The following is a 54607-nucleotide window of genomic DNA, read 5'->3' on the forward strand; positions in this document are numbered from 1 at the left end:
GCTTCGCAGCCCAACGCGGGGCAAGCCCGCTCGCCACAATGAGCTCGCTCTCCACAACAAGCCTGCTTCCAACAAGCCCGCTTCTGGTTTTATCCCAATCGAATATTCAAGCTCTGAGCATCGCCCATACGTGCAGCGCTGATCAGTTGCTGCTTGGCGCTTGCATTCAACGGATTCAACCAGCTCACCACCGTATGGCTACGGCCCAGACGCAACGCTTCACAGGTCAACTGCTGGGCACTTTGTGCGCCGCGTGGCTGCAGCAGCAGGATGCGCTCGCGGTTGAGGCCGGCATCCCGCAGCCAGGCCTGAGTCAGGCTGGCGGGTGGGGCGATCAGCGTCAGCCAGCGGGCGTCCTGTTCCTCGCTCAGGTCACGCAGGATCGGCGCCAGCAGGCTCAGGCAACTCCCCGCTGCACCGCGCAACGACAATTCACTGAACGCCTCAGGTTCGGCGCCCCAGGGCGCCTCGACCGTTTCCTTGAGGATAGGCGCAAGGGGTTGGGCCATGAAGGCCTCGAACAGCGACAGTTGTGTGTGTTGTGGGGTGTGGACGAGTTGCATGATGCCTCCTCTAGCGGCGAATGACGCCGACGCTCAAGCCTTCGATCACCAGGTCCTGATCTTTCAGGTTCACTTCAATCGGTGCGAACTCAGGGTTCTCGGCCAGGAGCCAGACCTTGCTGCCTTCGCGCTTGAAGCGTTTGACGGTGACTTCATCGCCGATACGGGCGACGACGATCTGGCCATTACGGGCTTCGCGGGTGGTGTGGACGGCCAGCAGGTCGCCATCGAAGATGCCCACGTCCTTCATGCTCATGCCATGGACGCGCAACAGGTAGTCGGCACGAGGATGGAAGAAGGTCGGGTTGATGTTGCAGGATTCCTCGACGTGCTGCTGCGCCAGGATCGGCGCACCGGCGGCGACGCGGCCGATGATCGGCAGGGTCGATTCGTCGGCCTTGGCTTCGAAGCCAGGGATGCGAATACCGCGCGAGGCACCGGGGGTCATCTCGATCGCGCCTTTGCGAGCGAGGGCCTTGAGGTGTTCTTCAGCGGCGTTGGGGGACTTGAACCCCAGTTCCAGCGCAATTTCCGCTCGTGTCGGCGGGTAGCCGTTGTCATCGAGGCAGCGCTTGATAAAAGCCAGAATCTCAGCTTGGCGTGGCGTCAGTTTTAGCATGTTGATCGCTCTGTCTTTTTATACAGTGACTGGGATTATATACAGTGAACTGCGCTTGGCAATCATCCTTTTCTGCCCCTCCGCTGGACGGTCATCGGGCATGCTTCCCACAAGCCAGGGATAGCGCTGCCTACAGACCGGTATGGATGTGATTAAATAGCGATGAAATGTATGACTGCCCGGCCGGAAAGCGAACCCGCAGGCTTGACAAGACACACCCTGAAACGTATGTTTCAAACAAGTGTTTGTCAGGCGGAGTAGCCATGGCCCAGTCGGAAACCGTTGAACGCATTCTCGATGCTGCCGAGCAATTGTTCGCGGAAAAAGGATTTGCTGAAACCTCATTGCGGCTGATCACCAGCAAGGCTGGCGTCAACCTCGCTGCTGTGAACTACCATTTCGGCTCGAAAAAAGCCCTGATCCAAGCGGTGTTCTCGCGCTTCCTGGGGCCGTTCTGCGCCAGTCTCGACCGTGAGCTGGAGCGTCGCCAAGCCAAGGCTGACCATAAGCCGACCCTGGAAGAGTTGTTGGAAATCCTCGTCGAGCAGGCCCTGGTCGTTCAGCCCCGCAGCGGCAACGATTTGTCGATTTTCATGCGCCTCCTGGGCCTGGCGTTCAGCCAGAGCCAAGGTCACCTGCGCCGTTACCTGGAAGACATGTACGGCAAGGTTTTTCGTCGCTATATGTTGCTGGTCAACGAGGCGGCTCCGCGTATTCCGCCGATCGAGCTGTTCTGGCGCGTGCACTTCATGCTCGGTGCTGCCGCGTTCAGCATGTCCGGGATCAAGGCGTTGCGGGCCATTGCCGAGACCGATTTCGGCGTGAATACCTCAATCGAACAGGTCATGCGCCTGATGGTGCCGTTCCTGGCCGCCGGCATGCGTGCCGAAACCGGTGTGACCGACGCCGCCATGGCCGCTGCTCAATTGCGCCCACGCAGCAAGTCCGCGCCAATACCCGCCAAGGTTTGACCGCACCGGGTGGGCGCGACCGCTTGCATCCGCTAAGCTAGCGGCCCATGCCGAATTCAGCTATTGACTCGCAACCCGTTGTGCTCACTGTGCCTGGTGAGGGCAACGGGCTGTGTGCGTTATTTAAGGAAGGTTTATGACTGCTGCCCTGCAAGGTTCTTTGATGGTCGACGTGGCCGGCACCTGGCTGACGGCCGAGGACCGCCACTTGTTGCGCCAGCCTGAAGTCGGCGGCCTGATCATCTTCGCGCGCAACATTGAGCATCCGCGCCAAGTGCGGGAGTTGAGCGCAGCGATTCGCGCCGTGCGCCCGGACCTGCTGTTGGCCGTCGACCAGGAAGGCGGTCGCGTACAGCGCCTGCGCCAGGGGTTTGTGCGCTTGCCGGCCATGCGTGCATTGGCGGACAACCCCAACGCCGAGTACTTGGCCGAGCAGTGCGGCTGGATCATGGCGACAGAAGTGTTGGCCGTTGGCCTGGACCTGAGCTTCGCCCCGGTGCTGGACCTGGACTACCAACGCAGCGCCGTGGTCGGCACCCGTTCCTTCGAAGGCGACCCCGAGCGTGCCGCCGTGCTGGCTGGTGCATTCATCCGCGGCATGAACAGCGCCGGCATGGCCGCTACCGGTAAGCACTTCCCCGGTCACGGTTGGGCTGAGGCCGATTCCCACGTCGCCATTCCCAATGATGAACGTAGCCTGGAGCAGATTCGCGCCAATGATCTGGTGCCTTTCGCACGCCTGAGCAAGCAACTTGCGGCCGTGATGCCCGCGCACGTGATCTACCCGCAAGTCGACGCCCAGCCAGCTGGGTTCTCGCGCCGCTGGTTGCAGGACATCTTGCGTGGTGAGTTGCAGTTCGATGGGGTGATTTTCAGTGATGATCTGTCGATGGCCGGCGCCCATGTGGTGGGCGACGCCGCCAGCCGCATCGAAGCGGCGCTGACGGCGGGTTGCGACATGGGGCTGGTATGCAACGATCGTGCGGCTGCAGAACTGGCGTTGACCGCCGCCCAGCGCATGAAGGTCAAGCCATCGGCTCGAATCGCTCGTATGCGCGGCCAGGCGATTGCGTCGACGGACTACAAGCAGGATCCGCGTTGGTTGGCGGCACTGACTGCGCTGCGTGAAGCGCAGTTGATCGGCTGAAAACCGCGGTGCGCCCATCGCAGGCAAGCCAGCTCCCACATTCGACCGCAGTTATCTTGAAGAAACGCGGTCACCTGTGGGAGCTGGCTTGCCTGCGATAGCGATCTGACAGTCAGCGCTTTTCTTGTTTGTGGGGCAACGGCGCAAACAACGCTTCAATATCCTCGTTGCCCAGCTGCCAGTCTCCTGTAGTACGCCCATCCAGCACGCCCGCTGCCAGATCGGATTTTTCCTTCTGCAGGTGCTGGATTTTCTCTTCCACCGTGCCCCGGGCAATCATCTTGTAGACGAACACCGGCTTCTCCTGACCGATGCGATAGGCACGGTCGGTGGCCTGGTTTTCCGTGGCCGGGTTCCACCAAGGATCGTAATGGATCACCGTATCGGCCTCGGTCAGGTTCAGGCCCACGCCTCCGGCCTTCAAACTGATCAGAAAAATCTGCAGCTTGCCGCTCTGGAAGTCCTTCACCGGCGTGCGCCGATCTCGGGTCTGGCCGGTGAGCAGTGCGTAGGCCACGCCACGTTTTTTCAGCTCGACTTCGATCAGGCTCAACATCGAGGTGAACTGGGAAAACAGCAGGATCCGCCGACCTTCCTCAAACAGTTCCTCAAGCATTTCCATCAAACTATCGAGTTTGCCTGAGCTGCTGCCACGGGCGGGCAAGGTTGCGTCGTTGACCAGCCGCAAGTCACAGCACACTTGGCGTAACTTGAGCAGCGCCTCAAGGATGATGATCTGGCTGCGTGCCACGCCTTTGCGGGTGATCTCGTCGCGGACTTTCTTGTCCATGGCCAGGCGCATGGTTTCGTATACGTCGCGCTGGGCTTCATTGAGGTCGACCCAGTGGATAATCTCGGTCTTGGGGGGCAATTCTGTCGCCACCTGCTCCTTGGTGCGGCGCAGCAGGAAAGGTTTGATCCGACCGTTGAGGTGCTGCAGTCGCACATCGCTTGCGCGCTTTTCGATGGGCACGCGGTAATCGCGGTTGAAGCTTTTCACGTCACCGAGCCAGCCGGGCAGCAGGAAGTGAAACAACGACCACAGCTCGCCCAGGTGGTTTTCCAGCGGCGTACCACTCAGGCACAGGCGCTGGCGAGCATTCAGCTCGCGCGCCGCCTGGGCCGCCTTACTGGACGGGTTCTTGATGTACTGGGCTTCATCGAGGATCAGCACATGCAAGGGCAGGGCGGCGAGTTGTTCGATGTCCTTGGGCAGCAGCGCATAGGTGGTCAGCAGCAGGTCATAGTCCTGCAGGTTGGCGAAATGTTTCTTACGCCCTGCGCCATACAGCGCCAGCACCTTGAGTTGCGGTGTAAAGTGCGCCGCCTCATCCAGCCAGTTGGGAATCAGGCTGGTGGGCATCACCACCATGCACGGCCGATCCAGGCGACCGGCGGCCTTCTCGCTGAGAATATGCGCCAGGGTCTGTAGGGTTTTACCCAGACCCATGTCATCCGCAAGTATGCCGCCGACATCCAACTGACGCAGCGACTGCATCCAGCTCAAGCCTTCCAACTGGTAAGGGCGCAAGGTCGCGTTCAGCCCTTCAGGCGCTACACACGTGAAGTCCTTGATATCCCGCAGGCGCTGGGCAAAGTTGCGGATCTTTTCGCCACCTTCCCACTGCAGCGGCAGGTCTTCCAGCGGATTAAGCCGGATCGCATCGGCCTTGGCCAAGCGCAACGTGGTGGTGCCGGCTTCCTGTAGGTAAAACTCACCGAGGGTCGCCAGCACCGGTTTCAATCGACCATAGGGCAGCGCGACTTGTATCGGGCCGTGACCATTGGGCAGGCCCGGGATGTTCACCAGGATCAGCTCATCATCGCGGCGCCGCGCCAGCTTCTCCGGGTTGAGGATCTCGGTGTGGGAACGCATCAGGTTCAGCAGGATCGGCAACAGGCTCAGCCGCTCGCCGTTGACGATGATCCCCAGCTCCAGGTCGAACCAATCACGCTCCGGACCTTCATCAACGGTGGCGTACCAGTCATCGACGGCGCTGAGGTCGAAGCCGAAATCATCATCGATCAGCAGCTCCCAACCCTCGGCTCGCAGTGTCGGTGTGGCATTGAGGGTGAAGGTCAGCCAGGCACTGTCATTGACCATCTCGAACAGCTCGCCGGCGCTTTCCGGCAAGGCTTTACTCTGGCGTGTGGCGATCTTGAAGCCCAGCAGGCGCAGTTGTTCGCGATAGGGTTGCTCAAGCTCCGGATGCCGCTTGATACGCAGGCTCTGGGTGTCCTGGCGCACGATGATGTCGGCGTTTTTTTGCCCGCTGACGTAGTTGCCCAAGTAGTTGAACGACAGCGCCGCCCGGTGCTGGATATAGCGCTGCATCTTGCCGTTGCGCGGTTCAAAGGCGCTGAATTCGACGCTGGCCATCCACAGGCGCGGCACCGGCACCACGTCTTCCATCACCACTTGCGGCAGCACCGCACGGTTTTCCAGCACGGCCTGGAGTTTTTCCAGCAGTTCGGCATCCTGTGCGGCGGCGGGGTAGGCCAGGGTTTCCTGGACTTTCAGCAGCACTGCCGCGATATGTTTGCAATTGGTGTGCACCGGGCAGGTACAGCGGCTGTCCACCAGGATCAAGGTGCCCTTGGCCGATTCACGCAGCGAGATGGTCTGCCGATACACGTTGCCGCCGGAGCCTTCGCAACTGGCGACGATGGTGCTGTCGCCGCACTCGACGATGCGCACCCGGTTTTCCAGCGCATACCGTCGCCCGCGCTCAAGGCTCTGCTCTTTAAAGCGATTGGCCCAGGAAGGGGCCAGGGGTTTGGTCAGCGACGACGTGAGGGACATGGTGCTGGATCAGTCCTGAATGTCGGGCGGTGGCGCGCTGGGTGGCTTGGCGGTCAGCGAGGTGATCTTGATCAGCAGCGCCAGGTGGCCGCCGTCTAGGTAATTGAGCTGGTTGTTCTTGGTGCGCACGTCGGTCTGGCTCAGGTGCTCGCTGGCGATCACGCTGCCGTTGGCGTCGAACTGGTTGATCCAGAAGTTCGCATCGATATCGGTAAAACGGCCCAGTTGCAGGCTCAACACGCCCTCGATCGGAAACTGGCCGAATTGTTCCTGGCCGTCGGTTATCGCGACCTTGACAGGCTGCTCGCCCAGGTTCTGTTCCCACGCCTTATGCAGCAGCACCGTGTAGGTAGAGTCGGCACGCAGCTTGTCGACAATGTTGGACAGGCGCGGCGGGCTCAGTCTGTCGCCCAGGCGCGCCGCTCCGGCATCCCAGTTTTCCGGGGCGGCGCGGCTGCTGATCACCGGTTCGGCGTTCTGGCGTACCAGGATCATTTCCACCTGGTACGGGCTGTCGGCGAACGCCGCAGGTGCCACGACCACCAACAACAGGCTCAACATGCGGAACAGGCGCATTGGGGCGTCCTTCAAGCAGATTTCGGGATGAGGCGTTCGAACAACGCCTCCAAGGTATTAAAGCGTTCTTCGGCACGTTCCATCGGCACCATGAACTTGAACAGCGTAGCCCCTTCGAACTTGTAGCGGTTGGGCTGGCCTTGGATCAGCTTGATCAGCACCAACGGGTCCACCGGCGTCTGCGCTTCGAATTCGATGCGTCCGCCCTGCGGCCCGGCGTCGACCTTTTTGATCCCGAGCTGCTCGGCCTGCAATTTCAGCAAGGTCAGGCGCACCAGGTTCTTGGTCGGTTCCGGCAACAGGCCGAAGCGGTCGATCATCTCGACCTGTAGGTCCTTGAGGCCTTCTTCATCGGTGGCCGAGGCGATGCGTTTGTACAGGATCAGTCGTGCATGCACATCCGGCAGGTAATCCTCGGGAATCAACGCCGGCAAGCGCAGGTTGATCTCAGGGCCGCCGCCCAACGGTTGATCCAGATTTGGCTGTTCGCCTTTGCGGATGGCTTTCACGGCACGTTCAAGCATCTCCATGTACAGCGTGAAACCGACCGCCTGGATCTGCCCGCTCTGGCCGTCGCCCAGTAGTTCGCCGGCGCCACGGATTTCGAGGTCGTTGGTGGCCAGCACAAAGCCGGCGCCCAGATCCTGGGTGTTGGCGATCGCTTCCAGGCGCTTTTCCGCGTCGGAGGTAATCTGTTGGCGCGGCGGCGTCAGCAAATAGGCGTACGCCTGGTGGTGACTGCGCCCCACGCGACCGCGTAGTTGGTGCAACTGGGCCAGGCCGAACTTGTCGGCGCGCTCGATAATAATGGTGTTGGCGCTCGGCACGTCGATACCGGTCTCGATGATGGTCGAGGCGATCAGCACGTTGAAGCGCTTGTGATAGAAGTCGCTCATCACCTGTTCGAGTTCGCGCTCGCGCATTTGCCCGTGGCCGATGGCGATACGTGCCTCCGGCACCAGCTCGGCGAGGTCGGCGGCGCATTTCTCGATGGTCTTCACGTCGTTGTGCAGGTAGTACACCTGCCCACCGCGCAGCAGTTCACGCAACAGCGCTTCCTTGACCGTGCTTTTGTTCTGCTCCATCACGAAGGTGCGCACCGACAAGCGCCGCGCCGGCGGCGTGGCGATGATCGACAGGTCGCGCATGCCCGACACGGCCATGTTCAGCGTGCGCGGAATCGGCGTGGCGGTAAGGGTGAGGATGTCGACCTCGCTGCGCAGGGCCTTGAGCTGTTCCTTCTGGCGCACACCAAAGCGGTGTTCTTCGTCGATGATCACCAGGCCCAGGTTCTTGATCTTCACATCGTCCGACAGCAGCTTGTGGGTGCCGATCACGATGTCGATCTTGCCTTCGGCCAAATCGGCGATGGCGGCATTCACTTCCTTGGCCGACTTGAAGCGGCTCATCACTTCCACGGTCACCGGCCAATCGGCAAAGCGGTCGCGGAAACTGTTGTAATGCTGCTGGGCGAGCAGGGTGGTCGGCACCAGGATGGCTACCTGGCGACCGCCGTGCACGGCAATGAAGGCGGCGCGCATGGCCACTTCGGTCTTGCCGAAGCCCACATCGCCGCAGACCAGGCGGTCCATCGGCTTGGGCGCGAGCATGTCGGCGCGCACCGCTTCGATGGTGGTTTGCTGGTCCGGGGTTTCTTCGAAGGCGAAGCCGGCGCTGAAGGTGGCGTAGTCGGCTTTCGGGTCGGCGAACGCATAACCTTCGCGGGCGGCGCGGCGGGCATAGATGTCGAGCAGTTCGGCGGCGACATCGCGCACCTGCTCGGCGGCTTTACGCTTGGCTTTCTGCCAGGTTTCCGAACCCAGGCGATGCAACGGCGCCAGGGCGTCATCGCTGCCGGTATAGCGCGCAATCAAATGCAGGTTGGCCACCGGCACGTAGAGCTTGGCGCCCTCGGCGTATTCCATGGTGAGGAATTCGGCGGCCTGGTTGTCGATCTCCAGGGTCTGCAGGCCCAGGTAGCGGCCGACGCCGTGGTCGATGTGCACCACCGGCGCGCCTTCGCGCAGTTCGGTGAGGTTTTTGATCACGGCATCGTTGTTGGCGTCGGCGCGTTTTTCGCGGCGACGACGCTGCATCACGCGCTGACCGAACAACGGGCTTTCGGCGATCAGCGCCAGGGCCGGATCATCCAGCAACAGGCCTTCGTCCAGCGGCGCGATGGTGATCGCCAGGCGCTCTTTGCTTTTGACAAAATCCGGCCAGCTGTCGACGGTTTTCGGGCGCAGCTTCAGGCGTTCGAGCAGTTCCAGCAGCACTTCGCGACGGCCAGCAGATTCGGCGGTAAACAGCACGCGGCCAGGGAAATCGCCGAGGAAGTTGGACAGCGCTTCCAGCGGTTGCGTGGCTTTGGCCTGGATCGCCAAATCCGGCAGTGTTCCTGCCGGGAAGCGTTCGCGGCCAACGCCGGTTTCCACATCCTGCTGGCTGGCGACTACACGCGGCCAGCTTTTCAGGCGCGCGAAGCAGTCTTCCACCGGCAGGAACAGTTCGGCGGGCGGCAATAAAGGACGGGACGGATCGACGCGACGCTCTTCATAGCGGTTGCGCACGTCGTTCCAGAAATTTTCCGCCGCCTGTTCGATGCCCGGCAGCGAAAACACCTGGGTGTCCTGGGGCAGGTAATCGAAGAGGGTGGAGGTTTCGTCGAAGAACAGCGGCAGGTAGTACTCGATACCGGCCGGTGTAATCCCGCTGCTCAAGTCCTGGAAGATCGGGCAACGGCGGAAGTCGACGTCGAAGCGTTCACGGAAGCGCGCCTTGAAGCGGGTCACCGCGTCTTTTTGCAGCGGGAATTCCCGCGCAGGCAGCAGCTTGACCGAGTCGACTTTATCGATGGAACGTTGGTTTTCCGGATCGAAGGTACGCAGGGTCTCGATTTCGTCATCGAACAGGTCGATTCGGTAGGGCGGTTTGCTGCCCATCGGGAACAGGTCGATCAGCGCGCCACGCACCGCGAACTCACCGTGCTCGTACACCGTGTCGACGCAGCGATAGCCGCTGGCTTCCAGGCGCGTGCGCATCTGCTCGACGTCCAGCTTCTGGCCGATATCCAGCACCAGGCTGCTGCCCAGCAGGAACTTGGTCGGCGCCAGGCGATGCAAGGCCGTGGTGATCGGCACCACCAGCACGCCGTGGGCCAGTTCCGGCAAGCGGTACAGGCTGGCGATGCGCTGGGAGATGATGTCCTGGTGCGGCGAGAACAGGTCGTAGGGCAGGGTTTCCCAGTCTGGGAAATGCAGCACCGGCAAATCGGGGGCGAAGAAGCTCAGCTCCTGCTCCAACCGTTCGGCGCTTTGGCTGTCGGCGGTGAGCAGCAGGGTAAAACGCTTGGCTGCGCTGGCAGCCTCGGCGATGGCCAGGCTCAGGGCGGCACCGGGCAGGTTGCCCCAGTGCTGTTTACCTGCCGCAGCAGGGAGAAGCGGTAGACGCAGGACGGGCACGGAAGGTTGAGCTCCAAGCGTTGCGACAAAGTCGGTAATTGTAACGGGCCAAGGTGCCGCCTGTCAGTTTCTGACTGAGCCTATAACGGTTTGTAGGAAATGTAGTGGCTAAGACAAACAATGGCGGGTTTTGACTCATTATGTAGTGCCAAAATGTACGCGTTTTTCGGAGGGTTACGGACAAGTCGTCCTGAGCGTGCCATTGGTGGCCTTCTGGAACCCGCGTATTTACTGGGCTGTAGCGGGGTGTCAATTTTCTGCAAGGACTTTTTGTTGCCGGACGCGCATTGCTCCGAGGGCGGTCGGGCGGCATAATGTAGCCCCTTTTTTCTGCCCCTACATGTGGAAGGTTCCCGTGACTCAGAAGCCCGACCAGTGTCTTGGTGAATGGATCGACCGTGAAGCACTCGCTGAAGCGATGATTCCGCTTATCGGTCAGCTGTACCGCAATAACAATGTGGTGAGCTCGATCTATGGCCGCAGCCTGATCAACCAGTCCGTCATCGCGATTCTCAAAGCCCACCGCTTTGCGCGTCACCGTTCCGCCGACGACAGCGAACTCTCCGTCCACGAAACATTCCCACTGCTCAAAGCCATGAGCGAGCTCAAGCTCGGCGCGGCTTCGGTAGACCTGGGCAAGCTGGCCTACAAATTCCGCAAGGAAGGCGCCGGCCGTACCGCCGAGCAGTTCGTGCGTGAAGAAATGGCCGATGTGGTTGGCCAGCAAAACGCCGCTGCCCGCAAAGGTACCGACGTGGTGCTGTACGGCTTCGGTCGTATCGGCCGCCTGCTGGCACGCATCCTGATCGAAAAAACCGGTGGTGGCGACGGCCTGCGCCTGCGTGCCATCGTGGTGCGCAAAGGCGCCGAGAACGACCTCACCAAGCGCGCAAGCCTGCTGCGCCGCGATTCGGTACACGGTCCGTTCAACGGCACCATCGTCATCGACGAAGAAAACAACACCATCACCGCCAACGGTAACCTGATCCAGGTGATCTACGCGAAGAACCCGTCCGAGGTGGATTACACCCAGTACGGCATCAAGGACGCCCTGCTGGTGGACAACACCGGCGTATGGCGTGACGCCGAAGGCCTGGGCCAGCACCTGGCCTGCCCGGGTGTTGACCGCGTTGTCCTGACCGCGCCTGGCAAAGGCAAGCTGAAGAACATCGTTCACGGTATCAACCACGGTGAAATCACCGCGGACGACAAGATCGTGTCCGCCGCGTCCTGCACCACCAACGCCATCGTGCCGGTGCTGAAGGCTGTAAATGACAAGTTCGGCATCGTAAACGGCCACGTCGAGACCGTTCACTCGTACACCAACGACCAGAACCTGATCGACAACTTCCACAAGGGCGATCGCCGTGGCCGTAGCGCCGCGTTGAACATGGTGATCACCGAGACCGGTGCTGCCACCGCTGCTGCCAAGGCCCTGCCTGAGCTGGCCGGCAAGCTGACCGGCAACGCGATCCGCGTGCCGACGCCAAACGTGTCGATGGCCATTCTCAACCTGAACCTTGAGAAAGCCGCTACCCGTGAAGAAATGAACGAGTACCTGCGCTACATGGCGCTGCACTCTGATCTGCATAAGCAGATCGACTTCGTCAACTCGCAGGAAGTGGTCTCCACCGACTTCGTTGGCTCGCGCCACGCCGGTGTGGTGGACGCTGAAGCGACCATTACCCAGGACAACCGCGTTGTGTTGTACGTTTGGTACGACAACGAGTTCGGCTACAGCTGCCAGGTGGTTCGTGTGATGGAAGACATGGCCGGGGTCAACCCGCCTGCGTTTCCGCGCTAAGCACATGCGTTGAATGAGAAAGCCCCGACTGGTTCGGGGCTTTTTTATGGTTGTGAGGGCCTCTTCGCGAGCAAGCCCGCTCCCACATTCGACCGGGTTTCTTCAGGGCGCGCGCGGTTAAATGTGGGAGCGGGCTTGCTCGCGAAGGCGGTGGCTCAGCCAGCGCAAATCTTCAATTGAGCAACTGGGTACGCAAACGTTCGGACAGCCCATTGGGCGCCAGCCAGAGGCTCAGATAGGTCCTGGCAAGCTCATCGTCACGACTACTGAACACCACCTGCCCATTGATCTCCAAATTCAAACCCCGTCCCGGATGAAAATCCAGGGCATACCGATCGCCGCTGCGGATATCGCGAAAGCTGGCGTGCAGTTTGTCTATCTCGGGCTTCAGGCGGGTGCTGGCCTGCTGGCGCTGCAGCGTGGCAGTGGCCGCTTTGATCACATCATTGCGGTCGATGTCACGGAAGTAATACAGCGTCAGGCGCAGCGCTTTTTGTTGCGCCCAGGCCTGCTTGGCGCTCAGGTCGGACGGGGCATACAGCGCAGCCGCGTAAACATCCGCCCAGAGGTAAGTGAGCACCGCCTGGTTTTTCAGGGGCAATTGCTGGGACTGTGCCGGAAAGTCGGCCTGCTTCAGCCGTTCCGCCTCATTGGCCTGTGCCGTGATCGACAGCATCAGTAATAAACAGAAAGCGACATGTCGCATAATGGCCAGTCCTGCAAAGGGGCTTGCTGGCAGTGTAATTGCAATTTCCTGATGGTGTAGTAAAGGCAAGACTGGCCTACGACGCGACCAAGGGTTAATGTTCGCGGCGTTGAGCCTTATATAGACTGTGCCCCGGTTCACACACTTGAGCCGAATTGTCCTTCATGACCGCTGGCCGCGGCATGATTTAGCCCGGCGTCCAACCGTACGCCTGGCCTGTTCTGAGGAGTACGCATGGCTGTCTACAACTACGACGTGGTGGTACTGGGTTCCGGCCCGGCTGGAGAAGGTGCGGCGATGAACGCCGCCAAAGCTGGGCGCAAGGTGGCGATGGTCGATAGCCGCCGCCAGGTCGGCGGTAACTGCACCCACCTGGGCACCATCCCGTCCAAGGCCTTGCGTCACTCGGTGCGCCAGATCATGCAGTTCAACACCAACCCGATGTTCCGGGCCATTGGTGAGCCGCGCTGGTTCTCGTTCCCGGACGTGCTCAAGAGCGCCGAGAAAGTCATCTCCAAGCAGGTTGCTTCGCGTACCGGCTACTACGCCCGTAACCGCGTCGACCTGTTCTTCGGCACCGGCAGCTTCGCCGACGAGCAAACCATCGAAGTGGTCTGCCCTAATGGCGTGGTCGAGAAACTGGTGGCCAAGCACATCATCATCGCCACCGGTTCGCGCCCGTATCGCCCAGCGGACATCGATTTCCACCACCCGCGTATCTACGATAGCGACACCATCCTCAGCCTGGGCCACACCCCGCGCAAGCTGATCATCTACGGCGCTGGCGTGATCGGCTGTGAATACGCCTCGATCTTCAGCGGCCTGGGTGTACTGGTAGAGCTGGTGGATAACCGCGACCAGTTGCTGAGCTTCCTCGACTCTGAAATTTCCCAGGCGTTGAGCTACCACTTCAGCAACAACAACATCACCGTGCGCCACAACGAAGAGTACGAGCGGGTCGAAGGCCTGGACAACGGGGTGATCCTGCACCTCAAGTCCGGCAAGAAGATCAAGGCCGACGCCTTGCTGTGGTGCAACGGCCGTACCGGCAACACCGACAAGCTGGGCATGGAAAACATCGGGGTCAAGGTCAACAGCCGTGGCCAGATCGAAGTGGACGAAAACTACCGCACCTGCGTGGCGAACATCTACGGCGCCGGTGACGTGATCGGCTGGCCGAGCCTGGCCAGTGCGGCGCATGACCAGGGCCGCTCGGCCGCTGGCAGCATCGTCGACAATGGCAGCTGGCGCTATGTGAACGACGTGCCGACCGGGATCTACACGATTCCCGAAATCAGCTCGATCGGCAAGAACGAGCACGAACTGACCAAGGCCAAGGTGCCTTACGAAGTCGGCAAGGCGTTCTTCAAGAGCATGGCGCGTGCGCAGATCGCCGGCGAGCCGCAAGGCATGCTGAAGATCCTGTTCCACCGTGAAACCCTGGAAGTCCTCGGCGTGCATTGCTTTGGCTACCAGGCTTCGGAGATCGTGCACATCGGCCAGGCGATCATGAACCAGCCGGGTGAACTGAATACCCTGAAGTATTTCGTCAACACCACGTTCAACTACCCGACCATGGCGGAAGCCTATCGGGTAGCGGCCTACGACGGCCTCAACCGGCTTTTTTGAGCGGCTCCGGCCGGTGGCCTGAGCCGGCCGGGGAGACCGATTTCAGTAATTCCCGAGAGTGGCAGTGGCCAAACCGGGAAAGTCTGTAATCAGGCTATCTACGCCGAAGTCGGCGAGCCTGCGCATCAGCGCGGGTTCGTTGACGGTCCACACGGACACGTGCAAGCCCTGGCGCTGGGCTTTTTCCAGTCGCTCAGGGGTGCACAACGTCCAGTTCAACGCCAGAATCTCACAGCCATAGTTCTGCGCGACCTTCAGCGGGTCGAGCCAGGCGTATTCCGCCACCAGTCCGCGTGACAGGTCGGGAGTGAGTTCAACGGCGGCCTTCAGTACTTCCCGCGAACTTGAGGTCACGGTGACCTTGTCCATCAGCCCGAAACGCACGGCCATCTCGCGGATTGCCAGCACGGTGGTGGCGGCGCGGGTGCGCGAGGCGCTTTTGACTTCCAGTTGCCAGTGATCGAAGTCGCACTGTTCGAACAGTTCTTCCAGACGCGGAATCGGGCACGGCTTGACCCAGCCTGGGCCGCCTTTGCGTGCGTCCATCTTCACCAGGTCGGCCGCCGAATACTCGACGACTTTGCCTCTCCGGTCGGCGGTGCGCTTGAGGGTCGGGTCGTGGATGACCATCAGCTCGCCGTCCATGGACAGGTGCAAATCCAGTTCGCAGCGGCGTACGCCGTGCTTGAGGCATTCCTGAAAGCTGGTCAGGGTGTTTTCCGGTGCTTCGCCTTTGGCACCGCGGTGGCCGTAGATCAGGGTCACAGTTGCTCCTTCGCGCCAGGATAGCTGGCGTAGTGAATACGAATTCAGATGTCGTCGTTTTGTTCCCGCGCCAGGCGCCGTTCCTGGGCCTGTTTCTGCAGGATGTAGCGCGCCAGCAGTTGGCGTTGGGCGTCGGTCATGGCTTCGAATTCCGTGCCGACATCAAAGCCTGCGCCTTTGGGGTCGCAATGGGTGACCCGCGCACGCAGCAGCAGGCCGAGCGCCTGGGGCATCAGCACCAGCTTGACCGCCAGGTGCGCACCGGCCGGCAGGGGCGTGGGGTGTTGGAAGTCGATGCCGCCTTCGGAAATGATCACCGGTTGCGGTGCGCCGACCTCATCCAGAAGGCCGCGCGCCATGATCTGGCTGAGCAGGTCCAGGCGTTTGTTCTGCACGCGCAGGAAGGCGGCGAGGGTGCGATCCTTCTCGCTGAGCTGGCGCAGCAGGTGCTGGGCTTCGAATTCACTCAGGTGCAGTTCACTGAGTAAATTGAACAGCGGAGAATCATCCAGCAACACTTCCTTACTCGCCGCCTCGGGGGCAGACAGGCTTTTGATTTGAAGTGCGATCATGTCGTCGATACGGTAGTATTCGCGGCGTTCTTCTTCATCTAATGTCGACATGGCGAACCCCAGCTAGCGGTAATGGTCAGAGTGTAAAGCTGCTTACCAGACCCCGCCACCGGGACGTCTTCTTTTCCTCCGAACAAGCCCCGACATGTTCAGACCTCTCTTCGTATTTATTGGCACGCGTTATACCCGTGCAAAGCGTCGCAATCATTTTGTGTCGTTCATTTCCCTGACCTCGATGATCGGGCTCGCCTTGGGCGTGGTCGTGATGATCGTGGTGCTGTCGGTGATGAACGGCTTCGATCATGAGATGCGCACCCGCGTGCTGGGCATGGTGCCCCACGCGACCATCGAGGGCGATGCGCCCATCAGCGACTGGCAAAGCCTGGCCGACAAGGTCAAGCAGAACCCCAAGGTGCTGGCCGTCGCGCCATTTACCCAGATGCAGGGGTTGCTGACCAATGACGGCAAGGTGCAGAAGATCCTGCTCAATGCCATCGACCCGGCCCAGGAGCGCAACGTCTCGATCATCGACAAGTTCATGCTGCAGGGCAAACTCGACGACCTGGCGCCTGGCAGTTTCGGCATCGTCATCGGCGACAAGGCCGCTGCCAAGCTCGGCGTGGGCCTCGGCGACAAGCTGACCTTCGTCGCGCCGGAAGTCACCGTGACCCCGGCGGGCATGTTCCCGCGCATGAAGCGCTTTACCGTGGTCGGCACCTTCCATGTCGGCGCCGGCGAAATCGACGGCTACCTCGGCCTGACCAACCTCACCGACCTGGCGCGCCTGCATCGCTGGCAGCCGGACCAGGTGCAGGGCCTGCGCCTCAAGTTCGCCGACCTGTTCGATGCGCCACGCGGCGCCTGGGAAATCGCCCAGCACTTGGGCGAAAGCCAGTACTACGCCCGCGACTGGACCCGTACCCACGGCAACCTCTACCAGGCCATCCGCATGGAAAAAGCCATGATCGGTCTGCTGTTGCTGCTGATCGTCGCCGTGGCGGCCTTCAACATCATCTCCACGCTGGTGATGGTGGTGAACGACAAGAAGGGCGATATCGCCATCTTGCGCACCCTCGGCGCTACGCCGGGGCAGATCATGGCGATCTTCATGGTGCAAGGCACCGTGATCGGCGTGGTTGGCACCTTGATCGGTACGGCGGTGGGCATTCTTGCCGCGCTGAACGTCAGTGCCGCCATCGCCGGCCTCGAAACCCTGATCGGCCACAAGTTTCTCAACGCCGACGTCTACTTCATCGACTACTTGCCGTCCCAGGTGCAGGCCCAGGACGTGTTGATGGTAGGCGGCGCTGCGTTGGTCCTGAGTTTCCTTGCCACCCTGTATCCAGCCTGGCGCGCGGCACGTACCCAGCCAGCACAGGCCTTACGTTATGAGTGAATCGGGCATGAGTGAAAAAGCAATCCTGAGCTGCCGCGACCTGGGCAAATCCTACGAGGAAGGCCCGGAGTCGGTGGTGGTGTTGTCCAACCTGCAGCTTGAGCTGCACCCGGGGGAGCGCGTGGCGATCGTCGGCAGTTCCGGTTCCGGTAAAAGTACCTTGCTGAACCTGTTGGGCGGCCTTGATACGCCGTCCCAGGGCAGCGTGTGGCTGGCCGGTGAAGAGCTGTCGGCCCTCGGTGAAAAGGCCCGTGGGCAGTTGCGCAACCGCTCGCTGGGCTTTGTGTACCAGTTCCACCACCTGTTGCCGGAGTTCACCGCCCTGGAAAACGTGTGCATGCCGCTGCTGATCGGCAAGACCGCGATTCCGGAAGCCCGCCAGCGCGCTAAAGCACTGCTGGAGCGCGTCGGCCTCGGTCATCGCCTGGAGCATAAACCGGCTGAATTGTCCGGCGGCGAGCGCCAGCGTGTGGCCATCGCCCGCGCGTTGGTGAACAACCCAGGGCTGGTGATGCTCGATGAGCCGACCGGCAACCTCGACTCCCACACCGCCCAGGGCATCAAGGATTTGATGCTGGAACTGAGCACCCAGATGCGCACCGCGTTTCTGGTCGTGACCCATGACATGAGCATGGCCCGCCAGATGGACCGCGTGCTGCACCTGCAGGAAGGTCATCTGGTCGCCATCTGACCCGTTTCAAGCCCGGCGCTTCAAGCGCCGGGCTTTTTCATTTTTTCAGGCGGTGCAAGCGAATGTTCAGACCGTTATCGATTTTCATCGGCACGCGCTATACCCGCGCCAAGCGCCGCAACCGTTTTGTCTCGTTTATCTCGATGACCTCGATGATCGGCCTCGCCCTGGGCGTGTTGGCGATGATCGTGGTGTTGTCGGTGATGAACGGCTTCCAGCGCGAAATGAGCTCGCGCATCCTTGGCATGGTGCCTCACGCCACCATCGTCGGCGTGAACCCGATTGACGATTGGCAGCCGGTGGCTGCTGCCGCGATGAAGAATCCGGAAGTGACTGCCGCCGTACCTTTCACGCAGATGGACGGCATGTTCTCCTACAAGGGCGCCATGCAGCCGATTGAGATCAGCGGCATCGACCCGGCGCAGGAAGGCAAGGTGTCGATCGTGGCCCAGCATATTGTGCGCGGGAGTCTGGAAGACTTGAAGCCTGGCGAGTTTGGCGTGGTCATCGGCGACATCACCGCGCGCCGCTTTCGTCTGAATGTGGGCGATAAAGTGACCCTGATCGTGCCGGAAATCAGCACTGCACCGGGTGGTATCACCCCGCGCATGCAACGCTTGAACGTGGTGGGCATTTTCAAGGTCGGTGCCGAGCTGGATGGCTCCATGGCGATGATCCACATGGCCGACGCCGCAGAGATCCAGCATTGGCAGCCGAACCAGGTGCAAAGCGTGCGCCTGGCGGTGAAAGACCTTTACGCGGCCCCGAAGGTCTCGTCGGACATCGCCGCCAGCCTGGGCGCTGCCTACAAGCCTGACGACTGGACCCACACCCAGGGCAGCCTGTTCAGCGCGATGAAGATGGAGAAGACCATGATCGGCCTGTTGTTGCTGATGATCGTCGCCGTCGCCGCGTTCAACATCATCGCCACCTTGATCATGGTGGTGAACGACAAGGGCGCGGACATCGCGATTTTGCGCACCATCGGCGCGACGCCCCGGCAGATCATGGCGATCTTCATGGTGCAGGGCACGGTGATCGGTATCGTCGGCACCTTGATCGGCGGCGTATTGGGCGTGATTGCCGCGCTGAACGTGAGTGAGCTGGTGGGCTGGGTTGAGCGGGTCACCGGTCAGCATATCTTCAGTTCGGACGTGTATTTTGTCAGCAACCTGCCTTCGGAACTGCAAGGTGGGGATGTGCTGCTGATCTGCACGGCCGGGTTCGTGTTGAGCTTTCTGGCGACGCTGTATCCGGCGTATCGGGCGGCGAAGATTGAGCCGGCGCATGCCCTGAGATATTCGTAAGCCTTTAGACCGCTATCGCCGGCAAGCCGGCTCCTACATTGGATTGCGTGTTACCTGTAGGAGCTGGCTTGCCGGCGATGGCGCCTATGCGGGCAACTCAATGACAAATCTTGTCCATCCCGCCTCAGATTCACCATAAATCCTCCCCCCGTGCGCCCGCACAATCGACTGGGTAATCGCCAGTCCCAATCCCGCATGTTCACTGCTGCCTTCATGGCGCGCCGGGTCCGCCCGGTAGAAGCGGTCAAACAACCGCGGCAGCAGCTCCGCTGGAATGCCATCCCCGGTGTTCTCTACTGAGAGCCTCACGCCATCCTCTATCCGCACACGCACTTCGCCACCCGGCGGAGTAAACCGCAAGGCGTTATCCAGCAAGTTTGACAAGGCCCGGCGCAGCATCCCGCGATCACCCGCCGTAGTGGCTGCGCCCTCACGAACCAGGCTGATCTGCCCGTCTTCCGCCAGCAGTGCAAAAAACTCCAGTAGCGCGTCCACTTCATCCGCCAGCGCCAAGGTTTCGCGCTTGGGCATCAGCAGGCCGTGATCCGCCTTGGCCAGGTACAACATGTCATTGACCAACTGCGCCATCCATTGCAGCTCTTCCAGGTTGCTGTGCAACGCCTCGCGGTAATCCTCCAGCGGGCGCGGCTGCGTGAGGATGACTTGGGTCTGGGTCAGCAGGTTCGACAGCGGCGTGCGCAGTTCGTGGGCGATGTCGGCGGAAAACGCCGAGAGGCGCTGGAACGCGTCGTCCAGTCGTCCGAGCATCGCGTTGAATGCCTGGGCCAGGTCGGCCAGTTCCGTGGGCATTTCCTGTTGAGGCAAACGTTGGGTCAAGGAGTGGGCTGACACACTGGCCGCCACTTCGCCCATGCGTCGAAGTGGCCGCAACCCGCTGCGGGCGGCCCAGGCGCCGAGCAGGGCGGTCGCCAGGGCTGACAGGCCCACGGTGAGCCAGATCAGATGCTGCATGCGCTGCAAGAAGTGCTGATGGTGAGTAATGTCGAGCATCAGGCTCAGTTGCGGCGAGTCGGGTTGGACTGCCCGCAACGGCGCGTTGTAGACCCGGTAGTCGGTGTCGGCGTTTTGCAGGCTGTGCAGGCCGGGCGCGTCGGGCAAGGTCACGCTTGGCGCATCGTCCAGCCAACGTTGGCCGGCGGCGGTGATGCGTAGGGTAAGGTCGGGCTGGCGACTGAGTTCGGTGCGCAATTGCGCTTCACGCCGGGCGAAGGCCTCCGGCGAGTCGACGCCCTGTAACGTACTGCGCAGCGCCACCAGCTTGCTGTCGAGTTGTTGCTGGTCCAACTCAATGAAGTGCGCCTCGCTGGCGCGGTTGAACAGCACGCCGGCGATCAGCGACACCACGGCGGTGCAGGCGGCAAACAGCAGCGCCAGGCGGCTGGCCAGGGACAGGCGCTTGATCAATTGACGCGCTCCTCCAGCACATAACCCATGCCGCGTACGGTGTGGATCAGCTTGTTGGGGAAGTTGTCGTCGACTTTCAGACGCAGGCGGCGGATCGCCACTTCGATGATGTTGGTGTCGCTGTCGAAGTTCATGTCCCACACCTGGGAGGCGATCAGCGATTTGGGCAGCACTTCGCCTTGGCGGCGCAGCAGCAGTTCCAGCAGGGAGAACTCCTTGGCCGTCAGGTCGATGCGCTGGCCGTCCCGCTCGACGCGGCGACGGATCAGGTCCAGGCGCAGGTCGGCCAGTTGCAGCGCGGTTTCCTGCGGCGTGCTGCTGCCACGGCGCAACAGACTGCGCACACGGGCGAGCAGTTCGGAAAACGCGAAGGGCTTGACCAGGTAGTCGTCGGCACCCAGCTCCAGGCCGTGCACGCGGTCTTCCACGGCGTCGCGGGCGGTGAGGAACAGTACCGGAATATCCAGGCCAGCGCTGCGCACGGCCTGGAGGATTTGCCAGCCGTCACGGCCTGGCAGCATCACGTCGAGGATCAACAGGTCGTAGTCGCCGGTCAAAGCGAGGTGCTGGCCGCTGGTGCCATCGGCCACCAATTCAGTGGTAAAGCCCGCCTCGGCCAGGCCCTGGCGCAGGTAGTGGCCGGTTTTGGGTTGGTCTTCGACGATCAGCAGTTTCATGGGCGGCTCTTGGCAACGGTGGACGACGGCTTTATACCTTGAGTGCCAGGGCAGGGGAGCAACCTGACAAAGTTGTAATCTAGCAGTCAGCTAGCTGGCAGCGGCGCAATCTTAGAGTGCCGCTCAAGCTGTTCCTATATTTCTGGAGAAGACCGATGGCGTTGCGTACACCCCTGTTGTTGGCGGGTTGCCTGTTGGCGTTGAGTTTTAATGCGATGGCCGATGCCGCCCACACCTATGCATTCGGTGAAGCTGCACCGGCGAGCAAAGCCACGCGTACCGTGGAAGTGACCTTGCAGGATATTTCCTTTTCGCCCAAGTCCCTGGACGTAAAGGCCGGTGAGACGGTGCGCTTTGTGCTGGTCAACAAAGGCCAGTTGCTTCACGAATTCAACCTGGGCGACGCGGCGATGCATGCCGAACACCAGAAGGAAATGCTGCAGATGCAGGCCAGCGGCATGCTTACTGCCACCGGTATGGGCAAGATGGACCACGCTGCCATGGGCCACGGTGCGATGAAACACGATGATCCCAATAGCGTACTGGTTGAGCCGGGCAAAACCGCCGAGCTGACCTGGACGTTCACTAAGGCCACGGGCCTGGAGTTTGCCTGCAACCTTCCGGGGCATTACCAGGCGGGTATGGTCGGCAAGCTCAACGTCGATTGATCCGCTGGCGCTTAGGCACGGGGGCAAAGGCTGGTAGACTGGCGCGGTTTATTTAGCCAGGTTTCCGCCATGCATCCCGCAGCCGAACATTCGCCGCTGGGCAAGTCCAGTGAATACATCTCCACCTACACACCTTCGTTGCTGTTCCCGATCCCACGTGCCGCCAAATGGGCCGAGCTGGGCCTGAGCGCCGAGACCCTGCCTTACAAGGGCGTGGATTTCTGGAACTGCTTCGAATTGTCCTGGCTGCTGCCGTCCGGCAAGCCGGTGGTGGCCATCGGTGAGTTCAGCATCCCGGCCAACTCGCCGAACATCATCGAGTCCAAGTCGTTCAAGCTGTACCTCAATTCGCTGAACCAGACCGCGTTTGCCGATGCGGCCAGCCTGGAAGCGACCCTGCGCACCGACCTCAGCGCCGCTGCCGGTAAGCCGGTGAGCGTGCGCATCCGCAGCCTGGCCGAGATCGAGGCCGAAGGTGTGATGGCTTTGCCAGGTGTGTGCATCGATGATTTGGATATCAGCGTCAGCAACTACGAGCACCCGCGCCCGGAGCTGCTGCGTTGCGATGAGTCGCGCGTTGTCGAGGAGAGCGTGCACAGCCACCTGCTCAAATCCAACTGCCCGGTGACCAGCCAGCCGGACTGGGGCAGTGTGGTGGTGGAGTACCGTGGTCACGCGTTGGATCACGCCAGCCTGCTGGAGTACATCGTGAGCTTTCGCCAGCACTCGGACTTCCATGAACAATGCGTAGAGCGCATCTTCCTGGACCTGCAGCGCTTGCTGAAGCCGGAGACGTTGACGGTGTATGCGCGGTATGTGCGGCGGGGAGGGTTGGATATCAACCCGTATCGCAGTACGGAAGACGTGGCGTTCCAGAACGTGCGCCTGGCCCGTCAGTAACATTGAAAAGCCCCGCGATTGCGGGGCTTTTTGCTATCAGATCCCGATATTGCCCAAGGTGATCATGATATTTCGCAAGGTCCCGGAAATCACCGGGTGCTCAGCGTCGAACTCGATGGCCGCTTGATTCACATCGTCGGAAATACTCGGTGTTTGAGTGGCCGGCTCAAGCTCAAGTTGCAATTCAAACTTGGCAATCAAGGCTTCCAGCGCTTCACGTTTTTCTTCCGACAGCGGCGGTTCCTGTTCCAACTGCCCGCGCAGGATCTCGACCTGTTCTTCCAGTTTTTTGCGATCAGGCATGACGTGTTTCCTTTTATCGATAGGCACTGGCATAGACCACGGCACGCCGAGAAAGGTCTACGGGCTGACCTGTAGATTAATCCACTGGCGCCGACTGTGCATGATCCGTGTCAGGGCTTCTCGCCTTTGAGCTGGCGCAGGCTGATGTCGGCCAGGCAGGTGCCGAGTTCGCCCAGGTGATCGATCACCGAGTGCACGCCCAGCCCGTACAGTGCAAGGGTGGCCTTGCCGCGCTTGAGCTCGCGTTCCTGCTCGCTCAGCGCGAGCCATTGTTCGGGGGCCATGCCACAGAGTGAGCCGCAGGAAGCCAGGCCGATGGTCCACAGCCCGGCATTAAGGCCTGATTGCAGCAGGCGCGGCTCGCCGCTGACCAACACGCAACCTTCCAGGCGTTCGATGTTCAGTTCCATCAACGCTTGCCAGCAGGCGTGGGGCGCGGGCCAGCGAATGGAGGAGGGTGATGTCGCCTTGACCCATGCAGGCAGCGTGGTGGCCAGCGGGGTGGTGACGGCGGGGGGCAGTTCATCCAGCCAGGCGCAAGGGACGCCTTGGTCTTGGAGGCTGCGCAGTATTTTTATTGCGCCCGGTGTGGCTTGGGAGTCCGGGGAGGGTGAGTCGGTGCGTGCGCGGGAACCGAAGTCCACCAGGCAGCCACTCAGGCCAAACAAAACGGCAGTCAAGGCGGGGGCGCTGGCGATGGCTATCTCGGCGTGAGGCATGTCGACATCCCTGAAATAGCGTCAACGCTATCGGGCCAGGATGACAACTCGATGACAGGATTGTTAATTGTAGGAATTTTGTCCATTTTTGGTCTGACGTTTCCTAGTTACTGCCTAATTGGCGACTTCCGTCATATACTGACGGCCTTATTCAGGGCATAGCGCCCATGACAGACCATTCAAGGAGCAAAAGCTATGCGCTGGAGCCACTACTTCGCTCAGCTGTCGGTGTGTGCCACTGTCCTGCTGGCGCCTTTCGCTGCACAGGCTGCATCGGAAGACGATCCATGGGAAAGCGTCAACCGCCCGATCTTCACCTTCAACGACACCGTCGATACCTATGCCCTCAAGCCACTGGCCCAGGGTTATCAGTTCGTGACCCCGCAATTCGTTCAGGATGGCGTTCACAACTTCTTCCGCAACATCGGTGATGTGGGCAACCTGGCCAACAATGTGCTGCAGCTCAAGCCCGAAAAGGCCGGTGTAGACACGGCCCGTTTGCTGGTCAACACCACCTTCGGCGTGCTGGGCTTTATTGATGTCGGCACCAAAATGGGGCTGCAGCGCAGCGATGAAGACTTCGGTCAGACCCTCGGCTACTGGGGCGTAGGCAGCGGTCCATACGTCATGCTGCCTTTGCTGGGCCCGAGCACCTTGCGTGATGCGCCGTCCAAGTACGTGGACAGCTACACCCAACCGTACCGCTACATGAACGACATCGGCTGGCGCAACAGCACGTTCGGCCTGAATATCGTTGACACCCGTGCCAGCCTGCTCGACAGCGAGAAGCTGATCACCGGTGACAAGTACACCTTCATTCGTAACGCTTACCTGCAGAACCGCGAGTTCAAGGTCAAGGATGGCAAGGTCGTCGACGACTTTTAAGCTGTGACGTTTTGAAATGAAAAAGGCGACCCTTGCGGTCGCCTTTTTTGTGCGCGGCTTTCAGCGCATTTTCAGGATCCTGAGGCCCAGGTGCTGGTCGTCACCGCTGGTTTTGGTCCATACCACCTCGGTGTCCGCCTCCAGGCCCTTGAGCGCCGCGTGCTCCGAATCGATGCGCACCGTCAACCGGTCGCCTACGTTGAACTGGCGCGGCGCCTGCACTTGCATGCCGGAGCTGGAAAGGTCCACACAAACCCCGGCAATCTCCTGCCCTGCGTGGATCAGAGACACATCGGCATCCACACGCATGCGGATGAAATCGCGTTTTTCGGCGTAGTCGCGCTCGTGTTCGCTCATGGGCTTCATCCTTACTTTGTGTTGTGGTCGTGCCTGTTCTTATAACTCCCGGTGATTTGCGGTGTAAAGACGCCCGGCGACCATCGGCATGAGCTTGAAACCCCTGACGGATGGGAGTACCGTCTGCGCCTTAGAAGGGCACCTCTGCTTTACCGTTGTGCATGGGGAAAATCCCAATGCTTTGTAGGACAGAGAGGCTAGAAAGCGAATCCAGTACGTGAGCCCGGCCATTGTCGCGCCACCTACGCCAACCTAATTCTGGCGCCGTTTGCCCACATGCAAAAAACCAGTGCCACGCTGCTGATAATCGATGACGACGAAGTAGTGCGCGCGAGCCTCGCGGCCTATTTGGAAGACAGTGGCTTCAGCGTCCTGCAGGCCAGTAATGGCCAACAGGGTCTCCAGGTATTCGAGCGCGACCAGCCCGACCTTGTGATCTGCGACCTGCGCATGCCCCAGATGGGCGGCCTGGAGCTGATTCGCCAGGTGACTGAACGCGCCCCGCAGACGCCGGTGATAGTCGTGTCGGGCGCCGGGGTGATGAACGATGCTGTCGAAGCCTTGCGCCTAGGCGCCGCCGACTACCTGATCAAGCCCCTGGAAGATCTCGCGGTGCTGGAGCACTCGGTGCGCCGTGCCCTGGATCGTGCACGCCTGCTGGTGGAAAACCAGCGCTACCGTGAAAAGCTCGAAACCGCCAACCGCGAACTCGAAGCCAGCCTCAACCTGCTCCAGGAAGACCAGAACGCCGGTCGCCAGGTGCAGATGAACATGCTGCCAGTCAGCCCCTGGACCATCGACGACTTCCAGTTTGCCCATCAGATCATCCCGTCGCTGTACCTGTCGGGTGATTTTGTCGACTATTTCCGCGTGGATGAGCGACGTGTGGCGTTCTACCTGGCCGATGTCTCCGGCCATGGTGCTTCCTCTGCTTTTGTCACCGTGTTGTTGAAATTCATGACCACGCGGTTGCTGTTCGAATCCAAGCGCAATGGCACCTTGCCGGAGTTCACCCCCTCCGAGGTGCTGGGCCACATCAACCGGGGCCTGATCAGCTGCAAGCTGGGCAAGCACGTGACGATGGTCGGCGGCGTGATAGATGAAGAAACCGGTCTTTTGACCTACAGCATCGGCGGTCACCTGCCGATGCCGGTTTTATACACTCCAGACAGTGTGCGTTACCTGGAAGGTCGTGGCCTGCCGGTGGGCTTGTTCAATGAAGCCACCTACGAAGACCACATCCTGGAGCTGCCGCCGACGTTCAGCCTTACGCTGATGTCAGACGGCATCCTGGACCTGCTTCCAGAGCCTACACTCAAAGAGAAAGAAGCCGCCTTGCCCCAAAAGGTCAAGTCGGCGGGCGGCAGCCTGGATGGCCTGCGGCAGGTTTTTGGATTGGCCACGCTAGGGGAGATGCCGGATGATATCGCCCTATTGGTGTTGAGCAGGAATCTTTGATGAGTACCGGAAGAATCCAATTCGCCGAGCAAGACGGGACCTTCGTCCTGAAATTTGTCGGTGAAGTGCGCCTGACCTTGTGTTCGGCGCTGGATGCGACGATTGAGCGGATCTTCACAGCGCTGAACTTCTCGGCGATCGTGATCGATCTGACCGAAACCCGCAGCATCGATAGCACCACCTTGGGCCTGTTGGCCAAGTTGTCCATTCTGTCTCGGCAGAAGGTTGGCCTGTTGCCGACTGTGGTCACCACCCACGAAGACATCACCCGTCTGTTGCAGTCCATGGGCTTCGATCAGGTGTTCAACATCGTTGATCGCCCGATTCCGTGCCCGGAATGCCTGACCGACCTGCCTTCGCAAGACCAGTCCGAAGAAGTGGTGCGGGTCAAGGTACTGGAAGCGCACAAGATCCTGATGGGCCTCAACGAGTCCAACCGCGAAGCCTTCCACGACCTCGTCAACGCCCTCGAACGTCACTGACGAACCACGCCCCCTGTGTAGGCGCTGGCTTGCCAGCGATGGCGTCAGTCCAGGCAGCATAAAAAAGGGCGGAACCCTCACAGGTTCCGCCCTTTTTGCAGTCGCCGCCTTTTACAGCTTGGCAGTCAGCAACGCCTCCAGCTTCTCTTGGTCGCGAGCAAACTGACGAATCCCTTCCGCCAACTTCTCAGTCGCCATCGCATCCTCGTTGGACTCCCAACGGAACTGCGCTTCAGTCAGATGCACACGGGCTTCACCGGCATGGCCTGGCGACAGCTTGCGCTCCAGCTTGCCTTCATCCGCTGCCAGCTTCTCCAGCAGGTCCGGGCTGATGGTCAGGCGGTCACAGCCAGCCAGCTCTTCGATCTGGCTCAGGTTACGGAAGCTTGCCCCCATCACCACGGTCTTGTAGCCATTGGCCTTGTAGTAGTTGTAGATGCGCGTCACCGACTGCACGCCCGGGTCTTCAGCTCCGGTGTAGTCGTTGCCGTTGGCCTTCTTGTACCAATCGTAGATACGGCCCACGAACGGCGAGATCAGGAACACGCCAGCTTCTGCACAGGCCACAGCCTGGGCGAAGGAGAACAGCAGCGTCAGGTTGGTCTGGATGCCTTCTTTTTCCAGCTTCTCGGCAGCGCGGATGCCTTCCCAGGTGGAGGCGATCTTGATCAACACGCGGTCGCGGCCAACGCCGGCTTTGTCATACAGGTCGATCAGACGGTGTGCGCGCTTGAGAATGGCGGCTTCATCGAACGACAAACGGGCATCCACCTCAGTGGAAATACGGCCCGGTACCACTTTAAGAATCTCTTGACCCACCGCCACCGCAAAACGGTCGCTGGCCAGGCCCACGTCACCGTTGCAGTCTTGCACGGCCTCATCCAGCAGCTTGGCATAGCCCGGAATCGATGCAGCCTTGAGCAGCAGGGAAGGGTTGGTGGTGGCGTCTTGCGGCTTGAGCTTGGCGAGGGTGGAAAAATCGCCGGTATCGGCAACGACAGTGGTGAATTGCTTGAGTTGTTCCAGCTTGGAAGTCATGGGCGTGCTCTGTCCTGTGGGTCTGATGACATTACCCGAGCGCTGGCAGGCGCTCAAGGGCGCAAATGCGTTCGATCGTTTGCGAGGGCAACAACCTGAAAACAGCCGTTTGAATGCCCCGCCTTGGTGCTAAATAGGAGGGCAAAACCGCCAGCAGGTTCAACCCAACTGCTACTGGCGACTCGATCAACTGTAGGAGCTGGCTTGCCAGCGATGACGGCAGCCCGACCGCCCCTTACATCAACTGACCCTCACCGCCCTTCCAGCAACGCTCCCGCCTGATCCAGCAATGCCAAAGGATCACTCGCCTTATGAATATCCACCGACAACAACTGCCTGAACTTGCGCGCCCCGGGAAAACCGGTGCCCAACCCCAGAATATGCCGAGTGATATGGTGCATCGAGCCACCACTCGCCAAATGCTGCGCAATATAAGGCCGCAACTGCACCAACGCCTCCGCCCGACTGATCACCGGCGCCTCACTGCCAAACAACTGCTGATCCACCTCCGCCAGCAAATACGGATTGTGATAAGCCTCCCGCCCCAACATCACCCCATCAAACGTCTGCAAATGCTTATGGCACTGCTCCAGCGTCTTGATCCCGCCGTTGAGAATGAACTCCAACCCAGGGAAATCCCGCTTCAACTGCGCCGCGACGTCATAACGCAATGGCGGAATGTCACGGTTCTCCTTCGGCGACAACCCCTCCAGAATCGCAATCCGCGCGTGCACGGTAAAGCTGGTGCAGCCCGCGTCCTTCACGGTTCCGACGAAATCACACAATTCGGCGTAGCTGTCCCGGCCATTGATGCCGATACGGTGCTTTACCGTAACTGGAATTGACACCGCATCGCGCATGGCTTTCACGCAATCGGCGACCAGGGCAGGGTGAGCCATCAGGATTGCGCCGATCATGTTGTTTTGTACGCGGTCGCTTGGGCAGCCGACGTTCAGGTTTACTTCGTCATACCCCGCAGCCTCGGCCATGCGCGCGCAAGCGGCCAAATCAGCCGGAACACTACCGCCCAACTGAAGGGCCAGCGGGTGTTCGGCTTCGTTGTGGCGCAGAAAGCGGTCATGGTCGCCGTGAAGAATGGCGCCGGTGGTGACCATCTCGGTGTAGAGCAGGGCGTGTTTGGAGAGCAGGCGCAGGAAGAACCGGCAGTGGCGATCGGTCCAGTCCATCATCGGCGCCACGCTGAACCGGCGAGATAGCTCTGTACGTGAAGGGCTAGTATTTACTGGGGTTAAGGCTTTTTCGAAATTCATTGATACTGATCTTTTATACAGCGGTTTTTACCCATGTCCCCTTGTTTTCTAAAGACGGTTGCTACATTGTAGCGATCGAATTCGGCAATGTAGCAACTGGAAATGGGCACGATCACAGCACGTAAGCGCAAGGACAACTCGACAGCCTACACGGCGCAGATACGGATCAATCGGGATGGCAAGACAGTTTATCAGGAAAGCCAAACCTTCGACCGTAAGCAAGTCGCTCAGGCCTGGATCAAGAGACGGGAGACGGAGCTGGCCCAACCAGGTGCTATTGAGAGAGCGAATCGGAAGGGCGTGACGATCAAGAAGATGATCGAGCAGTACCTGGATGAGTACGAGAAGATCCGGCCGCTCGGAAAGACCAAAGGCGCCACGCTGAAGGCGATCAGCGAGACCTGGTTGGGTGATATCGACGACGCGCTACTGAGCAGTCAGAAGCTGGTGGAGTTCGCTCAGTGGCGCATGAGTAAAGAGGGTGGTGGTGTTCAGGCGCAGACGGTCGGGAATGATCTGTCGCACTTGGGCGCTGTGTTATCTGTGGCACGACCAGCATGGGGTTATGAAGTCGACCCGCATGCAATGCCTGATGCTCGCAAGGTCTTACGCAAGCTTGGCATGGTCAGCAAGAGCAAGGAGCGCAACCGCCGCCCCACGCTGGAGGAGCTAGACGGGCTCATGAGCCACTTTTCTGAGATGCAGAAGCGTCGGCCGGACTCGATCCATATGCCGAAGTTGATCGCTTTTGCGCTTTTTTCGACGCGTCGACAGGAGGAGATTACTCGGATTCGATGGGAGGACCTGGATTGTGCTCGGCAAGCGGTTTTGGTGCGGGATATGAAAAATCCGGGGCAGAAGATCGGTAACGATGTGTGGTGTCATCTGCCGGACGAGGCCTGGGCTATATTGCATTCCATGCCGAAGGTTGCGCGGGAGATTTTTCCCTATAACGCTAAATCGGTGTCAGCGTCTTTCACGCGTGCGTGCCCGATGCTGAGCATCGAAGATCTCCATTTTCACGACTTGAGACATGAAGGGGTGAGTCGGTTGTTCGAAATGGATTGGGACATACCAAGAGTATCGAGCGTCTCCGGTCATCGGGATTGGAATTCCCTTCGGCGGTATACACATCTGCGAGGTCGGGGAAATTCATATGAAGCGTGGAAGTGGCTATCGCTCGTAATAAAATCTTGAAAACTAAACGACTGGCTGTGTTGCGGATTTTCGTGATTGCAAAATGCTATCCTTAGCAATACCCTAATCAAAAATCATGGAAGGTATGGTATGGCTAGGTTAAGTTCTGTCGCACACGATGGGCATTTTATAAATTTAATCAAACCTAGCCAGGTTGGTGATGATGAAAATGTCTTTACGGTAATTGTGGGGAAAAATGGTGTTGGCAAAAGTAGGTTGTTGGCAGACATTGCTAAAACAGAATCTTTTGAATACGCTTATATTTTTGATCCTGATGATGGCGCTCTTACATACTCTAATCGGCATGGGGTCGATAATGATTCTAAAGTAATTGCCATCTCTACTAGTCCATTCGATAAGTTTCCAAGTCAGAAAAGAAAACTCAATCCCGATGTTCGATCTAACTACAGATATGTCGGTATGCGCGGTGAGGGCATGTATCAACCATCATCGGCTGTTTCACTTATCGCCTCCGCTTCAAAAGGGTTGATAGATAAGTTGCTTGCTAGATCTGGTAATCATAATTTGCTAGCCGTCTTCGATTCATTGAATTTCTACCCAGTTGTGGATTTTGTATTCAAGCCCGGATATATCCGGTCAGGCAAAGACTATGATGAATACGACGTTGGTAGGGTAGGTGATGCGAGTCTATCAATTGATTTAAAATGCATGGATGCGGACTACGGAATTCAGATTGATGAGCGGTATTTTCAGATTCTTGAGGCTTTGCCGGTTTCCAAACGGCATGAAGTTTTCAATGCGATAAGAAAAGTCCATCAGTTATTTACTAAGCGTAAAGCAATAGAGTTAACGATAAATTTTTCAGGAGGGTCTGCGTCTCTAGATGGTCGAGTAGCCAATGATGCTTATATTGAGGCAATGCTGGTTTTAGTTAATGTTGGGCTAATGCGGTTGATGGATCTTAAGTTAGAGAAGATTGGTTATGGTGAAATGTCTCTCAAGAGAGCCAGCTCTGGAGAACAATGTCTGCTGGTTCTTATGCTTGGCATTGCCGGACATATCACAGATGGATCGATAATCTTAATTGATGAGCCCGAAATTAGTTTGCATCCTCGGTGGCAGGAACAGTTCATGATGTTGTTGACGACATCTTTTTCTGCTTATAGTCGATGTCATTTTATTGTTGCTACTCATTCTCCGCAAATTATATCCCGGCTAAGAGATAGAGCCTGCTTTGTCACATCTCTATCAAAACAGGAGGTTTATCATGCTGCTGAGTTTTATCACCGCTCTGCAGATTACCAACTTGCCGAGTTGTTTGACGCTCCAGGTGTGATGAATGAGTACATATCTCGTCTCGCATTCAATCTCTTAGCTAAGGTAAAGGCCGCTAAGTTTGTTGATGCTGAGTCTGCGCTAGAGTTAGTTCGTTTGAAGGAGTTGGATAAGCAGGTCGAGTCAAACGACCCAGTTAAAGAACTTATTAGCTCGGTGGCCGAGTTGTGTGAAAAATATGCCAATAATTAACGATCCAGTCGTTTTGAGTGGTGAAGCTTTAGCGATAATAAATGAGAAGATCCAACAGTCTGGTTTTTCCCATAAGAATTGGGGTGACGCGGATTTGCAGAGTGTGCGATGTGAGATTAGAGACTATTATCGCGAAATTCAGCGTTTAGTTTGCGTGTATTGCCAGGGGCCGGTTGCTGCCCGTTCGGCTGTGGGCGCAGCGGTTGAACATATTGTTCCTAAGTCTCAATACTTAAATTTTATGTTTGAGCCAAAAAATCTTTGTGTTGTGTGCCCTGATTGTAATGAGTATAAAAGTAAGAAAGAAGTTTTTGATCCGGTTATGGTGGCTCCCCGAGTTAATTATCCTACGGTGAGTAAGGCATTTAAGATTGTGCATCCTCATTTTGATGAGTATGACGACCATATCATGAGACATAATAGGGTTTATGTGGACTGCTCTGATAAGGGCGGGTATACAATCTATATTTGTAATTTGAATCGTTTTTTTAGGAAGTTCGGTCGCTGTGACGAATTTGTGAATGATGTGGCGTTGGTTCAACAGTCTGAGCTTTTTTTTGAAGAGGGTAGGGTTGAGTTATAATAATTAACCCAGTCTATGCAGACTGGGTTTTTTACAGTCGTAATCAATTTTTTCCGAATAATTTCGCCTGTTCAATCATAGCTGCTTGTCGTTGACGATCTATATAGTCAGCTAGATCTTTTAAGTGGATTCCGAGCCCAGCTTTTTGACTTCGTGCGCCAAGGCGAACCACTGGAATGTCAATTTCGCCCGTCAGTTGCTTGTGCTTAAATTTTTCAACCGTCAGATTCATGTAGTCGGCGCAGACCCGGGCAAGTGGAATCACCGCCTGACCGTCATATTGAGCCATCAGCAAAAAAAGCGTGTTCATGCGGCCTCCAATGTGTTGACTATCAATTTGTGAGCGGGCGGCTGGCGTTTATACCCCAAGGCAGGCTGCGCGAGCGGGCGTACTGGAGCGATTAGCGTTGCATCAGTGAGCGCTGCCCTGCGCAGCTTTTCGGGGGGTATAAGTGCCTCGGCAGTGGCGCTGGAAAGGGCAATAATGCCTGCTGCTTCGCAGCAGAGACTGTTTGTTTCTAGCGTGTCGACACCATCTGCAGCACGGAGCAAAGCGGACACGACACTAGTGTTGTTCTGTTGGTTCTTCACGCCGCTTTCCTCCGATGTTCGATGGCGAGTTGGTCCATCAGCCGATGGTGGTAGGTGAGTCTGGCTTCTGCAGCAGGCCATGGGCGGATGGTTTCAACCATGGGTTCGATGCCGACCAAGCAATCCCAGATAGCCGGATCGGTTGGCATGAGGTCGCGGCGTTCGGTTGCCAGTGCAATCAGGTCGGCATGGTGCACGCTGGCAGGGAGATCGAGGGCCAGGTCGAAGCGCTCACAAACGCGCATCCAGATCACGTCCTCGAAACCTCGGTAGTCGGGCATGCACTGCTTGAGTGGGCGGGTCATGTCACCCAGGTACGCCTCGGTCGCGTCGTGGAGCAATGCCGCGAGCTTGTGATCTTCCGGCACCAGCTCGGCGACTATGGAGCTGTGCTGGGCCACGCTGTAGAACTCGCGGGTGTGGCCGTTGAAGCGGCACAGATGGGCCAGCGCGTGAGAGATGTCCCGTGGGTCGATCATGTCAACGTATGGCTCGTATAGGTCGAAGCGCTTGCCGGTTGAGGTGAGGATCCAGTTCATGCGGCTTCCCTCACAAGATCGGCCAGCAGCAGGGCGTTGTTAGTTGCTTTGTGCAACTGACGCAAAGAGTCGTAGCCGATCAGCGCTTTCAACTGCCGGTCGAGTTCTTTGTTGTAGAGGGTAGGGGCGTGGAGTTCCCTGGTGGCCTTGGCGTGCTGCTGTTGCAGTGTGCCGGCGGCTTGTGGGGACAAGCGCAGCATGGGGATGGCTCTGCTCATACGTCACCGCCGAATGCTGTTTGGTTTCGTTTATGAATTTCCGCTTCGGTTCGAAAGAATTGCACTGCTTTGCGGGCTTCTGCAGGGCACATTGCCTCGGTTGGTCCGCGCTCTATCACCCATCGACCTTGGGACTCAGTGATTGAGCAGCTCGATGGGGACAGTTCCAACTTTGGTGCCACTGGACCTAGTAAAGCTGCCATGGCAAGAGCTTGGTCGCGGAGAGTAAGTGTGTCGCGCTCGAGTTTTTTGCCGGTACGGAATGCGCTGAATGTCTCTGCCGCAATTCGCAGCTTTTCGGCGATATCTAAGAGAGTTTGGCGCGATGGTTCCCCAAGTTTCGAAGCGGCCAAGGCCCGCTCGTAATGGGAATACAACTTCATATACTGGTCCTGGGCCTGATCAAGCAGTCGCTTCAGATCCTCAATTACCCCTGAGTTATCCGATTGCTGAATAGCCTTGCCTTCATCGATACCTTCGATGCGGCCATCAATCAGACCTCCTCGATAGCCGACCCAATAGAGGATCGCGGCGGCGAAAATGATGCTGATCAATGCGAAGATTTGAATTGCAGTCATGTGGTGTGCTCCTAGTGGTTTCGTGGCTGGTGGTGGCAGCCGTCTGGGTTACTGGTCTTGCTCGGATGAATCGTTTTGTGGCCGTGGCATGTCTTCGTCCGCTCGGTAAGCGCGAATGTCGATCAGTGCTGCGACGTGTTTGATATGGGCGTACCGCAACGCCTTAACGCTGTGGTCCAGAGTGGTCACGGGCAGTTGAATACGCCCGCTGTTGATCGCCTCAGTGAAGGTCTTTTCGTTGAGGTTCTTGAAGTAATGCACGCGCAGCTTTTCCAGGGGGATAAGCACGTCGCCGAAGAGTTGGTGCAGCATCTCGACGGTCGCGCTATCCGGTGCGGGTTGCAGTCGTAGCGGTGTTTGACTGATGTTGCTCATGAGCTGCGGCCTCCTTGCGTTTGAGTCGTGAAGGGTGGTTCCAGGCATTCAGGCAATGGCGTTTGGTCAGCTCCCGCAGATGCTCCGGCACTTCGAGGAGCGCAGCGTTGCGCTCCTCGCGTGTGTGCATGGCGACGATCTGGCGGGCGTACTCCCTAGGCCACGTCACGGTTGTCTGCCGGGATGGCTGGCAGTTCGAGGCCCAACTGTTCCGCGAGCCAGCGGATGCCGGCTTGGCGGACCTTTGTCGACTGGCTGTACTGCATACCGGCGGTCTCGTGGTACCAGTTGCTGTCCTTGATTCGTAGGTACTCGTGGTCCCGCACCGGGAAGGCCGGGAGGTTGCGGTCGTTGAGCAGGCCCTTTTTACGCATTAGAGCGATCAGCTTTGGGCGTGTGAGGCCGAAGTACTTGGCGGCTTTTTCCAGGCAGCGTTCCATCTCGGCCTCCTAGGCTGCGTGCGCGGCGGGTGTCGCCACGGCAGCCAGATGGGTGATGGACTCGGCCACCATGGAGTAGATCTCCACGTCGCTGCCGTACACTGTGAAGCACTTGGTACGCGGCTTTCTGACGCCAATGCTCATGATGGTGGTGATGCCGGCGCGGGTCTTGTTGCGGTGGATTGCTAAGTTGATCGGTTGCTCGAATCCCATATCGAGACTGAGGGCGCCGCCGGTTTGCACCAGGTCGAATACCTGCTGCTTTTGTTCGGTCTCGAACACGCCGTAGCGGCGGTTTGCGTGCGGCAGAGTGGATGGATCGGTAAGGGTGGTTGGTCCGTTGACGATCTCCTCAATGAAGTCCGCTAGCTTGAGGTGCATCTTCTTGGTGTTGGTCAGGGTCAGCGTGTGGCGTTCGCTGCCCAGTTCAACGGTGAAGAGCGTATCGACTTTGCGGCGCTCGACGTTCAGGCGGAAGGCCAGGGCCTCACGCTGTGTTTCTGTGCGCAGTAGGTGGTTGAAGGTTTGGGTAAGGCTGACCTGGGCCTTGAGCAGGGTCAGGGTACGGTTGTCGAGTTTGTACTTTTTCATGCCGCGTGCCCTCCGCCGTTTGGATCGAAGGGGGCGGTTGCGTAGCGCTGTTTCAGCTTGGGTTTGGACGCGATGAAGGCGCAGCCGCAGTCTTGTGCCAGGCGGCGGACCTCGAAGATGCGGGAGGGATTAGCTGCGGCCGGATGGACGTGCAGGGTGGCTGTGGTGTGCATGGTGTTGCCTCGCTCTGTGGTGGAAGAGTGAGACAAATATCAACCAAAAGTGGATTTTGGTCAACAACCATAGGTTGATATTTATATAAATCAATCAGATATTTATGAGCAGCGATATTTTTAGTGCGAGGTGATCTTCATGACCTTGTTACCTGAAGTTGATAGTGGCATCGTGACGCTACTATTACTTAGCACAAGGATCGTCATGCCTACCTCTCTGTCCAAATACCTAAAGATACCCCATAAAAAAATTGATGAGCTAGGCGCTTTGGATCCAGTTTTGGATTTAGACACTCGCTTGTTTCTCGATCCGCATCTTTTGAAACATGCTGAAACTCCAGAATTCAAAGATAGCTACGGGAAGTTGCAAAATAGATTTCTGGAAATCGGTAAGCTATTGTCGATAAGTGCTGCGAAAGAAGATATTTTCTGGAAGGCAGCTGATAAAAAAATGCGATGGCATGAAGTTAGAGGTCTATGTATTGGTTACTCATCAACTGGAACTGCTGGAAGCGGCATAGGTCCAGAATTAAGACGTCGAGTGTTAGTTACAGCTAAGACAATTATCGAGGCAGGGAAGAATGATCCTGAGTTGTTTGAGCTTGTAGGATTGTTTGAAGATAATTTTGGGCCGGACAGAATTAGTGATATGACGGCAAATATCATTGAGGAAGATATACTGACGTACTCCCTGAATATTTATAAACTAATACTACCTGCGGGCTGGGTTGGACCCATAGATAAAAAAACTGGGGTGCCGCAAAATCCATTTACTAAAGAACCGATACTTTTAGTGCCTAAAGAGCTTTTACGAGACTTACCGGCTGCTTTTGATTGGACCGGCAGTGACGAGATAGGTGTAGGAAGCGATGACTTAAAAGAAAAGTTGAATAAGCTCATAGGTAACTCCTGGCGATCTCTTACTGTCATTAAAAAATCTGAACTTAAAGAGCTAATATTTAAATACCCTGACTTAATGGACGATTTAGTAAGCCAGTACACAGCTAAGGAAGCGCAGCCGTATGATTTTGAAGAGGACAAAACTGGCGAATATATTTGGTACAGAAAGACGCAGGACGCCACTCAGGAGAATCCTCTTGAATTGAAGTTAAGTCTTCATCCTAGCATTGATGAGGTTGAGGCTCTTGTCTTGAAAATTTGTGAGAAATTTAAAAGCTTGGTCGAGGATAATGGGCTAAATACACTTTTTTATAATAATAATGACGAGGCCAAAAATGAGTCGGCAGTTCAGCTTGCTTTTTACGGGGTTGCCGATAGTTATTGCGAGGCGAACAATATAATGATAGCCAGAGAGTCTAATTCTGGAAGAGGTCCTGTGGATTTTAAGTTTGGCTCGAATGCTGCTAATAGCGTTTTGGTAGAGGTTAAAAAATCCACTAATAGTAGCTTGACAAAAGGAGTTGAGAAACAGCTTCCAGAGTATATGAAATCTGAAAAGTCTAAGCGAGCGATCTACCTTATCATTGATGTTGGAACATCAAAAACACAGCAAGTTAAATTGAATGCTCTCTATCATAAAATTAAAGGTTCCGCCATAAAGATATTTCATATAGATGGTTTTTTAAAGCCAAGTGCTAGTAAGCTTTAATGGCTAAATTTTATCTCTACTCAGGGATGAATGAGCCAACCACCTTGCCACAAATATGAGTCTCTTCCGTAATATCAATGATTGGATATTGCGGATTTATAGGCCTTAAAAACTGTCGCCCCGCGTCCTCCACTAGAACTTTAAAGGTTACCTCGTTCGTGCGTGGTACTCTCGCGATGACTCTGTCCCCCGTCTTTGTCTCTGCCTCTGGGTCCACAAAAATTATGCAACCTGTCGGATAGCTTCGCCCTGGGCCCGGATTCGTCATGGAGTCACCTAGCACTTTTAGAGCATATCCATGGTTACTAATTGGTACAGGGCAGGATAACCATGTATCGGCCTCATATGCCTCAAAATTCGAGTGTGTTTCACACCAAGCTCCTGCTTGAACCCAAGAAATCAAAGGAACTTTGCCAAAGCGCTGGTTGATTTCGCTAACGTTGCTCTCATCGCCTACGACTAGTTGATGTACGTTACTTTTGCCAGTTTGTTCCTTGGGACGCACGCCGTATTCAAGCCACTCCCGGCGCACCTTCAGCCATGTGCAAAGCGCAACCATGCTGTCGGCTTCGGCCATAGCTTCGCCATTTAGCCACTTGCTTATGGCTTGAGTAGTCTTATCAACCCCCAAGCTTTTCAATTTACGATGGATGTCCACGCCACGACCCCTGCTGCGTACGCCGGCATCGTCAAGGGCTTCGTGTAGGCGCGAGCTGAAAGCGGCGCGTAATTCATTTTTATCAACCATGGGTTGAGAGTGCCACGGAGCTTGCGCAATAGTCAGTTGATGTTTAATATCAACTTCGGGTTGATAAGTGGAGATTGCCATGTTGGACCCTGCAGATTACCCGAACGCCATCGCGTTCGCTTTTGAGGCAGTAGGCGGCATTGGGGCCGCCGCGAAGGTGTGCGAAAGAAGTTATCAAGCGCTGAACAAATGGCGCTTGGCAGGCTGCCTGCCGCGAACCGATTACACCGGTGAAACGAAATACGCAGTGCTTTTGGCTAAAGCTGCAGGGCAAATGGGCAACCCTTTTGAGTCTGCTTGGTTGCTTAACGCGTCCGCACCACAGAAGGCTGCTGCATAGTCAGAAAAAAGGCGACCTAAAGGTCGCCCAGTTCCTCCCGGCACGCACCACCACAGCGCTGTCGGGTCGCGATAAAAAAGGCGGGCACACCACATGCAAACCGTCGATTTTTACCGCGCTTTCCAAGGCACGGATGCCTTGGGTTGCTGCCTTCTCCACCACAGATTAGGCAGCTGTTGCGCCAGAGGTGAACAACGGATTGTTCGCCTCGGCACGGTGCCGGTTTCGATCCCTAGATCTTGCCGGCGTTTGGCCCTTTCAAGCCACGCGGCAAATGTATCACCACTACACGTCGCGGGGCACTGGCAACTTAGTAGGATTAATGCCATGAGCCGAGTAGCTTTAAGCTGTGTTGATCGAGCGCAAAAGGAAGTACTGACGCTCGAATTAGCCTTGTACCACGCCGCACGGGACTATCCCGGCGGTGCCGCCGCAATCGCCGCCACCACCGGCCGCAATGCCACCACGCTGCAGCACAAGCTGTCTCCCACCCATCCCTCGCACACCGTCAACATCCAGGAGTTCGGCGAGATCCTCGAACTGACCAAGGACCGTCGAATTCTCGATGCTGTGCACGGTCTTGTCGGCGACACGATCTGGCAGGAACTGGCTGAGGCGTACACCAACGACATGCCTGAAACCCTGACCACGGGTATCGCCATGTTTTTCCGGCAGGTCGCCGATTTGTCCGAAACCTGGGCCAAGCACATTGGCGACGGCAAGGTCGACGACGGTGAACTGGCCGAGATCCGCCAGTTGGTGTTTCGCGGCATTCAGGGATTATTGGGCATGTACAACCGCGCCCGCTACGTCAACCAGACGACTTGTGGGGTGGAACGTGGCTGATATCGCTGATTTCGCAAATGACCTGGTGCAAGAGCGCATCGATCAGGCCGTTGCTGCACGCTTGGCGCTGATGTCCAACACGGCTCAGCATTCGCTGATGTTCTGTGACGAATGCGATGGCCCCATCCCCGAAGCCCGTCGTTTGGCACAACCCGGTTGCACGCTCTGCATTGAGTGCAAGACCGTCGATGACCAGAGGGCTGCCCGTTATGCTCGATGACGTGCTCAATCAGTTCGCGGACTACGGTCTCGAACCCGCTCAGCCCCTCGTATTCGGAAAGCTCACGCGCTGCAAAACCACCCAGGATAAGGGCAAGGAAAAGAACGGCTGGTACGTCATCCACGAACACCGCACCGAAAAGAACGAGACGCTGATCTTCGGCAGCTTTGGTGACTGGCGCTCCGGCGAGACCAAGAAGATCAAGGTCAAGGCCGGTCGTATGAGCCCAGAAGAGCGCGAAGTGATGCGCGCTCGCCAGGAGGACGCCAAGCGCAAGGCCGCCGAGATCGCGGCCAATGCGTCACGCCGAGCGGCCAACCGTGCTGCGGGGCTGTTCAAGCGTATGCCCGAAAAGGGCAAGAGCGCCTACCTGGATCGAAAGCAGATCGTAGGCTTCAAGGTTCGCTATGCGCCCCGTACCGGCGCTTTTTTAGTGCCCATGTGTAATGTGCGCGACCAGATCGTCGGCCTGCAGGTGATCTTCCCCGCGAAGCAAGAGGACACCGGTCGGGACAAAGCGTATTGGCCCTACGGCATGTCGAAGGAAGGCGCCTTCCACCTGATCGGCCCACACCCTGAACCCGGCGAGCCAGTGCTGGTGTGTGAGGGCTACGCCACTGGCGCAAGCCTGCACATGGCGACTTCGCTGACCGTCGCCATCGCCTTCGACGCGGGCAACCTTCTGCCGGTCTCCAAGGCCATGCGCGAGCGTTTCCCCGGCTGCCCGCTGATCATCTGTCGCGATGATGACTGGAAGACCAAACGCCCTAATGGCGCCCCCTGGAACCCAGGCGAAGAGAAGGCTAACAACGCTGCGCTGGTTGTCGGCGGCCAGGTGGTTGCCCCGGTGTTCTCCGGCGAGCGCGAGATCAAGTGGACCGACTTCAACGACCTGCACGTCGCCGAAGGTTTGGAAGCTGTCCGCCGTCAGGTGCTGGCGGTGGTCAAGCCGCCTGCAGCGGGTGGCTGGAAAGACCAGCTCGCCCGCACGGAGAACGGCTCCCTGATCGCGCACATGCAAAATGTCGAGCTGATCCTCGGCAATGACGAGCGCTGGGCCGGCGTCATCGGTTACAGCGTGTTCAGCTCCAAGATCGTCAAGCTGCGGTCTGCGCCCTTCGGTGGCGGTGCCGGCGATTGGGCGGACATTGACGACATGCGCGTGATGAAGTGGCTCGCGCAGCAGTACAACCTGCGGGTCAAAGCCTCCCATGTGATCGAGGCGGTCAGCGTGGTTGCTCACGACCATGCCTTCCACCCGGTGCGCGAGTACCTGGAGAAGCTGGAGTGGGACCGAGTACCTCGCATCGAAACCTGGCTCACTGATGTACTGGGCGTCCAGGCCAGCGAGTACTCGGCCAAGGTCGGTAAGCGCTGGTTGATCTCTGCGGTCGCACGGGTGATGCGCCCAGGCTGCAAGGCAGACTCGGTGATGATCCTCGAAGGCGGGCAGGGTGCTGGTAAGTCCACAGCCATGGGCGTCCTCGGTGGCGAATGGTTCATGGATACGCCCTTTGCCCTCGGCGACAAGGACAGCTTCCAGGCGATTCGCGGGAAGTGGATCGTCGAGCTGGGCGAGCTGGACAGCTTTAACAAAGCCGAAAGCACCAAGGCCAAACAGTTTTTTTCCGCGTCCACCGACACCTACCGCGAGAGCTACGGCCGCAGAACGAATGACGTGCCACGCCAGTGTGTTTTCGTGGGCACCACCAACCAAGAGGAGTACCTCAAGGACGCCACAGGCAACCGCCGCTACTGGCCGGTGTTCTGCAACAAGGTCGACCTGGAACAATTGCGAGAGATCCGCGACCAGCTATGGGCCGAGGCGCTGTTTTGCTTCGAGGCCGGCGATATCTGGTGGGTGAACAAGGACGAATCCAAGATGTTCGCCGAGGCCCAGGACGAACGTTTTGTGGTGGACGAATGGGAAGGGCCAATCCTGGCCTGGATGGAAGAGTCGCAGATCGGCGAGACCGCCACCGGCAACGAGATCCTCACCCAGGCGCTCAAGCTGGACTTCGGCCATTGGGGCAAGCCTGAGCAGATGCGGGTCGGGGCGATCATGCACCGGTTGGGTTGGCGTAAGCGGCGCATGCCTGCATTGCCGAAAAGCGGGGTGCGGCCATGGGCGTATGTAAAGCCTGCGGGTTGGGGGCGTGCGTCTGCGTTGCAGCAATCGGTGATCGAGGAGCCATGCTTCGATGATTAAGCGAATCGACGAGATGCTCAAACTATGGGCGCAGGATCTGCACTCGCCCGTGCCGGAAAACGTGGGCGGGCCGAGCGGCAGCAACATGATCGCCATGCTGATGGAATGCAAGGGCGAGTTGATACGCGGCACACGCGGCAGTCGGGTGCTGCTGGATGAATCGGCCGACATCGAGCTGATCGTCAACAAGCACTTGCCGCCGCAGCTGTCGGTCGTCGTGCGTGAGCATTACTGCAACCACGAAAGCTTCCTCTCGCAGAAGTACACCCATTGCGGATGCGGTCGGGATACCTACTACCAGCGTCTGCACGAAGCCCACCTGCACATTGCTGGCATGCTGATGGGGAAGGCTGCATGACCCCCGGCGTTACTCCGTGTGCCTCTGTCCTACTGTCCGCCCTTGTCCGACTGCCATTTAGCGCAGTTGGACAGGCGCAGGCCGCGCCGTTGTTGGCCTGTCCTACCGTCCAACCTTCACCCGCCCCACGCACACATGAGCATAGCGGGCACGTAATCGCGCCCATGGCGCGCACGCGTGCTTTTAGCTTTCTCTCTATACACAAGAGAAAAGGAATAAAGGTAGGACAGTAGGGCAGAGCCCCGTATTCAGGCGTCTGTAGCTGTCCTACTTCGATCAAGAGTAGTGGGACAGGTCAGACGGGGCACCAGAAGCGATAGCCGAATGAATGCGTTGTACCTGCGTTGTACCTGCGTCATACCTGTATTGCACCCGTATTGCGCCATGGCATTAAAACTCCCTTGCTGCCACCGGAATCGACCTGTAAAAAGTACCCATCTTCGATAGGTGCGACCGCAAGCAGCGGGACACACCACCACACTGAACCCGGCCATTGCGCCGGGTTTTTGCGTTTATGGGGTAGGGCGATGACGAACGAGCAGCAAGCGCTTATTGAGATGCCGGTCTGGATGGTGATCCTACTGTCCCTGGTCGGCGGGATTTCCGGCGAGGCATGGCGGGCCGACAAGGCGGGGGTAAGCGGCTGGTCCCTGGTCCGCAGGTTGCTGCTTCGGTCCGGGGCCTGCGTGGTCTGCGGGCTTTCCACCATGATGTTGCTGCACGCCTCGGGCATGTCGGTGCTGGCGGCGGGAAGCATTGGCTGCCTCACCGCGATGGCCGGCGCCGACGTCGCCATCGGCCTGTACGAACGCTGGGCCGCCAAGCGGTTGGGCGTATGCGATGTGCCTCCCTCGGGCGGTGGTCAGGCGTGACGCGCTGGAGGCCACGGAATACGTGGTCCCCAGCGAATCGCACCAAAATGGAGCGCCGAGAGGTCGCCGGGGACCCTGGCGGCATCCGAGGGACACGGGGCATGAAACCCGCGGGAAAGCGTTAGCGGCAGGGCTGCCAGCTTACTGAAATTCAATCCATTGAAATTGAAAGGCTCCATTGAAAAGCCGTTGAAAAAGGAGGGCTCATGACAGAACCAACCTACCTGTCAAAGAGCGCTTTCGCGGCTCGCATCGGCAGGTCACCCAGTTACATCACCTGGTTGAAAGATAACAACCGCCTGGTGCTATCGCCCGACGGCAAAAAGGTCGATGTCCTGGCCACCGAAGCCCTCATCGTTGAAACAGCCGATCCAAGCAAGGCCGCTGTATCGGCTCGTCATCAACAGGCTCGGATCGAGCGTGACGTTCACAGCCAACTCAGCCCCCTTGCCGAGCCGACTTCCACGGCTGCGCCGCAGCCAATGGCTACCGCCGGGAAACCTGCCGATTTTCAAAAGGCTCGCGCGCACCGTGAATACTACCTGGCGCAGCTGGCTGAGATGGAGTTTCACAAGGCTCAATGCTCGGTGGTCGAGATCGTCGCGGTTCAGTCGGGGGCCTACAACGCTGGACGCATGTTGCGCGACACTCTCTTGGGCATGCCGCCCCAATTGGCGCCGGAACTGGCCGCTATGACTGATCCTTGGGAAATCGAACGACGCCTGACGGCAGCGTTACGGACAAGACTCGAAGAGGCCAGTCGCATGTCCGCAGAGGACTTCGGGCACGCACTCGAAACCAACTGGGAGGTGGTTGATGACCCTGGCAAGATCTGATGGCGCGGAGGTCTACCGCGAGGCTTACTTTCGAGGTATGCAGCCTGATCCAGATGTGTGGATTGATGAGTGGGCAGATGAGTACATGCGCATACCACGCGACACCGGTGCCGCAGAGCCGGGTCAGTACCGCACCTCTCGGACGCCCTACGCCCGTGAGCCGATGCGATGCCTATCACCGGCACACCCGTGTAAACGAGTCGTGACCATGGTGGCCTCGCAGTTGATGAAAACACAGATTGCGTTGAATTGGATCGGTGGGTTGATCCATATGGCACCGTCCAACATTCTCACACTGCTACCCAGCTTGGGGCTTGCCAAGCGGGTGTCGTCTCGGATCGGCAAGACCATCAAGGCCACTCCGGTATTGCGTGAGCGCGTTGCAGCAAGTCGCTCGCGGGACTCGCGCAATACCATGGACACCAAGGAGTTCGAGGGCGGCTCGCTGTATGTCACTACTGCGGGCTCTGCGGCCAACTTGGCCGAGTTGTCGGCGCGCTACATCTACGGCGATGAGGTCGACCGATGGGAGGTTGACGTTGGAGATGAGGGCGACCCTATCGAGCTGGCGGAAACGCGGGGTAGTACTTTTGGCCGGAACGCAAAGTTCTATTTTTCGAGCTCGCCGACGATCAAGGGCGCGTCACGCATTGCCGATCTGTTTGAATCCAGCGACCAGCGTTATTACTACGTGCCATGCCCCCACTGTGGCCACATGCAGGTGCTTGAATGGGAAAACCTTCTCTACTCAGCCGACTTTAGCGTGGTGCATTACAAATGCGCTGCGTCCGGTTTGGATTGCGATGTGTTGATCGAAGAGCACTTCAAGGGACAGATGTTAGCCAAGGGTGAATGGCGCTCCCACACCCAAGGCGATGGTGAGACTGTGGGGTTCCACCTCAATGCGCTGTATTCGCCGCCGGGGTGGATGGATTGGCGGTCGCTGGCTAAGCAGTTCGAAAAGGCCAAAAAGGCTCAGGCTAAGGGTGACCTTGAACCCATGCAGGTGTTCTACAACACTCGTCTGGCAAAGGTCTGGGACAGCGCACAAGAGCAGACGAAGGCATCGGTCCTGATCGAGCGGGCTCGTAGGGAGGGTTTCTCCCTCGGTGCGGTACCTGCTGCTGTGATGATGATCACTGGCTCTGTCGACGTGCAGGCCGATCGCCTGGAGTTCATGGCAATGGGCTGGGGTGTCGGCATGGAGCGCTGGGTCATCGATCACCGAGTAATCGCCGGTGACCCATCAGATGAGCGTACCTGGGCGGTCCTCGACGAGCTGCTCAAGGAGCGCTATCGACACCCTTGCGGCGTTGGCCTGGGAATTCTTGCTGTTGCTGTCGACTCCGGTGGTCATCACACGGATGAGGTGTATCAGTTCTGCCGCGTACGGCGCTGGCGCAACATCTTCGCCATTAAGGGCGCGAGCAAGCCCGGCAAGCCGGTGATCGCTCAGCGGCCTTCTATGGTTGATGTGACCTGGAAGGGCCAGACCGAGCGGGGCGGCGCAGAGCTGTGGTTTGTCGGCACCGACACGGCAAAGGACTGGATCTACAACCGCTACCCGTTCGAATCCGGGCCAGGCGCGCTGCACTTTGCCAACGACTTGCCGGACGAGTTCTTCGCCCAGTGCGTGGCCGAGCGCAAGGTTGCCAAGTACGTGCGGGGCCACAAGCGTATCGAGTGGATCAAAGGCAAGGCCGAGCGCAACGAAGCGCTCGATCTGATGGTGTACAACCTGGCGATGGCGCATTACCTCGGCATCAACCGTTACCAGGAGCACGACTGGGAGCGGGTGCGGAACTCGCTGGCCCAGGCCGGTTTGTTCGATGAAAAGGTGGTCGAAGCCGAACGTGTCACGGTCGCCGAGCAGGCTCCTGAGACACCGAAGCATGCACCGCAACCCGTCGCCCAACCGCGACCCGCTGCACCCCCACAACGCCGCAGCTCCACCAGCGGTTACCTGAAGAGACGCTGATATGTCGTTTACCCCGAAGCACCTCGAAGCTATCGAGCGCGCCATTGCACGCGGTGAAAAGACCGTGCGCTACAGCGACCGCACGGTGGAGTACCGCTCTATCGACGAACTGCTCAAAGCCCGTGATGAGATTCGTACGTCGCTGAGCCAAGCCGCCGGGCCGCGCTCTCGCGTGATCCGGCTTACCCACGGAGGCAAGGGAATCTAATGGCCCGACATTATCCGACGCTGACCCGTAACGGATTCTTGCTGCCGTCGAACATCAAGGCCAGTTACGAAGGCGCCGGTGAGGGCCGACGTTCGGCCAGTTGGGAAGCCTCCGACAACGGCATCAACAGCATCAACACCCCGGCCCTGCGCAACCTACGTGCGCGTTCTCGGGCGGCGGTGCGCAATGACCCTTACGCGTTCAACGTCATCGACAAACGCGTCAGCAACCTGATCGGCACCGGCATCACGCCCAGGCCGACCACGGACGACGCCGAGCTGCGTAAGCTCAAGCAGCAGCTTTGGGATGACTGGGCGTCCGAGGCGGATGCCGATGAGCTGACCGACTTCTACGGCATGCAGGCTCTGGTGGCTCGCACCGTTGAAACGGCCGGTGAATGCTTTGTGCGATTGCGACCCCGCAGCCCGAGCGAAGGTTTGGCAGTGCCACTGCAGCTGCAGGCGCTGGCCCCTGAATTCGTCCCGCACGACAAGTTCGAGACGGCCAAAAACGGCAATGTGATCCGCGCCGGGATCGAGTTCAACCCGGCGGGCAAGCGTGTGGCGTATTACATGTACCTGTCGCATCCCCGCGACTCGTCGTCGTTGAACGCTGGCTATAACCAGTTGGTGCGCGTACCGGCAACACAGGTACTGCACATCTTCGAACCGATGGAGCCTGGTCAACTACGTGGCGTGCCGCGTTTGGCGCCGGTATTGAAGCGCTTGCGCAGCCTGGACAACTACGATGACGCGGTGCTGTTCAGGCAGGAAGTGGCGAACCTGTTTGCCGGTTTCATCAAACGGCCATCATCGGAGATGGGGCAACAACCGCGTGACCCTGTCACTGGGCAACTCCTGACCACCGACCGCGACGGCTTCACGCCGATGGTCGCCCTGGAGCCCGGCACCATGCAGGAGCTGGGACCAGGTGAAGAGGTGGAGTTCTCCAAGCCACCGGACGCCGGCAACAACTACCCGGACTTTATGCGGCAGCAACTGATGGCTGCTGCGGCGGGTTCGGGGACGCCCTACGAGATCCTGACCGGCGACATGCGGGAGGTTAACGACCGGGCGTTGCGTGTGGTGCTCAACGAGTTCCGGCGTCGATTGGAGCAGCTGCAATTCGGCGTGTATGTGCATCAGTTGTGTCGCCCAGTACGGGCCGCATGGATGGACATGGCGGTGCTGTCCGGTGCCCTGGTGTTGGAGGATTACGCGCAACGTCGGCGCGAATACCTACGCACGCGCTGGGTGCCGCAGGGCTGGGCCTATATCCAGCCGGTTCAGGACGTGCAGGCCCGCCAGATGGAGGTGCGAGCTGGCTTTGCCTCTCGCAGCGAGATGGTGCTCCGCACTGGGTACGACGCGGAAACGGTCGACACGGAAAACGCTGCTGATCTCGCCAGGGCCGCGGGTCTCGGCCTCAACTACACGACTCTTGAAGCCATCGAGACGATCGATGACAAGGAACAACCATGAGCAAAAAAACGAAACCGCGTGTTTATGACAAGGCGGGCAAGCAGGTGAAGGTCGCGGATAAAAGCTGGTACGCCCTCCAGGCCAGCGGCGAAGCCGAGCAGCGCAACATCGAGATCTTCGTGTACGGCGAGATCGGCGCCTGGGGCGTCACCGCCAATCAGTTCGTGCAGGATCTGCGCGCCATGGATGACGGCGTGTCGCCAGTGATTGTTGCGTTCAACAGCATCGGCGGTGATCTGTTCGATGGTCTGGCGATCCACAACGCGCTCTCGCGCCTGGGTGAGCGCTGTACTGGCCGCATTGATGCCCTGGCGGCCAGCGCGGCCAGTGTTGCGGTGTGCGGCGCGCATCGGGTGGTTATTGCCGCCAATGCCATGCTGATGATTCACAACCCCTACACCTTCACCGGTGGCGATGCCGAAGACTTTCGTCGCGTCGCCGATGTCCTGGATCAGACCTTGGAAGCGATTATCGCGGCCTACAAGGCTAAGGCGCCGGATATCGACGAAGCTGAGCTGCGGCGCATGGTCAATGCTGAAACCTGGCTCACCGCCAACGAAGCGGTGGCTCTTGGCCTGGCCGATGAAGTCGGCGACGGTCTTAAGGTCAGCGCCTGTCTCGGACAGGGCAGTGTGTTGCAGCGCTTCCAGAATGCCCCGCCCGAGCTGCTCGCCCAACTGGATGAGGAGCCTGAAGTAGAACCGCCTGAGCCAGGTCCTGCCCCCGTGCTGAATGCTGCCAAGTTGGCGCTGATGGTCACGCACGGATGTGCAGCGGCCGGCATCAGCAACCTGGTGGACCCGATACTCGCTGCGACGAAGCTGGAAAGCGAAGCGGTGATCCAGGCAGCACTGACCAATGCAAAAGCCTTGCACGGGCTCTGTGTCGCGGCACGCCTGCCAGAGCTGACCGGCGAATTCATCACGGCGGGCCTGGATGAAGCTGCAGTTCGTGCGCGGCTCTTCGACAAGCTGGTCGGCAGTGGCGGCGGCTTTGAAATCAACAACAGCCTGCCGCTGGACGATGATCCAGCCCCAACGATCAAGGCCAAACAGGTCGACACTCACTCAATCTGGGCAACCCGTCAGGCGGCACAAAACGGTAACTCGAAAGGAGCAAGAGCATGAAAACTGAATCGATGCACGCAGGTGAGTTCCTGCTGTCCGAAGGCGCTGGCACCATTTCCCGCGAAGCGATCAACGTCGCTGCCGGCCCTGCGTTAGAACCTGGCCAGATTCTTGGTTTGGTCACCGCTACTGGTGAATTCGCGCCATACAACCCCACAGCTGAAGACGGGAGCGAGAACGCCCAGGCGATCCTCTTCGGCCCATTGAGCATGTCGGACGTGGTGCGCCGAGGACGTGCGGTGGTGCGTCTGGCGGAGGTCAGCGAAGCACATTTGACCGGCCTGGACCCCGCCGCCGAGAAAGCGCTGAACGCTCGAGACGTGATCGTCCGCTAAGGCGACTGGTTTAACCCCTTCAACCCGCATTGTGCGGGTTTTTTGTTTTCTGGAGACATGTTTTATGGCTGACATTCAAATCTTCAATGACGATGCGTTCTCGGTATCTTCGCTGACCGCCGCAATCAACGAACAGGAGTACGTGCCTGGACGTATCGGCAGCCTGGGTTTGTTCCAGGAGGAGGGTATTACCACCCTTACGGTACAGATCGAAAAGGACGGTGACACCTTGGCATTGGTGCCGGCGGGTGAACGGGGTACGTCCGGTCTGGTGGTCGGTGGTACCAAGCGCACGCTGATTCCTTTCAATACCGTACACCTGCCACAACGCTTCACTATCAAGGCTGATGAGATCCAGGGCATTCGTGCCTTCGGCACGCGTTCCGAGCTTCAGTCGGTGCAGGATGTGGTCAACAAGCGCCTGGCCAAGGCTCGCCGACAGTTGGATGTTACTCACGAGTTCCAGCGCCTCGGTGCGCTCAACGGCAAAATCTACGATGCCGACGGCAAGACGGTGCTGCTCGATTTGTATGACCGTTTTGGCGTTAAGCGAAAGTCGTTGTCGATGGGCTTGGCCGGTGAGACGAAGTCGTTTCGCGTGCAGTGTGGTGAGGCATTGGATATGCAAGAGGACGCATTGGGCAGCGTGACCCGAAGCGGCTCTCGTGCTTTCTGCGGTAAGAATTTTTGGAATGCGCTTTTGGAAATTGAGGAGGTGAAAAAAACTTACCTCAACACCCAACAAGCAGCTGCTTTGCGAGGTGATGCTCGTGAAAGTTTCGATTACGGTGGCATCACCTGGGAGCGTTATCGCGGCAAAATCGCCGGAATGACGTTTGTGCACGATGACAAGGCGCTGCTGATCCCCGAAGGCGTACCGGACTTGTACATCTCGGTATTCGCACCGGCCGACTACATGGAAACGGTCAACACCGAAGGTGTTCCGTATTACAGCAAGATCGAGCCACTGCCTTTCAACAAAGGCATGGCCGGTGAAGCTCAGTCCAACCCGCTGCACATGTGCACGCGGCCCTTGGCGCAGATCCTGCTGGAAATGTGACCGTGGCCTTCCGCGATCTGATCGACGACATCGACGACGTGGTATTCGAGACCCTGGGCGACAGCGCCCAGATCGAAGGCCGCGCCGAGCCGGTACTGGGTATGTTCGCGGCACCATGGAAAGCACCGCAGTTCGGCAAGGTCCACACCGGAATGCGCGAGCCTCGATTTGAGATCCGCGTGAAAGATTCGGACGGTCTGAGCAAGGGCCTGCGGGTCACCATCGACTTGCCGACTCTGGATGGCGGCGGCGACTACGACCTGCTGCAACTAGAGCCCGGCGGCGATGGCCTGGTGGCCCTGATACTGAGGAAGCGTCCATGAGCGTCGGCAGTTACGCGCAGCAGAACCGTGACAGCGGGATGATCAACATCCTGCCGTCGGCGGTGCATTCCCAGGCCCTGCGCGATTTCGGGCAGTTGGTGCCCAAGGCCGCTGCAGCGGCTCAGCGTCGTGCGATCAACAAGACGTTGGGTTGGCTGCGCACCTACATTGCGCGAGCCGTGGGCAAGCAGGAGCGAATCGCCATCGGCGCCGTCCGGCAACGCCTTCGAGCTTACCCGGTCAGCGGCGGCGCGATGCGTGGCAAGTTGTGGTTTGGGGTCAACGCCATCGAGGCCAGCCGCATCGGTCGATCTCGGCAATCCCGCGCCGGTGTGTCGGTGGCGGGGCGGCGTTACCAGGGCGCGTTCTTCAAGCAGGTGTATGGCAACAGCCCCGACATCTGGATCCGCACGTCGAGCAAGCACTTCAACGCCACGGACTACCCCGGCAGCACGCAGGGGCGGCGCAGCTCGGGTTTCATCGCAGAGAGCGACAACCGCTTCCCGCTGGCGAAAGCCAAGGTCTCGCTGGACCAGGTGCGACCGCACTTCGACAGCTGGGTGAAACGCGCTGACGAACGCTTGCTGGAGATCCTCAAGCAAGAACTCAACTTTGAACTGCAGAAGTACCTCAAGGGGATCGCCCGTGTCTGACCAGCCTTTCAGCCTCGACAATCTCTATGAGGCCATCGAGCAGCACCTGCAAGAGCATTTGCCTGGAGTTCAGGGCGCATCGTTCTGGCCGGATCTATCAGCAGACACCAGCATTCCGACGCCGGTGGTGCTGCTGGAAATGGCCGAGATGGAACCGGCGCCGGACATTGGCACTGGTGAAACTTCGCTGACCTGTAAGTTCGAGGCGCGGATCATCGTCGATTCGATCAGCGTGGATCCGCAACGTCAGGCTGTGCAGTTGGCCTCCCAGCTGGCGGTGCTTCTACGGGGCCAGAGCTGGGGCTTGGAGGTCGACTGCGCACAGTTCGTGCGATCCACCCAGGATTGGACCAAGCCTGAGCTGGACGGCTACTTCGTCTGGCTGGTGGAGTGGGACCAGACGGTTTACTTGGGCGCCGAGGAATGGCCGTGGCCGGATGAGCCGCCGGGGTCTTTGGTCATTGACCTGGGGCCGGGCGTCGGGCCGATTAACCCGGAGGATCTGCAATGAGCTACGCCAGTGCCCAGCATGACCGGATGATCGCCTCGACGGTGATGCCCTGCGTCGTGGTGGGGGTGGATCTGTCCACCGCTATGGTGCGTGTGAAGTCGGGCGACTGGACCAGCGCCTGGCTACGCTGGCACAGCCAGGCGGCTGGCAAGGCGCGTCACTGGCGGGTGCCGAGCGTGGGAGAGCAGGGCGCGTTGATCAGTCCCAGCGGCGAGCCGGCCATGGGTACGTTCATCCCAGGTTTGTACGGCAATGCTGGCGCCCAGCCGGACAACCGCGATCATGTCGAGGTTTGGCGGTTCGACGATGGCGGCTCCCTGGTCTACGACTGGGAAGCCAACAGCTACACCATTGATCTGCCGGCGGGCACCGTCATGGTCAAGGTCGGAGGGTCTGTGCTGGAGATGACGCCGGATAGCACTCGATTGGTGTCGGGCGAGATCAACCTGGTGGGCCTGGTCACCATCGACGGTGCTACCCAGATCAACAGCACACTCAATACGACCGGCGACATCAACAGTGCCGGCAAGGTCATCGATGTCGGCGGCAACACGCCGAACCACAAACACTGATCACTACCCGCCTTGAGCGGGTTTTTCGTTTTAGGAGCATCCGTTGATGAGCAAGAACAAACTCGACAGCCAGGACGAAGTTGGGCTTGGGCGCGTTTTCCGCGACACGCTCTTCACCTCGCGCACCCTGGTCCTTCCTGATGGCAGCACCTTGGCGGTGAGCAAGGCGCGCGTGACGGCCAGCACTGATGAACAGTTCGACTTCCTCCAGGCCCACCCGGAACTTCTGCAGGAGTAATCCCGATGATCGGAATGGATCGCCACACCGGCAAACCGTTGTCCGGTCTCGACCATCTCCGACAGTCCATTGGCGACATCCTCGGCACGCCCGTGGGCAGTCGCCGGATGCGACCTGAGTACGGCAGCCTGATCCGGCGCTTTGTCGACCTTCCGGTTAACGCTGGTTGGAAGAGCGCGGTGCAGGCCGAGGTGGCTCGCTCCCTGGGTCGCTGGGAGCCGCGGCTAAAACTGGAGCAGGTACAAGTCGTTGCCATCGTTGGCGGTCGCATCGACTTCAAGTTAACGGGTGAATATCAGGGCGAACGCCTGCTGCTGGAGGTGTCGGCATGAGTACGGTGGATTTATCGGCGTTGCCGGCGCCGCAGGCGCTGGAGGATCTGGACTATGAGGAGCTGTACCAGGAAGGGATGTCATCTTTTCGCGAGTACATGGGCGATAACTGGTCCGCCGCGCTGGAAAGCGACCCGGTGGTCAAGCTGGTGGAGTTAGGTGCGTACGGCAAGATGCAGAATCGCGCACGTGTCAACGATGCAGCCAAGGCGCTGATGCTGGCGTATGCGCAAAAGGAGGATCTTGATCAGCTCGCGGCCAACGTGAAGCTCCAGCGACTGATCATTCAGCCGGCGAATCTGCTGACAGTGCCGCCGGTCGAAGAGGTCAAAGAATCGGACGATGCCCTGCGCGAACGCATCCAGTTGGTCTACGAAGGGCTGACTACCGCCGGGCCGCGCAACAGCTACATCTTCCACGCGCGCAACGCCTCGGGGCTGGTGGCCGATGCCACGGCTGAAAGCCCATCACCGGCCGTCGTAGTGGTGACCGTGCTGAGCCTGACCGGCAGCGGCCAGGCCGATCAGGCTCTGCTAGACGCGGTGTACAACAAACTCAGCGACGATGACATCCGCCCGGTTGGCGACCGCCTCATCGTGCAGAGCGCCGAGATCCTGAATTACCGGATTGATGCCGTGTTGCACATGCAAGGCGCCGGCCCGGAAAACGACGCCATCTTGGCCGAGGCGATCAAGCGCCTCGCGGCCTGGATCAACCCGCGTAAGCGCTTGGCGCTTGAGGTTGCTCAATCTGGCGTCGACGCCCAGTTGCACATCAACGGCGTCGGAAGGGTCGAGCTGAAAAACTGGAAAGACATAAAGCCGAACAAGTACCAAGCGGCCTATTGCACCGGTTTCAGTGTTGTTCTTGGGGGCACGACATGACCAGTCTGCTCCCCCTGAATAGCACTCAGTTGGAGCGCGCCATCGAGGCCGCGCTGGCTGAGAAAACCGTGATCCCACTGCGCACCCTGTACAACCCGGACACCTGCCCGGCGCATCTGCTGCCGTGGCTGGCTTGGACCTGGTCGGTCGACCGCTGGGACAACAAATGGTCCGAAGCCGTCAAGCGTTCCGCCATTCGCTCCGCGTTCTACGTGCATGCCCACAAGGGCACCATCGGCGCCCTGCGGCGGGTGGTCGAGCCGTTGGGTTACCTGATCGAGGTGCTGGAGTGGTGGCAGACGACGCCTATGGGCATCCCCGGTACGTTCGCGCTGAAGGTCGGTGTACTGGATACCGGCATCACCGAAGAAATGTACCTGGAGCTTGAGCGCCTTATCGATGACGCCAAGCCCGTCAGCAGGCATTTGACCGGCCTGGCGATCAGCTTGGAAACCCAAGGCGCCATACACATTGGTGTCGCCCTCTACGAAGGCGACGTAATCGACGTCTACCCACCCGTGCAGCGTGACATCGAAGTCACTGGCTACATCGGCATGGTCGGGCGCGAACACAGCATAGACACTCTGGATGTTTACCCATGATTGATCGCAACTCGCAATTTATGGCGATCCTCACCAATGTGGGGGCCGCCAAGCTGGCAAACGCCAACGCTTTGGGGATTCCCTGGAACCTCACCGAACTTGGAGTAGGAGACGCCAACGACACCGACCCGATGCCCAACGCAGCACAGACCAAGTTGATCAACGAGCGCCGACGTGCGCCGCTGAATCAACTGCGCGTCGACCCGGCGAATGCTGCGGTGATCATCGCAGAGCAGGTGATTCCTGCAGATGTCGGTGGTTGGTGGGTTAGGGAGATCGGCTTATATGATTCGGACGGA

61 protein-coding genes and 1 pseudogene (1 of these 62 cut by a window edge) are annotated in these 54607 nt (G+C 58.8%); 38 read left to right on the forward strand and 24 right to left on the reverse strand.

Going from position 1 to position 54607, the window contains the following annotated elements:
- Positions 1-89: 89 nt before the first annotated feature.
- Positions 90-563: an SOS-induced cell division inhibitor SulA gene (gene sulA / locus CI807_RS14660; RefSeq protein ID WP_095015134.1), complete on the reverse strand. Its 474-nt coding sequence runs from the start codon at positions 561-563 to the stop codon at positions 90-92.
- A gap of 10 nt (positions 564-573) precedes the next feature.
- Complete coding sequence (gene lexA / locus CI807_RS14665) at positions 574-1182, reverse strand: transcriptional repressor LexA (RefSeq protein ID WP_003172575.1); 609 nt, start codon at positions 1180-1182, stop codon at positions 574-576.
- Positions 1183-1445: 263 nt separating this feature from the next.
- Between lexA and psrA the strand changes: the two genes are divergently transcribed.
- Together psrA and nagZ are read left to right on the forward strand one after the other, a co-directional pair.
- Positions 1446-2153 carry a transcriptional regulator PsrA gene (psrA, locus tag CI807_RS14670; RefSeq protein WP_016975266.1) on the forward strand — a complete coding sequence of 236 codons (708 nt, stop codon included), beginning with the start codon at positions 1446-1448 and terminating at the stop codon, positions 2151-2153.
- Between the two features lie 136 nt (positions 2154-2289).
- Positions 2290-3300: a beta-N-acetylhexosaminidase gene (nagZ, locus tag CI807_RS14675; protein ID WP_095015135.1), complete on the forward strand. Its 1011-nt coding sequence runs from the start codon at positions 2290-2292 to the stop codon at positions 3298-3300.
- Positions 3301-3412: 112 nt separating this feature from the next.
- On the opposite strand, the gene CI807_RS14680 is transcribed toward nagZ, so the two are convergent.
- The 3 genes from CI807_RS14680 to mfd are packed head-to-tail and all read right to left on the reverse strand — an operon-like array spanning position 3413 to position 10140.
- A complete protein-coding gene (locus tag CI807_RS14680) occupies positions 3413-6103 on the reverse strand; it encodes a DEAD/DEAH box helicase (protein ID WP_095015136.1) in 2691 nt (896 codons plus the stop codon).
- 9 nt (positions 6104-6112) lie between these two features.
- The gene (locus CI807_RS14685; protein ID WP_095015137.1) at positions 6113-6679 is read right to left on the reverse strand and encodes a CsiV family protein; all 567 of its coding nucleotides are present in this window, start codon (positions 6677-6679) and stop codon (positions 6113-6115) included.
- 11 nt (positions 6680-6690) lie between these two features.
- Complete coding sequence (gene mfd / locus CI807_RS14690; protein ID WP_095015138.1) at positions 6691-10140, reverse strand: transcription-repair coupling factor; 3450 nt, start codon at positions 10138-10140, stop codon at positions 6691-6693.
- Between the two features lie 340 nt (positions 10141-10480).
- On the opposite strand from mfd, the gene CI807_RS14695 reads away from it, so the two are divergent.
- Entirely contained in the window at positions 10481-11944 is a 1464-nt protein-coding gene (locus tag CI807_RS14695; RefSeq protein ID WP_028619425.1) for a glyceraldehyde-3-phosphate dehydrogenase, read from the forward strand.
- Positions 11945-12116: 172 nt separating this feature from the next.
- On the opposite strand, the gene CI807_RS14700 is transcribed toward CI807_RS14695, so the two are convergent.
- The gene (locus CI807_RS14700; RefSeq protein WP_095015139.1) at positions 12117-12650 is read right to left on the reverse strand and encodes a chalcone isomerase family protein; all 534 of its coding nucleotides are present in this window, start codon (positions 12648-12650) and stop codon (positions 12117-12119) included.
- Positions 12651-12884: 234 nt separating this feature from the next.
- On the opposite strand from CI807_RS14700, the gene sthA reads away from it, so the two are divergent.
- The gene (sthA, locus tag CI807_RS14705; RefSeq protein WP_016975273.1) at positions 12885-14279 is read left to right on the forward strand and encodes a Si-specific NAD(P)(+) transhydrogenase; all 1395 of its coding nucleotides are present in this window, start codon (positions 12885-12887) and stop codon (positions 14277-14279) included.
- 42 nt (positions 14280-14321) lie between these two features.
- Here the strand turns inward: sthA and CI807_RS14710 are convergent, their stop codons facing one another.
- Both CI807_RS14710 and CI807_RS14715 read right to left on the reverse strand, forming a co-directional pair.
- A complete protein-coding gene (locus CI807_RS14710) occupies positions 14322-15044 on the reverse strand; it encodes a glycerophosphodiester phosphodiesterase (protein WP_095015140.1) in 723 nt (240 codons plus the stop codon).
- A gap of 44 nt (positions 15045-15088) precedes the next feature.
- Complete coding sequence (locus tag CI807_RS14715) at positions 15089-15667, reverse strand: PilZ domain-containing protein (protein WP_016975275.1); 579 nt, start codon at positions 15665-15667, stop codon at positions 15089-15091.
- Positions 15668-15761: 94 nt separating this feature from the next.
- Between CI807_RS14715 and CI807_RS14720 the strand changes: the two genes are divergently transcribed.
- The 3 genes from CI807_RS14720 to CI807_RS14730 all read left to right on the forward strand — a co-directional run bounded on the left by CI807_RS14720 (position 15762) and on the right by CI807_RS14730 (position 19010).
- On the forward strand, positions 15762-17012 hold the full coding sequence (locus CI807_RS14720; protein ID WP_016975276.1) for a lipoprotein-releasing ABC transporter permease subunit: 1251 nt from the start codon (positions 15762-15764) through the stop codon (positions 17010-17012).
- Positions 17013-17019: 7 nt separating this feature from the next.
- Positions 17020-17703: a lipoprotein-releasing ABC transporter ATP-binding protein LolD gene (gene lolD / locus CI807_RS14725; RefSeq protein WP_020372622.1), complete on the forward strand. Its 684-nt coding sequence runs from the start codon at positions 17020-17022 to the stop codon at positions 17701-17703.
- Positions 17704-17765: 62 nt separating this feature from the next.
- Positions 17766-19010, forward strand: a complete 1245-nt coding sequence (locus CI807_RS14730) for a lipoprotein-releasing ABC transporter permease subunit (protein WP_095015141.1) — start codon at positions 17766-17768, stop codon at positions 19008-19010.
- 84 nt (positions 19011-19094) lie between these two features.
- On the opposite strand, the gene CI807_RS14735 is transcribed toward CI807_RS14730, so the two are convergent.
- Complete coding sequence (locus tag CI807_RS14735; RefSeq protein ID WP_095015142.1) at positions 19095-20435, reverse strand: heavy metal sensor histidine kinase; 1341 nt, start codon at positions 20433-20435, stop codon at positions 19095-19097.
- Positions 20432-21112, reverse strand: coding sequence for a heavy metal response regulator transcription factor (locus CI807_RS14740; RefSeq protein ID WP_095015143.1), 681 nt, complete (start codon positions 21110-21112; stop codon positions 20432-20434). Before CI807_RS14740 ends, CI807_RS14735 begins: the two co-directional genes overlap by 4 nt.
- 155 nt (positions 21113-21267) lie before the next feature.
- Between CI807_RS14740 and CI807_RS14745 the strand changes: the two genes are divergently transcribed.
- Together CI807_RS14745 and queF are read left to right on the forward strand one after the other, a co-directional pair.
- A complete protein-coding gene (locus tag CI807_RS14745; RefSeq protein WP_095015144.1) occupies positions 21268-21780 on the forward strand; it encodes a plastocyanin/azurin family copper-binding protein in 513 nt (170 codons plus the stop codon).
- A 69-nt stretch (positions 21781-21849) separates the two neighbouring features.
- A complete protein-coding gene (gene queF / locus CI807_RS14750; protein WP_095015145.1) occupies positions 21850-22680 on the forward strand; it encodes an NADPH-dependent 7-cyano-7-deazaguanine reductase QueF in 831 nt (276 codons plus the stop codon).
- A 36-nt stretch (positions 22681-22716) separates the two neighbouring features.
- Here the strand turns inward: queF and CI807_RS14755 are convergent, their stop codons facing one another.
- Both CI807_RS14755 and CI807_RS14760 read right to left on the reverse strand, forming a co-directional pair.
- Entirely contained in the window at positions 22717-22983 is a 267-nt protein-coding gene (locus tag CI807_RS14755) for a DUF4404 family protein (RefSeq protein ID WP_005786202.1), read from the reverse strand.
- Positions 22984-23093: 110 nt separating this feature from the next.
- Complete coding sequence (locus CI807_RS14760) at positions 23094-23702, reverse strand: phosphatase (RefSeq protein WP_095015146.1); 609 nt, start codon at positions 23700-23702, stop codon at positions 23094-23096.
- Positions 23703-23897: 195 nt separating this feature from the next.
- On the opposite strand from CI807_RS14760, the gene CI807_RS14765 reads away from it, so the two are divergent.
- The gene (locus CI807_RS14765; RefSeq protein WP_068936084.1) at positions 23898-24587 is read left to right on the forward strand and encodes a VacJ family lipoprotein; all 690 of its coding nucleotides are present in this window, start codon (positions 23898-23900) and stop codon (positions 24585-24587) included.
- Positions 24588-24647: 60 nt separating this feature from the next.
- Here the strand turns inward: CI807_RS14765 and CI807_RS14770 are convergent, their stop codons facing one another.
- Positions 24648-24944: a PilZ domain-containing protein gene (locus tag CI807_RS14770; RefSeq protein WP_095015147.1), complete on the reverse strand. Its 297-nt coding sequence runs from the start codon at positions 24942-24944 to the stop codon at positions 24648-24650.
- Positions 24945-25220: 276 nt separating this feature from the next.
- Between CI807_RS14770 and rssB the strand changes: the two genes are divergently transcribed.
- A complete protein-coding gene (rssB, locus tag CI807_RS14780; RefSeq protein WP_095015148.1) occupies positions 25221-26402 on the forward strand; it encodes a two-component system response regulator RssB in 1182 nt (393 codons plus the stop codon).
- The gene (gene rssC / locus CI807_RS14785) at positions 26402-26884 is read left to right on the forward strand and encodes an anti-sigma factor antagonist RssC (RefSeq protein WP_003172602.1); all 483 of its coding nucleotides are present in this window, start codon (positions 26402-26404) and stop codon (positions 26882-26884) included. Before rssB ends, rssC begins: the two co-directional genes overlap by 1 nt.
- A gap of 111 nt (positions 26885-26995) precedes the next feature.
- Here the strand turns inward: rssC and tal are convergent, their stop codons facing one another.
- Both tal and dusA read right to left on the reverse strand, forming a co-directional pair.
- On the reverse strand, positions 26996-27922 hold the full coding sequence (gene tal / locus CI807_RS14790; protein WP_095015149.1) for a transaldolase: 927 nt from the start codon (positions 27920-27922) through the stop codon (positions 26996-26998).
- Between the two features lie 251 nt (positions 27923-28173).
- A complete protein-coding gene (gene dusA, locus CI807_RS14795) occupies positions 28174-29193 on the reverse strand; it encodes a tRNA dihydrouridine(20/20a) synthase DusA (RefSeq protein WP_095015150.1) in 1020 nt (339 codons plus the stop codon).
- A 102-nt stretch (positions 29194-29295) separates the two neighbouring features.
- Here dusA and CI807_RS14800 point away from each other — a divergent pair, with 102 nt between their 5' ends.
- The 3 genes from CI807_RS14800 (at position 29296) to CI807_RS14810 (ending at position 32461) form a co-directional block, all read left to right on the forward strand.
- The gene (locus CI807_RS14800; protein ID WP_095015151.1) at positions 29296-30390 is read left to right on the forward strand and encodes a tyrosine-type recombinase/integrase; all 1095 of its coding nucleotides are present in this window, start codon (positions 29296-29298) and stop codon (positions 30388-30390) included.
- A 90-nt stretch (positions 30391-30480) separates the two neighbouring features.
- A complete protein-coding gene (locus CI807_RS31795; RefSeq protein ID WP_256578763.1) occupies positions 30481-31878 on the forward strand; it encodes an AAA family ATPase in 1398 nt (465 codons plus the stop codon).
- Positions 31865-32461, forward strand: coding sequence for an HNH endonuclease (locus CI807_RS14810; RefSeq protein ID WP_095015152.1), 597 nt, complete (start codon positions 31865-31867; stop codon positions 32459-32461). Before CI807_RS31795 ends, CI807_RS14810 begins: the two co-directional genes overlap by 14 nt.
- A 43-nt stretch (positions 32462-32504) precedes the next feature.
- Here the strand turns inward: CI807_RS14810 and CI807_RS14815 are convergent, their stop codons facing one another.
- The 8 genes and pseudogenes from CI807_RS14815 to CI807_RS31440 form a co-directional block, all read right to left on the reverse strand.
- Positions 32505-32771 (reverse strand): pyocin activator PrtN family protein, encoded by a 267-nt coding sequence (locus CI807_RS14815; RefSeq protein WP_095015153.1) that lies wholly within the window; start codon positions 32769-32771, stop codon positions 32505-32507.
- Between the two features lie 277 nt (positions 32772-33048).
- Complete coding sequence (locus CI807_RS14825; protein WP_095015155.1) at positions 33049-33591, reverse strand: phosphohydrolase; 543 nt, start codon at positions 33589-33591, stop codon at positions 33049-33051.
- Positions 33588-33791: a hypothetical protein gene (locus CI807_RS14830; protein ID WP_256578764.1), complete on the reverse strand. Its 204-nt coding sequence runs from the start codon at positions 33789-33791 to the stop codon at positions 33588-33590. The genes CI807_RS14825 and CI807_RS14830 overlap by 4 nt, the downstream gene beginning before the upstream one ends.
- Before the next feature lie 200 nt (positions 33792-33991).
- Positions 33992-34387: pseudogene (locus CI807_RS14835) on the reverse strand (hypothetical protein); the annotation flags it as partial.
- Positions 34388-34435: 48 nt separating this feature from the next.
- Positions 34436-34762 carry a pyocin activator PrtN family protein gene (locus tag CI807_RS14840; RefSeq protein ID WP_095015157.1) on the reverse strand — a complete coding sequence of 109 codons (327 nt, stop codon included), beginning with the start codon at positions 34760-34762 and terminating at the stop codon, positions 34436-34438.
- Between the two features lie 155 nt (positions 34763-34917).
- Positions 34918-35202: a phage antirepressor KilAC domain-containing protein gene (locus CI807_RS14850; protein WP_095015159.1), complete on the reverse strand. Its 285-nt coding sequence runs from the start codon at positions 35200-35202 to the stop codon at positions 34918-34920.
- Between the two features lie 9 nt (positions 35203-35211).
- Entirely contained in the window at positions 35212-35793 is a 582-nt protein-coding gene (locus tag CI807_RS14855) for a hypothetical protein (protein ID WP_095015160.1), read from the reverse strand.
- Positions 35790-35966 carry a hypothetical protein gene (locus CI807_RS31440; protein ID WP_177409580.1) on the reverse strand — a complete coding sequence of 59 codons (177 nt, stop codon included), beginning with the start codon at positions 35964-35966 and terminating at the stop codon, positions 35790-35792. The genes CI807_RS14855 and CI807_RS31440 overlap by 4 nt, the downstream gene beginning before the upstream one ends.
- A gap of 139 nt (positions 35967-36105) precedes the next feature.
- Between CI807_RS31440 and CI807_RS14860 the strand changes: the two genes are divergently transcribed.
- On the forward strand, positions 36106-37575 hold the full coding sequence (locus tag CI807_RS14860) for a hypothetical protein (RefSeq protein ID WP_157742025.1): 1470 nt from the start codon (positions 36106-36108) through the stop codon (positions 37573-37575).
- Positions 37576-37591: 16 nt separating this feature from the next.
- Here CI807_RS14860 and CI807_RS14865 read toward each other — a convergent pair whose 3' ends face one another.
- Positions 37592-38323, reverse strand: coding sequence for a LexA family transcriptional regulator (locus CI807_RS14865; RefSeq protein WP_095017554.1), 732 nt, complete (start codon positions 38321-38323; stop codon positions 37592-37594).
- A 79-nt stretch (positions 38324-38402) separates the two neighbouring features.
- Here CI807_RS14865 and CI807_RS14870 point away from each other — a divergent pair, with 79 nt between their 5' ends.
- The 22 genes from CI807_RS14870 to CI807_RS31575 form a co-directional block, all read left to right on the forward strand.
- Positions 38403-38663, forward strand: coding sequence for a hypothetical protein (locus CI807_RS14870; protein ID WP_095015162.1), 261 nt, complete (start codon positions 38403-38405; stop codon positions 38661-38663).
- 327 nt (positions 38664-38990) lie between these two features.
- Positions 38991-39509, forward strand: a complete 519-nt coding sequence (locus CI807_RS14875) for a phage regulatory CII family protein (protein ID WP_177409581.1) — start codon at positions 38991-38993, stop codon at positions 39507-39509.
- Positions 39502-39729, forward strand: a complete 228-nt coding sequence (locus tag CI807_RS14880; protein ID WP_093126267.1) for a TraR/DksA family transcriptional regulator — start codon at positions 39502-39504, stop codon at positions 39727-39729. Before CI807_RS14875 ends, CI807_RS14880 begins: the two co-directional genes overlap by 8 nt.
- A complete protein-coding gene (locus CI807_RS14885; protein ID WP_095015163.1) occupies positions 39719-41938 on the forward strand; it encodes a VapE domain-containing protein in 2220 nt (739 codons plus the stop codon). Before CI807_RS14880 ends, CI807_RS14885 begins: the two co-directional genes overlap by 11 nt.
- Complete coding sequence (locus CI807_RS14890) at positions 41931-42296, forward strand: hypothetical protein (protein ID WP_095015164.1); 366 nt, start codon at positions 41931-41933, stop codon at positions 42294-42296. The genes CI807_RS14885 and CI807_RS14890 overlap by 8 nt, the downstream gene beginning before the upstream one ends.
- Positions 42297-42823: 527 nt before the next feature.
- The gene (locus CI807_RS14895) at positions 42824-43168 is read left to right on the forward strand and encodes a phage holin family protein (protein ID WP_095015165.1); all 345 of its coding nucleotides are present in this window, start codon (positions 42824-42826) and stop codon (positions 43166-43168) included.
- A 206-nt stretch (positions 43169-43374) separates the two neighbouring features.
- Positions 43375-44004 (forward strand): terminase small subunit, encoded by a 630-nt coding sequence (locus CI807_RS14900; protein WP_095015166.1) that lies wholly within the window; start codon positions 43375-43377, stop codon positions 44002-44004.
- Positions 43985-45982 carry a phage terminase large subunit family protein gene (locus tag CI807_RS14905; protein ID WP_095015167.1) on the forward strand — a complete coding sequence of 666 codons (1998 nt, stop codon included), beginning with the start codon at positions 43985-43987 and terminating at the stop codon, positions 45980-45982. The genes CI807_RS14900 and CI807_RS14905 overlap by 20 nt, the downstream gene beginning before the upstream one ends.
- Before the next feature lies 1 nt (position 45983).
- Positions 45984-46190 carry a phage head-tail joining protein gene (locus tag CI807_RS14910; RefSeq protein WP_032889620.1) on the forward strand — a complete coding sequence of 69 codons (207 nt, stop codon included), beginning with the start codon at positions 45984-45986 and terminating at the stop codon, positions 46188-46190.
- Complete coding sequence (locus CI807_RS14915; protein ID WP_095015168.1) at positions 46190-47671, forward strand: phage portal protein; 1482 nt, start codon at positions 46190-46192, stop codon at positions 47669-47671. Before CI807_RS14910 ends, CI807_RS14915 begins: the two co-directional genes overlap by 1 nt.
- Positions 47668-48798, forward strand: coding sequence for a head maturation protease, ClpP-related (locus CI807_RS14920; protein WP_095015169.1), 1131 nt, complete (start codon positions 47668-47670; stop codon positions 48796-48798). The genes CI807_RS14915 and CI807_RS14920 overlap by 4 nt, the downstream gene beginning before the upstream one ends.
- A complete protein-coding gene (locus tag CI807_RS14925; RefSeq protein ID WP_095015170.1) occupies positions 48795-49133 on the forward strand; it encodes a head decoration protein in 339 nt (112 codons plus the stop codon). The genes CI807_RS14920 and CI807_RS14925 overlap by 4 nt, the downstream gene beginning before the upstream one ends.
- Before the next feature lie 64 nt (positions 49134-49197).
- Complete coding sequence (locus CI807_RS14930; protein WP_069023718.1) at positions 49198-50193, forward strand: major capsid protein; 996 nt, start codon at positions 49198-49200, stop codon at positions 50191-50193.
- A gap of 2 nt (positions 50194-50195) precedes the next feature.
- Positions 50196-50516, forward strand: a complete 321-nt coding sequence (locus CI807_RS14935; protein WP_095015171.1) for a hypothetical protein — start codon at positions 50196-50198, stop codon at positions 50514-50516.
- Positions 50513-51169, forward strand: coding sequence for a hypothetical protein (locus CI807_RS14940; protein ID WP_095015172.1), 657 nt, complete (start codon positions 50513-50515; stop codon positions 51167-51169). The genes CI807_RS14935 and CI807_RS14940 overlap by 4 nt, the downstream gene beginning before the upstream one ends.
- Positions 51162-51680, forward strand: coding sequence for a hypothetical protein (locus tag CI807_RS14945; RefSeq protein ID WP_095015173.1), 519 nt, complete (start codon positions 51162-51164; stop codon positions 51678-51680). Before CI807_RS14940 ends, CI807_RS14945 begins: the two co-directional genes overlap by 8 nt.
- Positions 51677-52252 carry a phage baseplate assembly protein V gene (locus CI807_RS14950; protein ID WP_095015174.1) on the forward strand — a complete coding sequence of 192 codons (576 nt, stop codon included), beginning with the start codon at positions 51677-51679 and terminating at the stop codon, positions 52250-52252. Before CI807_RS14945 ends, CI807_RS14950 begins: the two co-directional genes overlap by 4 nt.
- A 46-nt stretch (positions 52253-52298) precedes the next feature.
- Positions 52299-52490 carry a hypothetical protein gene (locus CI807_RS14955; protein WP_095015175.1) on the forward strand — a complete coding sequence of 64 codons (192 nt, stop codon included), beginning with the start codon at positions 52299-52301 and terminating at the stop codon, positions 52488-52490.
- Between the two features lie 5 nt (positions 52491-52495).
- Positions 52496-52822, forward strand: a complete 327-nt coding sequence (locus CI807_RS14960; protein WP_095015176.1) for a GPW/gp25 family protein — start codon at positions 52496-52498, stop codon at positions 52820-52822.
- Positions 52819-53706, forward strand: coding sequence for a baseplate J/gp47 family protein (locus tag CI807_RS14965; RefSeq protein WP_095015177.1), 888 nt, complete (start codon positions 52819-52821; stop codon positions 53704-53706). The genes CI807_RS14960 and CI807_RS14965 overlap by 4 nt, the downstream gene beginning before the upstream one ends.
- Entirely contained in the window at positions 53703-54308 is a 606-nt protein-coding gene (locus CI807_RS14970) for a phage tail protein I (protein WP_095015178.1), read from the forward strand. Before CI807_RS14965 ends, CI807_RS14970 begins: the two co-directional genes overlap by 4 nt.
- Positions 54305-54607, forward strand: partial view of a phage tail protein gene (locus CI807_RS31575; RefSeq protein ID WP_095015179.1) — the start only. The gene runs 1701 nt beyond the window's last position; only the first 303 of its 2004 coding nucleotides appear in the window; the start codon lies at positions 54305-54307; its stop codon lies beyond the right edge, outside the window. The genes CI807_RS14970 and CI807_RS31575 overlap by 4 nt, the downstream gene beginning before the upstream one ends.

It is taken from the genome of Pseudomonas sp. NS1(2017) (genome assembly GCF_002269425.1).
Taxonomy (GTDB): domain Bacteria; phylum Pseudomonadota; class Gammaproteobacteria; order Pseudomonadales; family Pseudomonadaceae; genus Aquipseudomonas; species Aquipseudomonas reactans.

What these genes read in the sequence shown, in the direction of transcription:
- sulA (WP_095015134.1), bottom strand. Translation starts at nt 563, where the DNA reads ATGCAACTCGTCCACACCCCACAACACACACAACTGTCGCTGTTCGAG.
- lexA (WP_003172575.1), bottom strand. Translation starts at nt 1,182, where the DNA reads ATGCTAAAACTGACGCCACGCCAAGCTGAGATTCTGGCTTTTATCAAG.
- psrA (WP_016975266.1), top strand. Translation starts at nt 1,446, where the DNA reads ATGGCCCAGTCGGAAACCGTTGAACGCATTCTCGATGCTGCCGAGCAA.
- nagZ (WP_095015135.1), top strand. Translation starts at nt 2,290, where the DNA reads ATGACTGCTGCCCTGCAAGGTTCTTTGATGGTCGACGTGGCCGGCACC.
- CI807_RS14680 (WP_095015136.1), bottom strand. Translation starts at nt 6,103, where the DNA reads ATGTCCCTCACGTCGTCGCTGACCAAACCCCTGGCCCCTTCCTGGGCC.
- CI807_RS14685 (WP_095015137.1), bottom strand. Translation starts at nt 6,679, where the DNA reads ATGCGCCTGTTCCGCATGTTGAGCCTGTTGTTGGTGGTCGTGGCACCT.
- CI807_RS14695 (WP_028619425.1), top strand. Translation starts at nt 10,481, where the DNA reads ATGTGGAAGGTTCCCGTGACTCAGAAGCCCGACCAGTGTCTTGGTGAA.
- CI807_RS14700 (WP_095015139.1), bottom strand. Translation starts at nt 12,650, where the DNA reads ATGCGACATGTCGCTTTCTGTTTATTACTGATGCTGTCGATCACGGCA.
- sthA (WP_016975273.1), top strand. Translation starts at nt 12,885, where the DNA reads ATGGCTGTCTACAACTACGACGTGGTGGTACTGGGTTCCGGCCCGGCT.
- CI807_RS14715 (WP_016975275.1), bottom strand. Translation starts at nt 15,667, where the DNA reads ATGTCGACATTAGATGAAGAAGAACGCCGCGAATACTACCGTATCGAC.
- CI807_RS14720 (WP_016975276.1), top strand. Translation starts at nt 15,762, where the DNA reads ATGTTCAGACCTCTCTTCGTATTTATTGGCACGCGTTATACCCGTGCA.
- lolD (WP_020372622.1), top strand. Translation starts at nt 17,020, where the DNA reads ATGAGTGAAAAAGCAATCCTGAGCTGCCGCGACCTGGGCAAATCCTAC.
- CI807_RS14730 (WP_095015141.1), top strand. Translation starts at nt 17,766, where the DNA reads ATGTTCAGACCGTTATCGATTTTCATCGGCACGCGCTATACCCGCGCC.
- CI807_RS14740 (WP_095015143.1), bottom strand. Translation starts at nt 21,112, where the DNA reads ATGAAACTGCTGATCGTCGAAGACCAACCCAAAACCGGCCACTACCTG.
- CI807_RS14745 (WP_095015144.1), top strand. Translation starts at nt 21,268, where the DNA reads ATGGCGTTGCGTACACCCCTGTTGTTGGCGGGTTGCCTGTTGGCGTTG.
- queF (WP_095015145.1), top strand. Translation starts at nt 21,850, where the DNA reads ATGCATCCCGCAGCCGAACATTCGCCGCTGGGCAAGTCCAGTGAATAC.
- CI807_RS14755 (WP_005786202.1), bottom strand. Translation starts at nt 22,983, where the DNA reads ATGCCTGATCGCAAAAAACTGGAAGAACAGGTCGAGATCCTGCGCGGG.
- CI807_RS14760 (WP_095015146.1), bottom strand. Translation starts at nt 23,702, where the DNA reads ATGCCTCACGCCGAGATAGCCATCGCCAGCGCCCCCGCCTTGACTGCC.
- CI807_RS14765 (WP_068936084.1), top strand. Translation starts at nt 23,898, where the DNA reads ATGCGCTGGAGCCACTACTTCGCTCAGCTGTCGGTGTGTGCCACTGTC.
- CI807_RS14770 (WP_095015147.1), bottom strand. Translation starts at nt 24,944, where the DNA reads ATGAGCGAACACGAGCGCGACTACGCCGAAAAACGCGATTTCATCCGC.
- rssB (WP_095015148.1), top strand. Translation starts at nt 25,221, where the DNA reads ATGCAAAAAACCAGTGCCACGCTGCTGATAATCGATGACGACGAAGTA.
- rssC (WP_003172602.1), top strand. Translation starts at nt 26,402, where the DNA reads ATGAGTACCGGAAGAATCCAATTCGCCGAGCAAGACGGGACCTTCGTC.
- tal (WP_095015149.1), bottom strand. Translation starts at nt 27,922, where the DNA reads ATGACTTCCAAGCTGGAACAACTCAAGCAATTCACCACTGTCGTTGCC.
- dusA (WP_095015150.1), bottom strand. Translation starts at nt 29,193, where the DNA reads ATGAATTTCGAAAAAGCCTTAACCCCAGTAAATACTAGCCCTTCACGT.
- CI807_RS14800 (WP_095015151.1), top strand. Translation starts at nt 29,296, where the DNA reads ATGGGCACGATCACAGCACGTAAGCGCAAGGACAACTCGACAGCCTAC.
- CI807_RS31795 (WP_256578763.1), top strand. Translation starts at nt 30,481, where the DNA reads ATGGCTAGGTTAAGTTCTGTCGCACACGATGGGCATTTTATAAATTTA.
- CI807_RS14810 (WP_095015152.1), top strand. Translation starts at nt 31,865, where the DNA reads ATGCCAATAATTAACGATCCAGTCGTTTTGAGTGGTGAAGCTTTAGCG.
- CI807_RS14815 (WP_095015153.1), bottom strand. Translation starts at nt 32,771, where the DNA reads ATGAACACGCTTTTTTTGCTGATGGCTCAATATGACGGTCAGGCGGTG.
- CI807_RS14825 (WP_095015155.1), bottom strand. Translation starts at nt 33,591, where the DNA reads ATGAACTGGATCCTCACCTCAACCGGCAAGCGCTTCGACCTATACGAG.
- CI807_RS14830 (WP_256578764.1), bottom strand. Translation starts at nt 33,791, where the DNA reads ATGCTGCGCTTGTCCCCACAAGCCGCCGGCACACTGCAACAGCAGCAC.
- CI807_RS14840 (WP_095015157.1), bottom strand. Translation starts at nt 34,762, where the DNA reads ATGAGCAACATCAGTCAAACACCGCTACGACTGCAACCCGCACCGGAT.
- CI807_RS14850 (WP_095015159.1), bottom strand. Translation starts at nt 35,202, where the DNA reads ATGGAACGCTGCCTGGAAAAAGCCGCCAAGTACTTCGGCCTCACACGC.
- CI807_RS14855 (WP_095015160.1), bottom strand. Translation starts at nt 35,793, where the DNA reads ATGAAAAAGTACAAACTCGACAACCGTACCCTGACCCTGCTCAAGGCC.
- CI807_RS31440 (WP_177409580.1), bottom strand. Translation starts at nt 35,966, where the DNA reads ATGCACACCACAGCCACCCTGCACGTCCATCCGGCCGCAGCTAATCCC.
- CI807_RS14860 (WP_157742025.1), top strand. Translation starts at nt 36,106, where the DNA reads ATGACCTTGTTACCTGAAGTTGATAGTGGCATCGTGACGCTACTATTA.
- CI807_RS14865 (WP_095017554.1), bottom strand. Translation starts at nt 38,323, where the DNA reads ATGGTTGATAAAAATGAATTACGCGCCGCTTTCAGCTCGCGCCTACAC.
- CI807_RS14870 (WP_095015162.1), top strand. Translation starts at nt 38,403, where the DNA reads ATGTTGGACCCTGCAGATTACCCGAACGCCATCGCGTTCGCTTTTGAG.
- CI807_RS14875 (WP_177409581.1), top strand. Translation starts at nt 38,991, where the DNA reads ATGAGCCGAGTAGCTTTAAGCTGTGTTGATCGAGCGCAAAAGGAAGTA.
- CI807_RS14885 (WP_095015163.1), top strand. Translation starts at nt 39,719, where the DNA reads ATGCTCGATGACGTGCTCAATCAGTTCGCGGACTACGGTCTCGAACCC.
- CI807_RS14890 (WP_095015164.1), top strand. Translation starts at nt 41,931, where the DNA reads ATGATTAAGCGAATCGACGAGATGCTCAAACTATGGGCGCAGGATCTG.
- CI807_RS14895 (WP_095015165.1), top strand. Translation starts at nt 42,824, where the DNA reads ATGACGAACGAGCAGCAAGCGCTTATTGAGATGCCGGTCTGGATGGTG.
- CI807_RS14900 (WP_095015166.1), top strand. Translation starts at nt 43,375, where the DNA reads ATGACAGAACCAACCTACCTGTCAAAGAGCGCTTTCGCGGCTCGCATC.
- CI807_RS14905 (WP_095015167.1), top strand. Translation starts at nt 43,985, where the DNA reads ATGACCCTGGCAAGATCTGATGGCGCGGAGGTCTACCGCGAGGCTTAC.
- CI807_RS14910 (WP_032889620.1), top strand. Translation starts at nt 45,984, where the DNA reads ATGTCGTTTACCCCGAAGCACCTCGAAGCTATCGAGCGCGCCATTGCA.
- CI807_RS14915 (WP_095015168.1), top strand. Translation starts at nt 46,190, where the DNA reads ATGGCCCGACATTATCCGACGCTGACCCGTAACGGATTCTTGCTGCCG.
- CI807_RS14920 (WP_095015169.1), top strand. Translation starts at nt 47,668, where the DNA reads ATGAGCAAAAAAACGAAACCGCGTGTTTATGACAAGGCGGGCAAGCAG.
- CI807_RS14925 (WP_095015170.1), top strand. Translation starts at nt 48,795, where the DNA reads ATGAAAACTGAATCGATGCACGCAGGTGAGTTCCTGCTGTCCGAAGGC.
- CI807_RS14930 (WP_069023718.1), top strand. Translation starts at nt 49,198, where the DNA reads ATGGCTGACATTCAAATCTTCAATGACGATGCGTTCTCGGTATCTTCG.
- CI807_RS14940 (WP_095015172.1), top strand. Translation starts at nt 50,513, where the DNA reads ATGAGCGTCGGCAGTTACGCGCAGCAGAACCGTGACAGCGGGATGATC.
- CI807_RS14950 (WP_095015174.1), top strand. Translation starts at nt 51,677, where the DNA reads ATGAGCTACGCCAGTGCCCAGCATGACCGGATGATCGCCTCGACGGTG.
- CI807_RS14955 (WP_095015175.1), top strand. Translation starts at nt 52,299, where the DNA reads ATGAGCAAGAACAAACTCGACAGCCAGGACGAAGTTGGGCTTGGGCGC.
- CI807_RS14960 (WP_095015176.1), top strand. Translation starts at nt 52,496, where the DNA reads ATGATCGGAATGGATCGCCACACCGGCAAACCGTTGTCCGGTCTCGAC.
- CI807_RS14965 (WP_095015177.1), top strand. Translation starts at nt 52,819, where the DNA reads ATGAGTACGGTGGATTTATCGGCGTTGCCGGCGCCGCAGGCGCTGGAG.
- CI807_RS14970 (WP_095015178.1), top strand. Translation starts at nt 53,703, where the DNA reads ATGACCAGTCTGCTCCCCCTGAATAGCACTCAGTTGGAGCGCGCCATC.